Below are 56,579 nucleotides of genomic sequence, written 5' to 3'. Positions count from 1 at the left end.
GCTGGAAGAAGAGCCTGATCACCCCGGCTCAATAGGTAGCCCCTCGGGGGCGGCTCACGCCTGGCAGCACCATCGTCAGGCACGTCAGGGACGGAGTTCGAGGTCAGCGAGAGTACCGCGAAGCGGGCGGTCTGGGGAGCGCGTGAGGCGCGCGCCGCTCTGGGCGACTGACCTCCGGATACGACAGCGGCCCGCCCCACCACGCGGGTTCGTTGTCATATCTGGGACAGCGTCGGTGGACCGCCGCCGCTACGGTGCCCGGATGTCCATGTCCCCCCAGCCGCCGACGGCGCAGCCGAACGTGCGTAAGCGTCAGGCCGTGATCGCTGGCGGAGCCATCGTCGCGGCCCTCGCGATCGCCGTCGGTTCCTACGAGGCCGGTCGCGCCACTTCGGATCCCGAGGCACTTACCGCCACCACCACCCCCAGCCCGAGGTACACCAGGGTGGGAATCGGCTTCCTCTGCGAGAACACGAACGCGTCAGCCGTCGGCGACGACGGCCGCACATACAACTGCGTCTACGCCCAAGGACGGGCTACCTGGCAGCTTCCCACGCCGAGCCCTTCCCCGTCACCATCGTCGGCCCCGGCCAAACCGGCGGCGACGACGAAGCCAGCACCGCCTCCTCCGCCACCCCTGCCGACCATCGATGACGGCACGTGGACCGTGGGCGTCGACTTCCCGCCCGGCACGTACCGGGTGACCGCCCAGGTTTCTTCCGATTGCTACTGGGCGATCACGAAGAGCGGCAGCAACGGGGAGAACATCATCGCCAACGACATCCCGGGAGGGGGCCGCCCGACGGTGGTGCTTCGGAAGGGACAGGAATTCGAGACGAACGACTGTGGCACCTGGGAGAAGCGGAAGTAGCCCAGACAGCACGAAACGCCCCCGCCGGCCGATGGCCAGCGGGGGCGCGAGGTTGGGCGTTAGCCGAACGCTCCGCTGAGGGCCAGATCGGTGACAGTCTGAACAGCGTCGCCAGCGACGGCGGCCAGTGTCGCATCCCCAATCTTGCTCACGACGGCGTGCAGCTTGCCGCTCTTCTTCACCATCTCGACTAGGTCTGGCTCATCGCTGTCGACAGCTGTACGGAGGTCGGCGACGGCCTCAAGAAGCTTCGGCTTGGTGGGCGTCCGCAGTGCGGGCTGCCAACTCCTGCACCTTGTCGAGGAGCGGAAGCACGTCCTCGACGGTCAGGCCCTCTGCCGTGGCCTGCGCCTGAGCGCCGATGGCTACAGGGCCGTTGGCTCCGTGGATCGTCGCGTTGTAAATGTCTCCGAGGTGGGGAATGGGTGGCGTCGGTCCGGTCGAGGGTAAGGCCGAGCGGAATCGGCCAGGAGAAGCGGGTGTCCCCGGTGTCCCGGATGCCGGTGGGCCTTATTCGGCGACGAAGACGCCTACACCCGGCAGGGTCTCGGTCATGCCCTTGATTCGCAGCACCTGCATGGCTCGATCGATCACGGGCTCCGTAACGCCGTAGTGCTCGTTTAACTCTCGGCGGCTGGGCAGCTTGGAGCCAGGCGGAAACTCGCCGGTTGCGATGCGTTTGGCGAGGTCGTCGGCGATCTGCTCGTAGCGGTAACGCGGTGGCACGGTGTTCCCCTGGGTTGCAACACGAGTGGGCCGCCTACGTCAGCCCGTGGGTCAAATGGCACCTATGGGTCATAACCGAGGAGATCGTGGGCCACTTACCTTCCAATGCGGATGCGGTCGGCGGCGTACAGCTCGTGGGAGCCGTCGGCGCGGAAGATCATGATGACCGGGATGCCCTCGCCCATCTCCAGCTCGCGTCGCTCGGCGGGGGTAGGCATCCGGGCGGTGGCCGTGTCGCCCTTGAGGAGCGTCACCGTCTCGGTCGGCTCGGCGGCGCGAACGAAGGTGCCGCGCGGTGGTTGCACGATGACGAGCCCTTCCGACCGCAGTAGCGCTACCGCCTGTCGGACGCTCGTGCGACTCAGCCCGTACTCCTGAGCCATCCGCAGCTCGCTGGGCAGTGGGGCGCCGGGCGCGAGGGCGCCAGACGTGATCCGGTCTCGCAGGAGGTCTGCGAGCTGCCGGAACACGGCGCGATCCGCACTCGGGTCGATCACGAGAGTGACGCTATGTGTCCAACAATTCTACAACCTATTGTATCTACAGTCCTACGTCGTTACGGTGACATGAGCTGCGGCGTTGACCCTGGAAGCCAGGGCAGCGCCCTGCCCCGCCAGAGCAACGAGGGGAGAGCGCGTGTCTCGCGTCTCGTACGAGGAGTACCTGGCAGCCGTCGCGCTCGCCCTGGTGAGACGGCATCGGCCGGTCTGGTCATGGAAGCGCTGGCGGACGGTCTGCCGATGCGGAAGCGAACTGCCCTGCGACGCCGCACACCGGGTTCCGGTCAATCGAGGCCACTGGTCATCGGAGCAGAGCCAAGATGCCCGGCCATCCAGTCAGCCGGGCTCCCGGGAGACGCCGCGATGACTACCCATCTCCCGCTCACACCGGCCTGGACCTGCGGCGGTTGCAGCGCCGACTGGCCGTGTCATGAGCGCCGACAGGAGTTGCGAGCGGAGTTTGACCGCGCCCCGGTGTCGCTGGCCTTCTATCTGGCCGCCCACCTCGTTGACGCCGCCCAAGACCTGACCCACGTCCCCGCCGGCGACCTGTACCAACGATTCCTCGGCTGGACCCGATGAGCATCCCCAAGGAGAAGCAGTTGAGCGGCACACAGCGCGAACCGGCGCAGAGTCGGGGTGAGCAGATCCAGGCGGCCGAGCACGAAGCCGCCAAGCAGCGACTCCTGGCGCAGGCCGAGGCTGAACGGATACCGGCCGAGGAGACCACCCGGGCGGTGCCCGACCGGCGGTGGCGTCGTGGACAGCCTTGAGTCGCTGCCGGTGGGCCGGCGGGTCGCGTACTGGCGGGGTCGGCGGAGGTTGTCGCAGCAGGTGTTCGCCGATCGGCTGGGCAAGTCGAAGAGCTGGGTGGACAAGGTCGAGCGGGGTGTGCGGTCGCTGGACAGGGTGTCGACCCTGCACGACATCGCCGCCGTGCTGCGGATCGAGGCGGCGGTGCTGCTGGGCCGCGACGCCCGGCCCGCCGAGGTGACCGGCCGGATCGAGGGCGTGGAGCGGATCCGGGAGGCGCTGTCGACGTACGACGTCGCGGTGGGACGCCCGGTGGTCGGCTGCCCGGGGGTGCCGGCGGACCGGGTGGCGCGGGATGTCGGGCATGCCTGGATCACCTTTCAGCACGCCCGGTATCCGCGGGTGGCCGAGCTGCTGCCGGAGTTGCTGGCCGGCGCGCAGCGCGCGCATGCCGACGATCCGGGGCGGGGTCGGGCGACGGTGGTGGAGGCGTACCGGCTGACCGCGTCGCTGCTGGTGAAGCTGGGCGAGGCGGATCTTGCCTGGCTGGCCGCCGACCGGGCGATGCTCACCGCGGCCGGCGACCCGGTGCTGGTGGCTGCCGCCACGGTGCAGCTCGGCCAGGTGTTGCGCGCCTCGGGTCGGGTGCGGGCGGCGTTGTCGACGGCGCTGACCGCCGCGTACCGGATCGCCCCGCCGGACCCCGACGACGCCGCACCGGCGGAGCTGTCGCTGTGCGGGACGCTGCTGGTGCAGGGAGCCCTGGCCGCCGCCCGCCACGGCGACGACCGCACGGTCGCCGACCTGCTCGACGAGGCCGCCGCGATGGCCGCCCGGGTCGGCGACGGCCACGACCACCATCGGACCGCGTTCGGGCCGACCGCCGTGGACCTGGCCCGGGTGGCCGCCGCCCTCGACCTCGGCCACGCCCACGACGCCGTCACCTGGCACGAGAAGACGGTCGCGCGCGACGGGTGGCGGTGGCTGCCCGCCGAGCACCGGGCCGCGCACCTGCTGGACGCCGCCCGCGCCTACCTGCACACCGACGACCCGGCCAGCGCCGCCCGCACGCTGGTCGAGGCCGACCGCGTCGCGCCGGCGGAGGTGCGCCACCGCCCCGCCGCCCGCGACATCGTCGCCCAGGTCGCCCGCGACCCGCACGCCCCCGCCACGGTCGTCCAGCTCGCCGCCGCCCTCGGGGTGACCCGAGCATGACCGCGCCGTTCCTGTCCCTGGCGCAGATCCGAAACCGGCTGATCCTCACCGCCCGCTGGGTCCTGCGCGAGCACCGACCCGGGCCCGACGGACGTTGCCCGATCTGCCGCACGGCGGCCTGCCCGCCGGCCACCGCCGCCCGCGACGCCCTCCGCGCCGCCACCCAGGTCTACTTGTGGAGCGCAACGACCCAACCCACGGAACCCGACGGAGACGCCCCGCGCCGGGCCGACGACGCTGGCTGACCGCGATCTTGCACTTTCGGCCCGGGTGAAAGGGGTGAAGCGCCCACCTGAGGGGCCGAAAGTGCAAGATCGGCGCGGCGGGGGGCGAGGGGGAGCGCGGCGGGGGTGCGGCGAGGGGGCAGGGCGGCGGGAGGTGGGGGCGGTCAGAGGTGGTTTGTGGCGCGGCCTAGTTGGGCGAAGGCCAGGTCCGCGTCGGCGACCGCCTCCGGGTGTACGTCGCGTGCGGTGCGCCCGGCGGCGATCTTCTGCCAGTTGGTGCGGGCGAGCACGCGTTGCACCGCGATCACCTGGGCGGCCAGCAGCCGGCCCCGGACGCCGGGGTCGAGGGCGGCGGCCAAGGCGTCCTCGTCGTCGCGCATGTACTGCAGTAGCCGTCCCGCCAGGCTCGGGGTGCCGAACACCAGCCGGTGGAACGCCACCACCTCGGGGTGGTCGTTGAGGCCGGTGACGGGCTCGAAACGGTCGAGGCCGGCGCGGAAGTGCTGGTGCAGGGCCGCGATCGGCGCGGTGCCGGGGCGGCGCTCGCCGACCACGCGCGCGGCCTCGCCGTTGTGGTCCGCGAAGCGGTGCAGGACGAGGTCTTCCTTGGTGGGGAAGTAGCGGAACAGGGTGGGTTTCGACACCTCGGCCGCCGCGGCGATGTCGGACACGGACACCTGGTCGAACCCGCGCGCCAGGAACAGCGAGATCGCCGCGTCGGCGATCGCGTCCCGGGTCCGTGCCTTCTTGCGGGCCCGCAGGCCGACCGGCTCGCTCACCGCGCCAGCGTAACCTTTGTTACCAGGTTGCTTTTGCAACTCGGTAACGTTTGAATGGGCGCATGGGACAGCGTGCTGACGTGAGACCCGCAGGAGGGCCGCCGGTGCTCGTCACCGGGGCGACCGGGCGCATCGGCAGCGCCGTGGTCGATCTGCTGACCGGGGCGGGCGTGCCGGTCCGCGCCCTCGTGCGCCGCGCCGAGTCGGCGGCGACGCTGCCCGCCGACGTCGAGGTCGTCACCGGCGATCTCACCGCGCCCGCGTCGCTCGACGCCGCGCTGCCCGGCGTCGGCGCGGTTTTCCTGGTCTGGACGGCCCCGCCGCAGACCGCGCCGGCCGTCGTCGACCGGCTGGCCGCCCACGCGCGGCGGGTCGTCTACCTGTCCGCGCCGCACCGGACCCCGCACCCGTTCTTTCAGCAGCCGAACCCGATGGCGGCGCTGCACGCCGAAAACGAGCGGCTCATCGCGGCCACCGGGCTCGACGCGACGATCGTCCGGCCGGGCATGTTCGCGTCGAACGCCCTGTCCTGGTGGGCCGCCGCGATCCGGGGCGACGGCGTGGTCCGGTGGCCGTACGGCGCGGCCGAGACCGCCCCCGTCGACGACGGCGACGTGGCCGAGGTCGTCGCGCGGATCCTGCGCGAGGGCGGCCACGTCGGCGGCGACCACGTCCTGACCGGCCCCGAGTCGCTGACCCAGGCCGAGCAGGTGCGCATCGTCGGCGACGCGCTGGGCCGCCGGCTCACGTTCGAGGAGATGACGCCCGACGAGTTCCGGCGCGCCGCCCCGGAGGCCGCGCGCCCGGCCGTGGACATGCTCCTGGCCGCGTGGCGCGCCGCGACGGGACAACCGGCGTGCGTCACCTCCACCGTGGCCGACCTGCTCGGCAGGCCGGCGCGCACCTTCCGCCAGTGGGCCACCGCCCACGCCCCGGAGTTCACCGGTGGCTGACGCCGGTCAGCTCCCGGGCCGCCAGCTCAGTTCTTGAGTGCCTGGGTGAGCACGGCGGTGTCCGCGGTCTGCCACTCCCGGACGAGGCGGCCGTTCTCCACCGTCCAGACGTGGGCGAACCGCGACGCCACCTCGACGCCCTCCTTCGTCACGGCGTGGTAGTGGCCGAGCACGAACACGTGGCCCTGGTCGTCCGCGTAGATCTCGTCGGCCTCGGCGCGCATCGAGCCGAAGAGTTGGAACAGCGGGCCGAAGAAGTCGCCCATCAGGCTCTCGTAGCCGTGGAAGACGCCACCGTACGGGTAGCCCGGGGTGATGTCGACGACGATGTCGGGGTCCATGAGCTTCGCGGCGACGTCCGGGGAGCCGGAGTTCGCGTAGAGCTCGCGGACGAGGTCGATGTTGGCCGAGCTGGTCATGTCGTTCTCCTTAGCGGTCGGTGTCGGCGATCGGTGCGAGGCGGCCCATCTCGCCGGCCCGGTGGCGGGCTGCGGCGGCCTGGATCTGGGCGTGGTCGTTCATGATGAACGGGCCGGCGGTGACCACGGGGTCGCGCACCTCTGCGCCGGCCATGACGAGCAGGTGCGCCGGCTCGGCGGCGGCCAGCGTCACCCGGCCAGCGGCGCCCGTCAGCGCCACGGCGTGCGTACCCCCGACCGGCACGACCCGGTCGGCGGTGCGGGCGGTCACGGTCCCGTCCAGCACGTAGGCGATCGCGTGGTGGGCGGCCGGCAGGTCGAACGGGATCTCGCCGCGCAGGTGGATGTCGAGCAGGGTGAACGGCTCGGTGGGGGACAGCGGCGAGGCGACGCCGGCGTAGGAGCCGACCACGACCCGGACCCGGGTGCCGTCGTCCCCGACCCACTGCGGGACCTCGGCGCCCTGCAGGTGGTGGACCCGGGGCGGGGAGAGCTTGTTGCGGGCGCTCAGGTTGACGAAGATCTGCAGCCCGTGCAGTTCCCGGCCGGGTGTCGCCGGAACCTCCTCGTGGATGACGCCGCTGCCGGCGTCGGTCCAGACGATGCCGCCGGGGCCGACGCGCAGGTCCACGCCGGAGGAGGCGCGGCTGCGCACGTCCCCCGGCGAGTCCTCGAACACGTAGGTCACGGCCGCGAATCCGGCGTGCGGGTGCGGGGAGAACGGAAGGCCGTCGACCCGGAAGTCGTCCAGCACGGCGACCGGCGAAGCGGCGACGCCCAGCTTCTCCAGGTCGACGGAGAGCAGCGAGGTGAAGCCGGGTATGCGCCGCTGCTCGGCCGCCACGACCGGGGAGAGCCCGACCTGAGATGTTGTCATGTCAACAAAGCTAGGGGCCTTACCGTGATACGTCAACAAAACTGGTGTTGGCGAACGACACACCGTGGGTGGCGGCCGGGGCCGCCACCCACGGTGTAAGGGGCAGCTCAGCGGTTGGTCGGGCAGGTGTCGTCGTCGCCCGTCGCCTCGCCGTGCTCGGCGGCCAGGTGCTGCGTGACGACGTCGGCGATGTCGCCGAGGACGTCCAGTTGCTCCGGGGTCAGCAGGTCGACGAAGCAGTGCCGCACCGCGGCCAGGTGGATCGGCGCCGCCGCCGTGATGGCGGCGGCCCCGGCTGCGGTCAGCACCACGTCGAATCCCCGGGCGTCGGCCGGGCACGGGGCCCGCTCGACGGTCCCGCGTGCCTGCATGCGGGCGATCTGGTGGGACAACCGGCTGCGCTCCCAGTCCAGGGCGCGGCACAGGTCCCGGGAGCGGATCCGCTGGCCGGGTGCCTCGGACACGTTCACCAGGACGGCGTAGTCGGCCTCGGTGAGCCCGCACTCCTGGTTGAGCTGCCGGGCCAGCCGAGCGGTCAACGCGGCGCGCAGGTGATGGAAGCCCCGCCACGCGCGGCTCTCGCGCTCGTCCAGCCAGTTGTGCTCCATGCGGCCAGCCTAGCGTTTGTTGACATGTCCCCTGGTCGCCCGCTCAGGCCGAAAGGGCCGGTGCGGGCGCCACGGGCCGTGCGGCGTCGTCCGGGCCGGTCGCGGTGTCCGCGCCCGTCTCGGTGTGGGTGGCGGCGAGCTTCTTCTCCGGCAGCAGCAGCGCCAGCACCAGGCCGGCGGCGAACAGGGGGATCAAATAACCGAACACCGGTGTCAGCGCGTGCTGGTAGGCGGCCACCACGGCCTCCTGCACCGCGGGCGGCAGCGAGTGCACGGCCGCCGGGGTGAGCGAGTCGGTGTTGCCGACCGCGCCGGCCGCGCCGCCGGAGAGCCGGAGGGCGAGCTGGTCGCTGAGCCGGCTGGTGAAGATCGCCCCGACGGCGGCGCTGCCGAGGGTGGCCCCGATCTCCCGGAAGAAGCTGTTCGCCGAGGTGGCGGTGCCGACGGCGGCGGCGGGGAAGTCGTTCTGCACGGCGAGGACGAGATTCTGCATGATCAGGCCGAGCCCGGCGCCGAGCAGGAAGATGTAGGAGCAGACCGCCCAGAGGGAGGTGTGCACGTCGAGGGTGGACAGCAGCAGGGCCGCCACGCCCAGCAGGACGGTGCCGATGATCGGATAGATCTTGTAGCGACCGGTCCGGCTGATGAGCTGCCCGGAGGGCAGGGCGGTGCCCATGATGCCGACGACCATCGGGATGAGCAGCAGGCCGGATTCGGTGGCGCTCACCGCGTAGACCATCTGCAGGTACGTCGGCAGGTAGACGATGACGGCGAACATGCCCACGCCGACCGTGATCAGGCTGAGCAGGGTGGCCAGGTTGAAGATCCGGCTGCGGAACAGCCACAGCGGGATGATCGGCTCGGCGGCCCGGCGCTGCGACAGGAAGAACAGCACCCAGCCGAGCGCGGCGCCGGCGGCCAGGCCCAGGATCAGCGGGTCGGTCCAGGCGTACTGCGTGCCACCCCAGACGGCGACCAGGACGGTGGCGGTGACCGAGGCGGCCATCAGGGTGATGCCGACGTAGTCGATGGAGACCTGGCTGCTTCGGCGCGGCAGGCGCAGGGCGAACGCGGAGATCGCCAGGGCGACGAGACCGACGGGCAGGTTGATCCAGAACGCCCAGCGCCAGTCGGCGTGGTCGGTGAAGTAGCCGCCGAGCAGGGGGCCGACCACGGAGGAGAGTCCGAAGACCGCGCCGATCGGGGCCATGTAGCGGGCGCGCTGCCGGGGCGGGACGAGGTCGGCGATGATCGCCTGGGAGGTGATCATCAGTCCGCCGCCGCCGAGCCCCTGCACCGCCCGGCCGATGATGAGCATGGTCATGCTGGAGGCGGCGCCGGCGATCAGGGAACCGGCGAGGAAGATGCCGATGCCGCTGAGGAACAGGGTCTTGCGGCCGATCAGGTCGCCGAAGCGACCGTACAGCGGCATGGCGATGGTGGCGGCGAGGATGTACGCGGTGGTCACCCACGCCATGTGGCTGACCCCGTTGAGCTCGCCGACGATCGTGGGCAGTGCGGTCGACACGATGGTCTGGTCGAGCGAGGCGAGCAGCATGGTGGCCATGAGGCCGGTGAAGATCAGGGCGAAGTGCGGCGGGAGGGTGAACGATCCACGCTCCCGGGTCGCTGTGGGCGCTTCGGTGTCGGTCATCGGGGTCTCCGGGTCTCCGGGTAGGGGTGAGGTCAGCGGGCGAGCAGGGCGCGCAGCGTGGTCACGGCGCGCTCGACGTACGGGACGGGGTCGTCGTCCTCGCCGGTGGTGAAGTTCTCCATGCCGGTCCTGACGACGGCCATCGCGAGGCCGGCGATCAGGCGGGGCATCTCGTCCTGCGGCTGGTCGCCGGTGCGCGCGGCGACGGTCACGGCCAGCTGCCGTTGGAATCCCTCGAAACCGGCGAGCATGGCGGCGAGGACCCCGGGATGTTCCTTGCCAAGGGCGAACATCGCGTGCAGCCCACCGCGCTCGGGTGGGTGGCGGGCCATGTCGCGCAGGAGCAGGCCGACCAGGTCCAGGAGCACGTCGCCCGGCTCTGCGGGGCCGGCGGCGGTGAACGCGGCGACGTCGTCGTCGGGCGGCATCGGCGGCATCGCGATGACCGCCGCCTCCTTGCTCGGGAAGTAGTTGAAGAAGGTCCGGGTGGAGACGCCCGCCTCGGCGCTGATCATCTCCACGGTCACCTTGGCGAAGCCCCGCTCGCGGGCGAGCCGCAGCGCGGCCTCCTGGATCTCGCGGTGCGTCTGACGGCGGCGTCGCTCTCGTAGTCCTTCGGTCCTGGTCATGCAGCCAATGTTGCACTCAGTGCAAAGACTTCACCAACTGTATGTTGTGCGCGTCACGCATCGGGTTGGTCGGCCTCACGGATGGTCGGGGCAGGTCGACTCCGTGGGCGGGTTGCCGGCCGACATCGCCGTCAGGATCCGCCGCAGGTGGTCGCGGTCCGTGTCGGTCAGGGCCCCGAACAGCGCCTCGCTCATCCGGTCGATCGACGCGTGGACCTCCGCGACCGCCGTCCTGCCGTGCGCGGAGATGGTGACGATGTGCCGGCGGCGGTCGGCGGGGTCGCGGCGGCGCTCGACCATGCCGTCGCCCTCCAGGTCGTTGAGCAGGCCCACCAGCACGCTGGCATCGACGTTGAGCTGCTCCAGCAGCTCCTGCTGCCCGGCGGCGCCCCGGCGCTCCAGGAGCAGCAGGACGTTCGCGTGTCGGGGCCGCAGCCGCGACGACGCGAGCTGGCGTTGCAGGAGCTCCCGGGCCCGTTCGCCGGCCTGCGAGAGCAGCACCGGCAGGGGGACGCCTGGCTCCGGGTTCGAGGCGGAGGTCACGCCACGAAGCTACCATTCCGCTGACCATCGGCGCGGTCAGATAGTTGTGGAACCTCAACGATCTGCTACGTTGAACGAAAGGCGTCCTGCCGCACCCCCAGGAGGAGTCATGGGTCTTCTCTCGTCCACCCCGCTCGAGTTCGCCGACCGCTGGACGGAGGACGACGGCGTGGCGGTCTTCGCGTTCACTCCCACCAGGCCCTTCCGGCACATCGCCGGACAGCACGGCCTCTTCGCCGTCAAGGGCGGGGGAGCCAAGCCGTTCTCCCTGGCCTCGGCGCCCGAGGACGACCAGGTCGTGCTCGCCACCAGGCTCGAATCCGGCAGCCGGTTCAAGAAGGCGCTCGCGGCGCTGCGACCCGGCGACCGGGTCACGATGCGGGGCCCGATCATGAAGTTCACCCTGGACGGGGCCGGCGACGACGTCGTCTTCCTCGCCCAGGGGGTGGGGATCACGCCGTTCCGCTCCCTGCTGCGTCACATCTCCGCCGCCGGGCTCGGCGTCCGCAGCACGCTGCTGCACGTCGGGGACGGGCACGCGTTCAAGACCGAGACGGAGCAACTCGCCAGCGACGCCCGCTACCACCGGGACCGCGAGGGCTTCGCGGTCGACCTCAAGCAGGTCGCCACGAACGCCCCCGCCGCCACCTACTACGTCTCCGGAGTGCCGCAGTTCATCGCCGAGATGAGCGCCGCGCTCAAGGACCTCGGCATCGGGCGCAAGCAGATCCGCAAGGACAACTTCCGCGGCTACTGACGGTCCCGGCCGGCGAGCGGGCCGCCGACGCCGGTCAGCTCCTCGGCCGCCGCCCAGAGCCGCTTCCCGGCCGCCGGGTCGGCGGCCCCGCGACCGAGCCGGGCCTCGGCGACCGGCCCCCACGTCTCCCACAGCCGGGCCGGCCCGAAGAACTGGCCGCCCCGCACGCCCGGCGCCGTCGCCGCGTGCAACTGCGGCAGCGCGCCCTGCTGCGCCGGCTGGGTGGTCAGCAGGCCGAGCCGCGCGACCGCCCGCCCGGCCCGGCCCCGGTGCGCCCAGGCGCGCGGGGTCAGGTTGGTGCGGGTGAGCCCGGGATGGGCCAGCACGCTGACGACCGGCGACCCGGCGGCGCGCAGCCGGCGGTCCAGCTCCACGCCGAAGACCGTGGTGGCGAGCTTGGACCGGCCGTAGGCGGCCGACCCCCGGTAGTTGCGCTCGTACATCAGGTCGGCGAAGTCGAGGCGCGCGGTGCGGTGGGTGAGCGAGCTGAGGCTGATCACCCGGGCCTGCCGCGCCGCCGCCAGGCTCTCCAGCAGCAGGCCGGTCAGCGCGAAGTGCCCCAGCAGGTTGGTGGCGAGGTGCAGCTCGAAGCCGTCGGCGGAGGTGCGGCGGGGGCCGAGCAGCACCGCACCGGCGTTGTTGACCAGCAGGTCGATGCGCGGGTGGTCGGCGACCAGCGTCGCCGCGAAGGCGCGCACGGAGGCGAGGGAGGCCAGGTCCAGCTCGCGTACCTCGGTCTCGCCGCCGATGCGGCGGGCGGCCTCCCGGCCGGCGGCGGTGTCGCGGACGGCGAGCACGACGCGCGCGCCGTGGCGGGCCAGCTCGGTGGCGGTGACCAGGCCGAGGCCCGAGTTCGCGCCGGTCACGACGGCGATCCGGCCGCGCTGGTCGGGGATGTGGTCGGCGGTCCATGCGGTCATCTGCGGCTCCTCGAAGCGTCGGTGCGGCAGACGCTAGGCGGGGCGCGGGCCGGCTCCGGCGTTCCCGGTTGCCTAGGTTCGCCGGACCTACCCTCGGCGGTCCGGGCCGCGCCACACTGGCGGCATGAGCCATCCGTACGCCCGTGAGCTGGGCGACTTCCTGCGCGCCCGGCGGGGCCGGCTGCGCCCGCGCGACGTCGGCCTGGAGCCGGGCGGCCGGCGCAAGGTGACCGGTCTGCGCCGCGAGGAGGTGGCCCTGCTGGCGGGGCTGAGCACCGACTACTACCAGCGGATGGAGCAGGGCCGGGAGGTGCGCCCGTCCGACGACGTGCTGGCCGCGATCGCCGGTGCGCTCGGCCTCGACGAGCGGGAACGCCGGCACCTGTTCACGCTGGCCCGCGCCGCCCGCCGGCCGGTGCCCGCCCGCGCCGACCACGGCCCGGAGCGGGTGCCGGAGGGCACCCGGCGGCTGCTGCGGGTGCTGGACACCCCGGCGGTCGTGCTCGGCCGGCACCTCGACCTGCTCGCCTGGAACCCGCTGGCCCAGGCGCTGCTCGGCGACCCCGGCGGCCACCCGCCCGAGCGGCTCAACATGCTCCTGCTGATGTTCGACGACGCGCTGACCGGGCGACGGAGCTGCCCGGACTGGGAGCGCCAGGCCCTCGACTACATCGGCATGATGCGCGTCGCCGTCGCCGCCGACCCCACCCACCCGCGCGCCACCGCGGTCGTCGGCGAGCTGAGCATCCGCAGCGCCGAGTTCCGTCGGCTGTGGGCCCGGCACGACGTGCGCGAGTCGGTCAGCGGCACCAAGACGTTCCGGGTGCCGGAGGTCGGCGACATCGTCCTGGCCTGGGACACGTACCCGCTGCCTGGCAACCCCGGCCCGGTCCTGCTGGTCTTCACCGCCGAGCCGGGCAGCGCCGACGCGGACCGGCTGCGGCTGCTGGCGTCGCTGCGCGCGACCCACCCGGAGCCGTCGCCGCGCTGACGGCAGGGCCCCGAACGGCCGAAACCGTGCGGATAAATTGACCGACATGAATCACGGACGTAATGTGAGCGATAACATCGCGAGCTCGCGTGCGGGCCTTGCCTGATCGAAGGAGGAGCCGGTGAAGTTGCCGACAGACCCGCCCTCGCCGCAGGGACGCGGGGCCCGTGCGCGCTCCCTGCCCCGGTCGGGCATCGTCACCTGGCTCGCGGTCGGGCTCGCGGCGGTCCTCGGCCTGACGATGGCGATGACCACACCGCCCGCGGCGGCCGCCGACAACCCGTACCAGCGGGGCCCGGACCCGACCCTGGCCAGCGTGGCCGCCAGCCGGGGCCCGTTCGCCACGACGCAGGCGACCGTGCCGCCGGGCAACGGCTTCAACGGCGGGTACGTCTACTACCCGACCGACACCAGCCTGGGCACCTGGGGCGCGGTGGCGATCGTCCCCGGCTATTCCGCGCTGTTCGCCAACGAGGAAGCCTGGATGGGACCCTGGCTGGCGTCCTTCGGGTTCGTGGTGCTCGGGATCGAGACCAACAGCCGCACCGACGGGGCCGACGCCCGCGCCACCCAGCTGCTCGCGGGGCTGGACTATCTCACCCGGTCCAGCCCGGTGCGCGACCGCGTCGACCCCAACCGGCTGAGCGTCATGGGCCACTCCGCGGGCGGGGCCGGCACCCTCCTCGCCGCGCTGCGCCGGCCGTCGCTGAAGACCGCCGTCGGCCTCGCGCCCGGCGCGCCCGGCAACAGCCTGAACATGTCCACCACCCAGGTGCCCACCATGCTCATCTCGGGGCAGAACGACGGCACGGTCACGCCGTCGTACGTGCAGGGCATCTACAACACGCTGCCCGCCTCGGTGGAGCACGCCTGGGCGGAGCTGGCCGGCAACGACCACCTCTCCTTCACCCGGTCGAACCCCACCGAGATGCGGATCCTGATCCCCTGGCTCAAGATCTTCCTGGACAACGACACGCGGTACACCCAGTTCCTCTGCCCGCTGGCGGACAGCACCGGCGTCTCGCGCTACAACTCCACCTGCCCGCTGGTGCCGCCGGGCCTGCCGACGTCGCCGCCCACCACCCCGCCGACGACCACCCCGCCGCCCACGGGCCCGCCGACGAGCCCCCCGCCGCCGACGACCACCCCGCCGCCCTCGGGGGCCGCCTGCACGGCGACCTACCGCACCGTCGGCTCGTGGTCCGGCGGCTTCCAGGGCGAGGTCACCGTGACCGCCGGCAGCGCCGCCATCAGCGGCTGGACCGTCCGCCTGGACCTCGGCGGCGGCCAGAGCATCAGCCAGGTCTGGAACGGCACCCTGAGCACCAGCGGCTCGACCGCGACCGTGCGCAACGTCGCCTACAACGGGTCGCTCGCCGCCGCCGGCTCGACGACCTTCGGCTTCCTCGGCTCCGGCACGCCACCCGCGCCGACGCCGACCTGCACCAGCCCGTGACGCCGACCTGCACCGGTGCGTGACGGCGACGTGCACCAGCCCGTGACCGACGACAGAGATTGATCCAGGGAGAGGAATCCATGCGAACGAGGGCAAGGTGGCTCGCGGCGCTCGCCGCGTTCGGGGTGGCGGTCGCCGGGGTGCTGGCGGCGCCGGCCGGCCCGGCCAGCGCGGAGTCCAACGGCGGGGTGCGCGTGATGCCGCTGGGCGACTCCATCACCGAGGGCACCCAGGTGCCGGGCGGCTACCGCATCGGCCTCTGGCAGCGCCTCGCCGCAGGGCGCTACACGGTCGACTTCGTCGGGTCGCAGTTCAACGGGCCGGCGAGCCTGGGTGACCACGACCACCAGGGGCACCCCGGCTGGCGCATCGACCAGATCGACGCGAACATCGTCGGCTGGCTGAACACCCAGCGGCCGAAGAGCGTCCTGCTGCACATCGGCACCAACGACATCCTGCAGAACTACAACGTGAGCACCGCGCCGAACCGGCTCTCCAGCCTGATCGACAAGATCACCAACACGGTGCCCACGGCCGAGGTGTTCGTCGCGCAGATCATCACGCTGTCCAACAGCAACCAGGCGGCGGCCGCGCGCACCTTCAACGCGGCGATCCCCGGCATCGTGCAGAGCAAGGTGAACGCCGGCAAGCGGGTGCGCCTGGTCGACATGCAGAGCGCCCTCACCACCGCCGACCTGATCGACGGTATCCACCCCACCGCCGGCGGCTACGACAAGATGGCCGCCCGCTGGTATTCCGCGTTGCAGTCGGTGCCGGGCAGCATCGGTGACCCGGGCACCGGCACCGGCCAGGGCACCGCGCTCGTGGGCACCCTGTCCGGGCGGTGCGTCGACGTCCCCGGCTCCACCACCACCAACGGCACCCAGGTGCAGCTGTGGGACTGCCACGGCGGCGCCAACCAGCAGTGGACGTACACCTCCGGCAAGGCGCTGACGGTCTACGGCAACAAGTGCCTCGACGCCGCCGGATACGGCACCTCGCCGGGCACCCTGGTCACGATCTACGACTGCCACGGCGGGGCCAACCAGCAGTGGAACGTCAACTCCAACGGCACCATCACCGGCGTGCAGTCCGGCCTCTGCCTGGACCCGTACAACGTGGGCACGGCCAACGGCACGAAGCTCGTGCTGTGGACCTGCACCGGCCAGACCAACCAGCAGTGGAGCCGCCGATAGCGTGACGGGGCGGGCGGCCTTCGGGGAAGGGCCGCCCGCCCGGCGGGCCGGGCGACGTCGGTCGGCCCTGTGCCCGCGAACCGCTCCCGTGAGTCCGTCGAGCGCCGATCCAACGGCATTTCCTCCGGGCCGATCGATTCGATTTCCCGATCCGGACTCCCCTTCTTGGACTGAGCGGGACGGAACTAGGATCGGGCTGTGATGGATGGCCCAGAGCGGGAGGCGTCCGCCGCGCGCCTCGACCCACGAATGATCAGAGATTTGATCTCGATGCTGCGGGAAGCGCAGGGTTGGCGGCTCACCGACGGGAAATGGCAGGAAGTGGGCCGCCTGGTCGAGGACGTGGAGAAGGCCCTCGCTGGCGGGGACGACGCCGTTCTGCGTCGGGTGATCGACACTCTGGAAGTGGCCGGGGAAGTGCGCATCACGCGGATAGGCGCGTCGACGCCGCAACCCGTCCCGCCGCGGTTACGTGATCGACTCAATCGTCTCGTGCACCAGTTGTCGCCGCCGTCCGGCGGCCGTGCCGGAGGGGCCGCTGGTGACCGACCATCCCGTTGTTGAGCAACACATCGTCGTGCACCGCTTCCTCCCGACCGACGGTCCGCAGGCCGAGGCCGCCGGCGAGGAGTTACGCGAGCTGTGGGCCGCCTGCCGACGCTCCTTCGGGATGACCGGCCCGATCCACGGCACCAACCTGCCGGCCCACCTGCCCGAGGTGCTGGCCGCCGGGCGGGGCGTGCCCGAGGAGGCCGCTCTCGCCGCGCAGGAACGGCCCGACAGCGGATATCAGGCGATCCTGCGGCGTTGCCACGACGTGCTCGACCTGTCGGTGGCGCTGGCGCCGCGGGTGGTCGACGCCGATGGCAGGGTCGTCGTCGATCCGGCGGCGGGTGAGCCGGCGCTCTGGTGGGCCGACCTGGACCGGCGCTGGCAACTGGCAACCGCGGGCCGGTCCGGGGCGGCGCTGGGTGAAGCGGTGCTCTGCGTGGCGGTCGTCGCGGGCTCTGTCCCGGTGGACGGGGCCGGCATCGAGCGGCTCGGCCGCCAGTTGGCGCGGTTCCTACCCCCCGAGCAGGAGGACGACGGATGGCCGTCGAGCGGTGTGCCGGTCGACGACGGGCTGGTGGTCTGGGAGACGACACCGAGGCAGGACGGGCGCGTCCGGCGGCGCTTCCTGATCGTCGGGGAAGAGCGGGCCCAGGGCTCGCTCAGCGCCTGGCTCTGGTCGGACGGCGGGGTGTGGCTCCCGCCGCTGGCCCGCTATCTGTTGCACGCGGCCAAGATCCACTATCAGCTCCGGGTGTGGCGGCGGGACCGTGACCCGCATGGCCAGGCGGACGGGGCGACCGCCGCAGCCGGCGAGCTGCGGCGGGTGCTGGGCGCCCCGGAGACCGCGGGCGGCGCGGCGTCGGTCGGCCCGCTGGCCGGCTCCGAGCTGGCGGCGGTCCGGTCCGAGGAGTTGGCGGCGGTGTTGACCAGCACCGCGCTCCGGCAGATGCGCCGGACGGTGGAGGTGGCGACGGCGAACATGACCAGGGTGCCCGGGCTCGGCGCAGAACGGGCCGACGGGCACGGCCCGTTCGCCGACGATCTCGCGCTGGCGGGGTGGTTCGCGGAGCAGCTCGCCGACGACGACGCCTACCTGACCGTGGACGCCGAGCGGGCGCGCCGGGTCGGCGAGATCGGCCTCGGGCTACAGGCCGGAGCCGGGCCGCCGACGGCACCGGTCGTCGCGGCCTCCGTCTCCCCGGCCGCGGCAACCGGGGCGGCGGGCAGCGGCGCGCTCGGTCGGCACGCCGACGCCGGCCGGGAGGCCGGCCCCGCGACGAGGGGCGGCCCCGCCACCCACCCCGAGGTGGCCCGCCGCGTCTTCGTCGTGCACGGCCGCGACCACCAGGTCCGCGACCGGATGTTCGACTTTCTCCGCGCGCTGGACCTGCGTCCGATGGAGTGGGAGCCGCTGGTCACCGCGACCGGCAGCACCGCACCCTACCTGCGGGACGTGGTGGGCTGGGGGGTCACCCACGCGCAGGCGGCCGTCGTGTTGCTGACCCCCGAGGACCAGGTGAGCCTTCATCCGGATCTGAGACTGCCCGCCGACACCAGCGCCGAGGCCCAGCCCGGCCTGCAGGCCCGCCCCAACGTGCTGCTGGAACTGGGCATGGCGTTGGCGACCTATCCGGATCGGACCCTGGTGATCCAGGTGGGGGAGACCCGGCCGGTGGCCGACCTCGGGGGGCTCAACTTCATTCGGCTCACCGACAGCCCCGACTGCCAGCGCAAGATCGCCTCCAGGCTGCGGCAGGCGGGCTGCGCGGTGGACGACACGGGATCGGACTGGCTGGCCCCCGGGCGCTTCGCCGGGCTGGAGGCGTACAACCGGCACGCCCGGTCGTGACCCGGGCCGCCCGGCACGGTGCGGCCGGCGGGCCCGTGCCGGGCGGCCGCGCGACGACGCCCGGCCGGCGTCCCGGCCCGGCACGGGCTCACAGTTGGCGGAGGAAGGCCGCCACGTCGAGGATGTCGACCTGGCTGACGTCGGCCGGCCGGAGCACGATCCGCAACTCCGGGCAGAACAACCGTTGCCGGGACCGGTCGACGTAGGACCGAAGAATGATCTTGATTAGTTCCTCCCGGCCGACCGGAGGGAGCCGGGCCAGACCCGAGCCGATCAGTGGCATGGCGAGAACGCCGAGCTGCCCGTGCCGCTCGGCGGCGTCCCACACCCGGTCCAGGCTGACCCGCAGCTCCGCGACGCTGGACTCGGCGACGAGGTCGTTGCCCATCCGGCTGTACGCGACGCCGAAGATCCGTCGGCGGGGCTGACGGAGCACGGCCACCGTCCCGACGGGATAGCGGATCAGCTTCCCCCGGCGTTTGGCCGCCCGGGTCTCCGTGGCCACCTTCGGCGCGTCGGCGAGCGCCCGCCGAAGCTCCCGATCCAGCCAGGCGCGGTCGCCACCGTATTCGCGTCGCAGCAACTGCCCCTGCACGCTGTCGCTGTTGATCACGATGTCGCCGGTGGTCGAGGTGTCGAAGGTGTCGCTGAACCCGACCACGAGATGCGCGTCCTCCTGCCCGAACAGGTCGCCGGTCAGGATCCGTACGGTGGTGCGCGGCGAGGTGAAGACCCGTTGGACGACGTTGCGGGGCAGCGCCTGAGCCTCGCGCCGGATGCGGTCCATCAGCGCGGCGAGCGCGGCGTCGTCGGGCCGCTCGGCCAGGAGGCCCTGCCCGAACTCGAACGCCCGGTCCCACATCCCGACGTCGCGGTAGGCGTGCAACAGGGCGCGTTCGGCGGCCTCCCTGGCCTCCCTGAGCTGCTCGATCGTCCGCCGCGCGAAGGGGAAGCTCTCCGCGTCGAAGAGCGGGCGTCCGGACCAGAGCGCGAGCGCGTCGGTGAGGGTGTCGATCGCGGTCGCCGGGTCGGCGTGGTGCGAGCCGTGGACGAGCCGGCGGAACCGGAAGACGTCGACCTGGTCCGGGTCGACGACCAGGCGGTAGGCCGACGTCCGGCCACGCTCCGTGCGCAGGATCTCGGACCGTTCGCCGGGGCGGAGCGGGTCGAGGAGCTTCCGTAGTTCGAGGATCCGTTTCTGGACGAAAATCTTGCCCGGTCTGTCGACCGGCCCGCTCCGGGGCGCCCAGACATCGCGAAACAACTCGTCGACCGTCAACGGCTCGCCGGCCGCCAGCAACAGCCGGATCAATACGGTCGCGGTCGTGGGTGGAAGCGGCGTGGCGACGCCGTCGAGTTCGATGGTCGTGCGCCCGAACAGTCGCACCCGAACTGCCATCCGCGCCCTCCCCGGCCATTTTCGACAGGCCACCACGGTAGAGAACACGTTCACCGGAAGCAAACCGGAAGCGGTCGGTAAGCCGACATTCAGCAGTCCGGGACTTGTTGCGGAAGCGATGCCGCTGATCAGCTGATGTCGCTGATGAAAGGCTGTTTTGGCGGGCCGGAAAGGTGCGTGGTGGTGGCGGGTCGAGAGGTCGACGAGGAGCACATTCTATGCGAACTCCAGGGGGTGCTGACCGATCTGCTGGAGCAATTCCTGCCAATGGCCAGTTGGCAGCGGATCGAGTTGCTGGTAATCGCTGCCGATCGGGCGTTGTCCTGCGGCGATCTGATCGAACTCGCTCGGCAGTCCGCCCTCATCGAAGCGTCGTTTGCCGTGCGGGCCACCCCGTTGGGCACCCAGTCGAGCCAGCCCGCACCGTACCAGCTGCGCGAACGGGTCGCCATCCTCATCCACCGGGCGGACCAGTGGCGCGGCCGGGGGAATGACGACGGGGGGCGGGTGGATGCGCGCCGCACCGCTGACTGATCGCGAACTGGTGGCGCACGTCTTCGTTCCGCTCACCGGGCCGCACCACCCGCACGGTCACGCCCATCTCGCCCAGGTGTGGCGGCGCTGCCGGGAGTTGCTGGCCATCGTGGAGCCCACCCCGCTCGGCCTGCCGACCGACCTGCCGGGCGATGTCGACGGCCTGCCTCCGCGGGACGGCCCGGTCGCGGCGGCCCGGCGCAGCGGCGGGGGAGTCCATGAGATGTTCGCCTACCGCCGGCACGACATGCTCTGCCTGTCGGTCGTGCTGGCCCCCGGGCAGGCGACGAGCTGGCCGGCGCTGGAGGCCGACTGGGCGCGCGCCCGGGGCGGGGAGCACCCGGCGGTGCTGGGCGAGGTGCGGCTCCGCCTGGCCCGACACCGGCGCTCCCGGTGGGGTTCCGCAAGCGCGACCGCCCAGGCGTACGCGTCGCTGCGCGCCGAACTGGACGGACCCGACCGGCCCGGGCCGGCGCAGGGCGCGTCAGGCCGGCGGCTGCCGCCCGGGGCCGACCGGCCGTCGCCGGGGGCGGCCGTGACGTCCGGCGGGTTCGTGGTCTGGGAGGCGTCGGGGCTGCCGGACGACCGCCGGCTGCGTCGGCTCGTGGTCGTCGCGCCGAAAGGCACCGAGGAGCAGCTCAGCGAATGGGTCTGGAGCAGCGGCCGGGCCGAACCGGCGACGCTGACCCGGTATCTGCTGTACGCGGCGATGGCCCGCTACGAGCTGCGGGTCTGGTCCGCCGGGCAGGCCCGGTCGCTGCCCCACCAGGTCGACGCCCGGCTGGCCCGGCTGCTGCCGCTGCTGGACGAGGCCGCCGAGGAGGACCAGCCCGACCCGGCGCAGTGGGACCGGTACGCCCGCCGGCTCGGCCAGCTGGTCGCGGACGAGGCCGGACTGCTGGACGCGGTCGCCGAGCTGAGCGGCCTGCGTCGCACGGTGCAGATCGCCACCACCAACATGGCCACGCTCGTGCCGTCACCGGCCGGCGCACACCGGGACGGCCTGTTCGCCGACGACCACGCGCTGACCACCTGGTTCGACCAGCAGCTCGACGACGACCTCACCTACCTGCGGGCGACGCTGGCGCGCACCACCAGCGTCGGCGTGCTGCTCGACCGCTCCGTGCGGCGTTGGGAGGCCGCCCGCCGGGAGCGCTACACCCTGGCGCAGACCGCACTCGTCGGCGCGGTCCTCATGGTGCTGACCGCGATCCAGGCCCTGCGCTACCAGGTGCCGCTGCCGACCCGGGTCCAACCGGCGGTGGTCATCGGCCTCGGCGCGGTCGCCTTCTATCTGCCTTTGGCCGTCATCCGACTGGCCTCGGCGCGCCGGGGCGGCACCACGCTCGTCGAGCACCTGGCCCTGGCCGCGCTGGTCGCCACCGGCCTGTGGGCCGGGCTGGCCTGGCTCGCCAACGTTGTCCCGACGGGCTGGGCATGGGCCGCCGTGCTGGTGCCCGGCGCATTCCTGACGACCTGGCTCGCCCTGGCGACCCGCCGGGCCTACCGACGCCGACGGGCCGAACCCGGCCCCGCGGGACCCGCCGGCGGGGATCGGCGTCGCGCGTCGGTCCACGACGGTGTGATCGACGACCCGCCGCCCGCCCCGCCCGGCCACCCGAGACCTCCGAGACGGATGTGGAGACCATGACGCAAGCCCCGTACGACAGCAGCGACCCGGCGGACGGTGGGCCGGACGCCCGGCCGACCGCCGACGGCGACGAGGAGACCCGGTCGGTGCAGGAGGAACTGCCCGGCGGGGAGCCGGCCGAGGCCACCGCCGACCGGTTGTGGGAGATCAGCGCGGCGCTCGCCGCGATCCAGCACGAGCTCGCCAGACAGAACGAACGGGCGGCGGCCCGGGAGCGGGTCATCGACCGGCTGCACGAGGAGAACCTGCGGCTACGGTCCGGCGAGTACCGGTCGGTGACCCGGCCGCTCGTCACCGACCTGCAGAGCCTCCGCAACGACCTGCTGCGGCAGGCGGCCACCCTGAGTGACCCCGTGACGGTGCCGACCGTGGCAGAGCTGCTCGGCAGCTTCGCCTACAGCATCGAGCTGACCCTGGAACGCGCCGGCGTCCAGGTGCTGCGCGCGGCGGCCGGGACCCCCTTCGAACCGGGATCCCACCGGGTGGCCCGGGTGGTCTGCACGGACGACCCGGCACAGGACGGCACGGTGGCCGAGCCGCTCGCCGACGGCTACCGGGACGTCGTCTCCGACCGGGTGCTGCTGCCCGCCTCGGTCGTCGTGTGCCGCCGGTCCGCCACCCCGACGCCGGTGCGCACCCCGACGCCGCCGGCCCCGGGCGGCCCGGCGCACTGACGTCGACCAGCGAACCACCCGCACGACGGCTTCGAGGACAAGGGGACAGAGATGACTGAGCAGCTCACCTACTTCGGCATTGACCTGGGCACCACCTACTCGGCGATCTCCTACATCGACGAGACGGGCCGCCCGACCGTGATCCGGGACCTCATCGCCGAGAGCGACACCATGCCCTCGGTGGTCTACTTCGAGAGCGCCGACAACGTGGTCGTCGGGGCGAACGCGCGCAACATGGCCCGGGTCGACCCCGAGCACGTCGTCGAACGGGTCAAGCGTCAGATGGGCCGGGAACGGCAGTGGGAGTTCTTCGGCGAGACGCACACCCCAGAGTCGATCTCCGCGTTGATCCTGCGCCGGCTCACCGAGTACGCCCAGGAGTACACCCAGCGCGAGGTGCGGCAGGTGGTGATCACCGTGCCGGCGTACTTCGGGATGCTGGAACGCGACGCCACCCGCAACGCCGGGGTCCTGGCCGGGCTGGACGTCCTCGGCATCGTGCCGGAACCGGTGGCCGCCGCGTTGCAGTACGACCTGATGGACGGGGCCGCCGAGCGGACCGTGCTCGTCTACGACCTGGGCGGCGGCACCTTCGACACCACGGTGATCCGGGTCGGCGCGGACGCCGTGGAAGTGATCTGCACCGACGGCGACCAGGAGCTCGGCGGCGCAGACTGGGACGACCGCCTGGCCCAGCACCTGCTCCAGGAGTTCGTCGCCGCGGCCGCGCCGGCCGAGGAACCGGCCGAGGACGCCCAGTTCATGCAGGACCTCTACCTCACCGCCGAGCAGGTCAAGCGGCAGCTCTCCCAGGCCACCTCGCGCACCGTCCCGCTGCGCTTCGCCGGCGCCTCCGCGATGATCACCATCACCCGGCAGACCTTCGAGGAGATCACCCGGGACCTGCTGGACAACACCATCGCCATCACCGACCGCACGCTGGACAAGCTCCGCGACAAGCTCGGCGGCGACCCGCGACAGCTCGTCGACGAGGTGCTGCTGGTCGGCGGCTCGACCAAGATGCCCGCCGTGACGGCCCGGCTCGCCGAGGCGTACGGCTGGCGCCCGCAACTGCACGACCCGGACCTGGCGGTGGCCAAGGGCGCGGCCCGCTACGCGCTCAGCCGCGCGGTCTGGCAGGCGGCCGACCCGGCGGCCGAGTCCGCCCCGACCGCCGAGGAGCGGGCCGAGCGGGTCAACGAACTGGCCAACCTGACCGGGCTCAGCGCCGAGTCCATCGCGGCGGTCTCCCACAAGCGGATCACCACCGTGCTGCCCAAGGCGTTCGGGGTGAAGCTGGTCGACACCAACAAGCCTGGCTGGGAGGAGGACACCGAGGCCGCCTCCTACGTCGAGCACCTGGTGCACGCAGACGACCCGCTGCCCTCCGGGCCGCACCCCCTGGTGGCCGGCACCGTGGTGGACAACCAGCAGGAACTGAGGATCGAGGTCTACGAACAGGCCGGCACCGTGGAGAGCGCCGAGTTGTTCGCCAACAAGGCGGTCGACCGTGGCGCGGGCACCATCACCGGGCTGCCGCCGCTGCCGCAGGGCTCCCCGATCGACATCAGCATGACCGTGGACGACAACGGCCTGCTCACCGTGCACGCCGTCGAGCCCACCTCCGGCAAGGACCTGACCATCGCCGTCCGGGTCAGCGTCCTGCCCGAGGAGGAGATCCCCCAGTTGCGGGCGAAGGTGTCGGCGATCTCGGTGAGGTCCTGAGCCGATGGAATTCGACCCGGCCCGGTACGACCGGGAGGTGATCGGCCCGTTGCGCGGGCGTCGGGGCCGGCTGCCCGACGGTGACCTGCGGGTGCGCTACGCCGTCGCGCCCGGCATGGACCGGGCGGCCCTCGAACAGCGGCTGCGGAAGGTGCGCACCTACTGGAACCAGAAGGCCAGCGGGCCGGCCGCGCAGGCGGCGACCGGGGTGTGCAAGCGGCTGCTCGCCGCCGACGAGGAGCTCAAGCGCACCGCCGGCGGCGCCATGCTCGACCCGGCCTGGTGGGAACAGCAGGCGACGGCGTACCGCCAGCGCGCCCAGGGTGCCCTCGACGGGCTGGTCCGTGACCTGCGTGATTCCTACGGCGGCTCGGGCCGGGTCACCCCGGGGCAGCTCGCCGCCATCGTCGCCCACCATCAGGCCACCTTCGACCACGCCCAGCTCGACCAGGCGGTCCGCCAGGCCAAGCTGGTCGTGGTCGAGCCGGTGGAGCTGCCCGCCGACAGCGGGATGGAGCGGACCGCCTACCGCACCCTCACCGAGAACCTGGGCATCGCCGGGGCGTCGACCATCGTGCACCTGCTCCACCCCGACCTGCGGGAACCGTTCCGGCTCTGCGCCGGCTTCGCCGTGCCCGGCCGACCCGAACTGACCCTGACCGCCGAGGTGGTGCGGGCGCGCAGCGCCGCCGAGAACGCCGCCGCCGACTCGCCTGTGGTGCGGGCCCGCAAGGCGGCGCTGGTCGCGCTGCGTACCGCCGCCGACCGTGGCGTCGCGTTGGCCGGCATCGCGCTGTTCCAGGTGGCCGAGCAGGTGCGGCAGGGCCGGGCCGCCGGGCTGGCGGACCGGCTGCTGGTCCGCACCGCCGTCGATCTCGGTCTGACCCCGGGCGACGCCGAGCTGCTGGTGCTCAGCATGCCGGCCACCGTCTCCGCCACGGTCGGCCCGGCCGACCAGGTACGGGAGCTGCTCGGCCAGGGTGAGCTGCGCACCGCCGCGCAGCGGCTGGCCGCCGTACCAGCCGAGCACGCCGACCGGGAGACGCTGCGGCGGGAGATCGCCGCCGCCGAGCAGCGGGTCGTCGAACTGCTGGAACAGGTCGACCAGGCGCTGGCCGCCGACCGGGAGGAGGCGGCGGAGCAGCTCCTGCGGCAGGCGCTGGCCGTCGCCACCGACGACGACGCCCTCGCCGCCCGGCTGCGCCGGCTGCGCCCCCCGCCACCGCAGGACCTGCGGGTGCATCCTGGCGCGCCGACGGTGCTGAGCTGGGCGCGGCCGGCCACCGAACGCACCGACCTGCGTTACCGGGTGGTCCGCGGCGACGGGGACCCGCCCGCCACCCCGCAGGCGGGAACGCTGGTCGCCGAGACCACCGAGCCGACGGCGGCGGACCCGGAGCCGCCGGTCGGTGCCCGCTGCGGCTACGCGGTCTTCGCCGCAGGCGAGTCGGGCGCCTGGTCCCGGGCGGTGACCGCGACCGCCCTGCTCACCCCGCCGGTGGGGGAGGTGACGGTGCTGGCGACCCCGCACGAGGTCACCCTCGCCTGGCGTCCGCACCCGGCGACGGTCGCGGTGCGGGTGCGCCGGACCGAGTCCCGACGCCCCGACTCCGCCGACGACGGCGTGCCGCTGCGCGCCGAGCCGACCGGGCTGACCGACACCACGGTCCAGCAGGGACGCGACTACCACTACAGCCTGGTCGCGGTCTACCGGGACCCGGCCGGCCGGCAGGTCGCCTCGGCGATGGTGGTGGTCACCGCCGCGCCGCGGCCCCGGGCCCACCCGGTCGAGTCGCTCACCGTCGAACCGGTCCGGGCGGTGGGGAACCGGGTCCGGGTCCGGCTCTCCTGGCTGCCCCAGCCCGGCGTCCGGGTCCGCATCCGCCGGGCCGACACCCCGCCGCTGTGGCCGGTCGGGGCCACGGTGCACGAGCCGGCGCTCGACGGATACGGCGTCGAGGTCACCGGGGCACCCGCCGACGCCGACGGACAGTGCGTGCTGGAGGCCGACGTGCCCCAGGGCTTCCACGTCTACCTGCCGCTTGCGGTCGGTGGCGAGGGCACGATCGTCGGGCGGCCGGTCACCCAGGGCACGGCCGCGCCGGTGGAGCGGCTGCGTGCGCAGCGCGCCGGCGACCAGGTGAGCATCTCCTGGGTGTGGCCGGACACGGTGAGCCTGGCCGAGGTGACCCACGCCCGCGACGGCCGCCCGGACGAGGTGTTCCAGGTCAGCAGGAGCCGCTACCTGCACGAGAAGGGCTGCCGGCTGACCGCCGACGACCGACCCGCCAGGGTCAGCGTGGTCGGCATCGCGGTCGGACCGGCCGGCCGGTCCCGGTCCCCGGCGGTCTGCTGCGACGTGCCGGGCCGCCCCGGCCGCCTCGCGTACACCGTCGAGCGGCTCGCGGGGCTGCGCAACCGGTTCTCCCCGCGACGGGCGCTCGCGGTCACCGCCGAGCGGGACTGCGCCGTCGCGCACCTGGTGGTGGTGGCGCAGGCCGGACCGGTGCTGCCGGTGCGGCCCGACCAGGGCCGCGAGCTGCTGCGCGTCTCCGACGTGGAGTTCGGGGCCGGGCAGACCCGGCGGTTCGAGTTCGACCTGCCCAGGGAGCTGTCCCGCCCGTACTGGATCAGGTGTTTCGTCGATCCCCCCTCCGGCGCGGTCCTGCGGGACCCGCCGGTCGACCAGTTGAAGGTGTGACGTGATGCGCCGGAAGACCTCCTGCCCCTACTGCTACCACCGGATCCCCGCCAAACGGCTCTGGTACCAGTGCAACGGCCGTGGCTCGGTCAACCGCCCCGGCTGCCCGGCCGCCCGGGACGAGGCGCGGGAGACCGGGACCGGGTTCAAGGGAATCGTCCGCCCCTCCTTCCGCCCCGGCTGGCACCGGTTGCGGCCGGTCTTCCCCCGCCAGGCCAGCTGCCCGGGGTGCGGGTCGCTGACCGGCATCCGGGTCTGCCCCCGCTGCCACACCCCGCTCCCGGTCGGCTTCGACCGGTCCCACAGCCCGCTGATCGCCATGATCGGCGCGAAGAACACCGGCAAGACGGTGTATCTGACCGTGCTCGCCAACGAGCTACGCACCACGCTGCGCCGTCGTTTCCACGCCGACGTGCGGTTCACCGGTGACGCCCAGGGCGGCGCCGAGTCCCCGCTGCGCTGGCTGGAGAGGAACGTCAACCGGGTCTACCAGCGGGGGCAGTTGTTCGCGCAGACCGCCTCGGCGGGCAGCGCCGGCCGGCAGGAGGCGTTGGTCTTCGAGTGGCGGCAGGCCGGCCGGCGGACCCTGACCGGGCTGCGCTTCCGCACCACCTACCTTTCCTTCTACGACACCGCCGGTGAGGACCTCAGCAGCCAGGGCCGGTCCCGGGACCTGAGGTACCTCGACGCCGCCGACGCGCTGATCGTGCTCCTGGACCCGTTCACCCTGCCGCAGGCGGCAGACCGGATCGTCGCGCCCGACGACGACAAGGAAGGGACGCGGGAATCGGCCAAGACCGTGCTCGGCAACGTGACCGACACGCTGCGGGAGAGCCGGAGCATCCCCGGCGACAAGCCGATCCGACTGCCGGTGGCGGTGGCGTTCGCCAAGATCGACGCGTTCTTCGACGCGCTCGGCAGCGACAACCCGCTCTTCGAGGTGCCCGACGAGTCCACCGCCCACTATGACGAGACCGCCGGCCGGGACACCCACGAACAGGTCCGGGCGCTGCTGCACGAGTTCGGCGGGGACGAGATCGACAGCCACCTGAGCACCAACTACACCAACTTCCGCTACTTCGTGGTCTCGGCGCTGGGCGCACCACCGGACTACGCCAACCAGAAGGTGGACCCGGGCGGGGTGCGCCCCTTCCGGGTGGCCGAGCCGCTGCTGTGGCTGCTGAGCCGCTTCGGCGTGGTCCGTGGTGAAACGAGGCGTCGATGACCCCCGACCGTCCGCCGCCGGAGAGCGGCTTCGAGGCCCTCGTCTACACCGACTGCCGTCCCGGCCAGGGGTTGCAGGGCACCGCCGGACTCCAGTTCCAGGCCCGCTCCGCCGGGGCCGACCAGCAGGACATGGCCCTGGTCGAGGGGAACCTGCTCTACGAGGCCCCGACGAACTGGATGGGGGAACGCCGCCCCGCCGACCGGTACCCGTCGTCCCTGTCCCACGTGCACGACGGCCACCGCTACGCCACGGCGGCCGGGTGCTATCTCGGCCGGGAGGCCAACGGAAACCGGGAGGGCAACCAGCTCACCCACGCCCTGCTCACCACCGACCCGGACGCCTACGGGCCGGTGCGTCCCGCCCAACTGTTCGGCGCCTCCTGCTGGACCCGGCAGCCGGCCCCCACCACGAGCTGCCCGCCGCCCGGCGAGGAATGGGAGCCGGGGCCGCTGGACGTCGCCCGGGTCCGGGACCTGGTCCGCGCCACCCCCGGCGGGCGCGACCTGCTCGCCGACCTGGTCACCGTGCTGAGCCGGCTCGACCGACCCGACGCCGTCCGGGTGCTCTTCGTCTGCCCCGACCCGGCGCTGGTGCTGGGCTGGATCACGGCCGCCACCCTGCTGCTGCCACAGCGGGTGGCGCTGACGATCGGCTTCAAGGTCTTCACCACCAGGCCGATGCACGCCAACCAGCCGGTGCTCGCCGTGCATCCGGAGTGGGAGACCCCCCACCCCGCCGTCGACAACGACCAGGGCTTCGTGGTGGTGGACCTGACCCGCGACATGCGTACCCCGGTCGAGGCGACTCCGACGGCCCGCCGCTGGGCCGAGCTCTTCCTCACCGCGGACCCGTACGACGTGGTCGACGCCGTCGAGGTCGCCGCCGACTCCGGGCTGCCGCCGGAGCAGGCCGCCGCGGTGGCCGTCGTGGCGGTGCTGGGACAACCCCCGACCCCGCAGGAGGCCGAACCGCTGGTCCGCTGGCTGCGCGGCGGCCCGACCCGGCAGGTACGCGACCACGGCGGCCCGGTGCTGGACACCCTGGTCGCCGAGGTGACCCGCTGGCCGGCGGAGACGCTGGCCCTGCTCGACGAGATCGCCCACACCGGCAACCGGGCCGACCCGGGCAGCCCGTTGTGGACCGCCGACCGGGTCGCCGCCGTCCGGCAGGCCCTGATCGCCGCCGAGCTGCGCCGGGCCGTCGACACCGGGCAGGTGCCCAAGGGGCAGCTCGATCCGCTGCCGCCGCGGATCTGGACCGGCGCGCACCAGCACACGGGGCAGCGACGGCTGACCGAGGAGCTGGGCCGGGCCGAACCGGCGGCCTTCGAGGCGCTGTTGCGCGCCGCCCGCCGCTGCGGCCTCGCGGTGCCGCTGCCGGCCGTACGCCCGGCGGCCCACGCCTTCGCCGTCGACTGGGCCGAGCACCCCGAGCACGGGTACGACCCGGGCGACTGGCCGGACGGGGAGGCCCTGGTCGACCTCCGCAACGACGTGTTGCGCGAGCGGGTGCGGCGCGACCCGGACCAGGCCGACGCGATCGCCGACGCCTGGTGGCGGGTGCTGGAGCCCGGCCTGACGGCGATCGACAGCCGGCTGGACGAGGCGGTGGTGGCCGCCGCCGTCCGGCACCTGCCGGTGGCGCAGCGGCACGAGCTGGTCGACCACTTCCTCCTCGGCGCGGCGCAGCGGGGGCGGCCGGACACCGTCGAACGGCTGGCCCGGATCCTGTTCCGGCGGGCGACAGCGGACCCGCACGAGCTGGGGCTGCTGGCCCGGAAGGCGCCGCCGGGCACCGTGCTGCCGGCCGAGGCGGTCGCCGGGCTGCGCGAGACCCTGCTGACCGCCCAACGACTGCCGACCGAGGACCTGGCGCTGGGGCAGCGGCTGCTGCGCCAGGGGCTGTTGCCGCCGGATCCGGAGCTGGTCGAGCTGCTGACGGCCGACCAGGCCGTCGAGGAACTGGCAACCGCCCTGACCCGGGCGCGGAGAGCCGACGGGCGGTTGCGGTCCCGACTGACCGCGTTGCCCCGCGCCGTGGTCCGTGCCCACGACACCGAGCTGCTCTCCGCGTTGCTGGTGAACCGCCACCCGGCCGGGGTGCTGGAGCACCTGACGGCGCTGCCGGAGCTGACCGCGGCCTACGCGCAGCGCCTGCCCGCCCTGGTCCGCCGGCCCGGGGAGCCGTGGCACGTGGCGGTCGCCTTCGCCCTGGCCGTCGACCCCGGCGCGCCGCCCGAGCTGGAGCCGGACCTCCGTAGCGAGCTGGCCCGGGGCGTCCGGCGCTGGCTGGGCAGGGCCGAGGAGCGGCCGCTGGCCGCCGCCGAAGAACTCGTGACGGGGCTGCGCCGCCCCCGGCTGACCAGCCGGTGGCAGCAAGTGGTCACCGACGCCCGCAAACCGGGCCTGCTGTCCCGACTCTGGCAACGGAAAGGGTGACCGATGGGCTACTACTACGACCCCTACGACCCCTTCTACCGCCGTCCGCTCCTCGACGGGGAGACCGTGAAGTGGTTGCTCGTCCTCGCGGCGGTCGGCGTCTATCTCTTCTTCTGCCTCCCCTTGCTCTTCCTCGCGCTGTTCCAGTTCACCGCCGTGGCCGTGCCCGTGCTGATGGCCGGCGGGGCCGGCTGGGCGATCATCCGCACGATCATGTTGCTCGCGGGACGACGCCCGGTACCGCTCTTCACCCCGGACCGGGAGGCGGCCCGCTCCGCCCGGCGTCGGCAGCGCAGGCCGTACCTCACCGTCGACCCGGCCTGGCCCAGCTACTGGGTCGGCCAGGTGTTCATCGACCAGTGGGAGGCGATCCGCTGGGTCGTGCGGGACCTGCTGCCGCTGATGCGCTTCACCGGGCGACGCCTCGACGTCAGCAACCGCAAGAAGCTGCTGCTGCTCTGGCCCCTCTTCGCGATCTTCGGCGCGATCGGGATCGGGGTCGGCATGGCGCTCGGGGTGGTGCTGGCGGTGGCGGCCAACCTGCTCGCCACCGTGGTGATGCTGCTGCTCGGCGTGGTGACCACCGGGCTGCTGCGGCTCTACGAGCGGCTTCGGCAGCTTCGGCTGCGCGCCGCCGCGAGTTGCCCGGCCTGCTACCACGTCTCCCGGCTGCCGGCCTACCGCTGCCCCGGCGCGCACCCGCAGGGCGGCGACCTGCACCGGGCGCTGCGCCCCGGCCGGCTCGGCCTGCTCCGGCGCACCTGCGCCTGTGGCGCCGCGCTGCCGGTCACCCGGGGGCGGGCCAGCCAGCAACTGACGGCCCTGTGCCAGCTCTGCGGCCATCCGCTGCACCGGGGGGCGGCGGCGGTCACCGACGTCCGGATCCCGGTCTTCGGCGCCACCTCCTCGGGCAAGACCCAACTGTTGACGAGCACCCTGGTCGGGCTCACCGCGCTCTCCGGCACCCGGGACACCGTGGTCGAACTGGCCGACCGCGACAGCGAGCGGACCTACCGGCAGAGCGTCCAGATCGTCGAGGGGACCGCCGCGATGCGCAAGACCCCCGCCGACTGGGCGCCCTTCGCCACCACCCTGCTCCTGCGGCACCGGGGACGGGACGCGCTGCTGCATCTCTTCGACGCGGCGGGCGAGAACCTGACCGACCCGAACCGCAACGCCGGGTACGGATACCTGGACTTCGCCCGCACGCTGGTCTTCGTCCTCGACCCGTTCGCCATCCCGGAGGTCGGCGAGCAACTGTCCTCCTTCCCGGAGATCGAGCGGCAGGCCAACGCGTCGCGGCACGATGCCGAGGACTCCTACAACGGCACGGTCAACCGGCTGCGCCGCTACGGGGTGGCCACCGAGCAGCAGCGGATCGCGTTCGTGCTCACCAAGGGCGACCTGTTGGCCAAGCTGCCGGTCGGCGCCAGCATCGAACCGGGCTACGACGACCCGGCCGCGGTGCGCCGCTGGCTGGTCGACCGGCAGATGGAGAACCTGCTGCTCACCGCCGAACGCGACTTCGCCGAGGTCCGCTACTTCTGCGTGAATGCGAAGGACACCGGCCGGCAGGGAGCACTGGCCCCGATCGGCTGGCTGCTGCGCCGGGAACGGATCGCGCTGACCTGACGGTAACCATCGCGGGCCCGGCCCCTGTCGACCAAGGGCCGGTCCGCATCGACCACAGGAGCTGACATGTCCACCGAACCGATCCCACCCGGCTACCGCAGCGGCCGGGCAGTGCTCATCGTCGTCCAGGTCCTCACCCTGCTCGCCCTGGTGGCGCTCACCGTCTGGCTCGCCGTCGAGGTGGTGCAGTCCGCCGACGGCTCGACGGGCACGCCGTGACCGGCCCGGCTCGGGCCGGGCCCACCCTCCTGGCCGACGTGGTCGAGCTGTTCCACCGCTACGTCGACCTGGCCGACGGCGACGCCACCGAGGCCGCAGCGCTCCGCGCGGAGCTGCTCGGACACCGCAGCGCCTGCGCCGCGCTCCCTGCTGGACCCGAGCGGGACATGGTCGCCCTCCACCTCGGGCTCGCCCTGGTCGAGGGCGAACCCGAGGCGGCGGACCTGCGCTCGGCGGTGGAGCTGCTGGCCGGCCCGGTCTGGTCCCTGCCACCGGAGCCGGTGGTCGCCCTCGGCGCCGCGCGGCTGGCCTGGGCGCTGGTGCTGATCGGCGCTCGGCCGCAGGGCCCCACGCTGCTGGCTGCGGTCGACCGGGCCGTGACGCTGATCGAGCCGGCCGAACGGTTGTGGTTCGCCGGGGCGCTGGCCCAGCTCTGCGGCGAACGGCACAGCCAGACGGGCCGGCCGGAGCTGCGGGAGGCGGGCATCCGGCTGGCCGAGGCCGGGCTGGCCGAGGCCGCCGAGGCCGAGCCGCAGGCCGTGTTGGACATGCACGCCCGGCGGCTGAGCCTCATGCTGGCGGGCCCGGACGGGCAGACGGTGGTGGGGTCCCGGCCGGCCGCGGTCACCGAGGCGTACCAGGCGTGGCGGGCGGCCGAGCCGTCCGATCCGCGCGACTGGCTGGCCGCCGTGCTGGCGCTGGCGGCCTTCCCGTTCTGGGTGCAGCGGCGTCCACTGTTCGCGCCGTCGGTCTGGCGGCAGCTCCACGAGCAGGGCCGGCGGGCGAAGGACCTGCCGGCGAACGTCCGGCTCGGCCTGGCGGTGGGGCAGCGGTTGCTCGACGCGCTGGGCGTCGTCCCGGGCGAGGCTGATCCGTACGCCGGCGCGGACGATCTGGACCGGCTGCTGCGGGCCGGCGTCACCGACGAAGCCGGCGAACTCGGGCGGGAGGTCTCCCGCCTGGCCGGGAAACTGCTGCCGGTTCTGGTCCTTCTGGACGCCCACCGCTCCGGTGACCTGGCGGCCCTGCACAGGGCCGAGGCGGCGCTGGCCGACAGCGCCGACCCGTTCGTCGGTCGACTGGGCGCCATGATGACGGACCTGCGCCGAGCCGGCCAGAGCCCCGAACTGGAACGCCGGCTTCTGGACGACGCCCGGCGGATGGCCGAGCAGAATCCCGCCGACGAGCAGAGCCGGCTGCTGGTCGACATGATCGAGTCGTTTCTCGGGGGCCGGGGCGCGCCGGCCCGCCCCGCTCCGGGACCGGGCGGGCCGGCGGCCCACCGCGGCGCGACCCGGCCGGCCGGACCCGCGGCGGCCACCGGCCCGGACCCGGTGCTCGACGTGCCGGCTCTCGGCCAGGCGATGGTCCTGTCATCGGTGGCCGGCCGCTGGAGGGCCAACCGGGGCGATCCCGCCGTGTTGCGGCAGTCGGCTGTCGAGGTGGAGCGGCTGCTCGGCGATCCCTCCGCCGGCACCATGGTGATCGAACCGGCCGTGGAGCTTCTCGCCGAGATACGGCTGGACCTCGCCCGGCTCACCCGACGTCGCGCCGACGCCGCCGAAGCGGTGCGCCAGGGCGAGCGGGCGCTCGGCGTCATCGGCGGCCCCTACGCCGCCCGCTGGCCCGGTGCCGTCCGGCGGCTGGCCGAGGCGCTCCGCCTGCGTTCCGGGGGTTTCGGCGCGGACCAACGTCGGGCCCGGGAACTGGGACTGGCCGTGCTGCGCGGGTACGCCTGGCAGACCCTGTTGCAGTCGCGTACCGAGCACGCCGTCACCGCCGCGGCGCGAGCCGCCGCGGAGGCGGTGTACACGGCGGCGCAGTGCGTCCACGACGGCGCCCTCGACGACGCGGTCCGGGCCCTGGACGCCGGGCGGGGTCTGGTGCTCTACGCCAGTACCGCCGCGCGGTCGGTGCCGGCGATGCTGCGGGCGGCCGGCCGGAGCGACCTGGCCCGGCGATGGGGCGAGGCGGACCCGACAGCCGCTGTCGTGGGGGCGGGCGCGCTTAACGCGGGGATCGTTCCGGACGACCTGCGGCACCAGGTGCTACGGGTGTTGACCGGCATCGAGCCGGGCCAGCAGCCGGGAGGGAGCGAGGCTGTGGCCAGGTCCCGCCCGCCGGGCGTCCCGACCGGGGCCGCCGTGGCCCTGCTCGATCCGCCGTCCCTGGCGGAGATCCGCGCCGCGCTGCGTGCGCAGCGGCTCGACCTGCTGGCCTACCTCGTCCCCGGACCGGGCCGGCAGGGCGGGCTGCTGGTGCTGGTGCCGGCGGAAGGCGCGGTCACGGTGCTGCGCAGCGCTGAGCTGGGCAGCGGGGCCGGGGAACTGCGGGACTATCTGCGGGCACTGCGCGAACGCCAGAACGCGCCGGAGGAGCGAAGCGCCGAGGCGGCCGTCCGCTGGCGGGACCACCTGGAGTCGCTCTGCGACTGGGCGTGGCGGGCCGCCATGGACCCGCTGATGGGACACCTGCGCCGGCAGCGGGGCGGACCGGTGCCCCGGATCGGTCTGGTGCCGATGGGCCCGCTCGGGGTGGTGCCCTGGCACGCCGCCCGCCGCTTCGACCGGGGCGTGCCGCACTACGTGGTGCAGGATCTGGAGATCTCCTACGTCCCCTCTGCCCGCCTGCTGTGCCAGGGCGCGGAGCCGGTCGCCGGTGGTCACCACCGTCGGCTCCCCGATGCCCTGATGATCGGCGAACCGGGTGGAGACCAGGGCGTCGGCCGGGAGGCGAGGGCGGTCCGGGACGCCTTCTACCCGGGCCTGCCGCTGCACGTGGGGCCGAACGCTTCCGTCGCCCGCCTGCGGGACTGGCTGGTCCGACCGGCGGGCGGGCGGCGGCTGCTGCACCTGGGCTGTCACGGCACGGTCGAGGTGGAACGGCCGTGGGAGTCGCGGCTCCAGTTGGCCGACGGCGAGCACCTCACCGCGGGACAACTGCTCGATCTGGGCCGGGACCGGGCGGCCCTGGTCGACCTGGTGCTGCTCGCCGCCTGCGAGACCGGCCTCACCGGCGCCGACTACGACGAGGCGTTCAGCCTGGCCACCGCCTTCCTGGTGGCCGGCGCACGGTCGGTGGTCGGCAGCCTCTGGGCCGTCTACGACGACGCCACATCGCTCGCCATGTTCATGGTCCATCACTTCCTCCGCGACCGGGGACTACCCCCGGCCGCCGCGCTGCGGGCCACTCAGCTGTGGATGCTGGACCCTGACCGTCTCGCCCCCAGCACCATGCCCCCGAAGCTGCGCGAGCTGAGCATGCGACCGCGCTGGGCCAAGCCGTTCGCCTGGTCGGGGTTCATCCACCTGGGCGCGACGTCGGGCTGAGCCGGCACACCGGACCCGGCCGGCGCGGGACAGCTCCGCGACCGGGGCGGTCGGCGCGGTCTGCGGGCGGAGGCCCCGGGGTGCCCGGCGCGCCGGCCACCGGGAGCGGCCCGGAAGCGGAACCGCAGCATGGCGTGCCTTTCGCGGGAGGCCGGGCGTCGGATCGGTGCTGCCGGATCCGATCTACCTGGACGACATCGGGCTCCTGGTCGGGGTGCTCGTCTACGTCCGGCACCTGGCCAACCAACACGGCATCGGCGGTGGGTGAGCTGGGGCCCCGACAGCCACGACGGTGTCCCCGCAGCGGCGACGCCGCCGGGGGCGTCGAGGCGGAGCGGGTGGCCGGCGGATGGATCTGCGGCGAAATATGCGGGTTGAGTCGACGGAAAACTTGATTGATTCCAGAAGAGTGGGCTAGGTTCGGGGGGTGACGCCCGACTTCGAGACCCAGCTTCGGGCGGTCTCGTTGCGCGTGACCCGGCCCCGGTTGGCGGTGCTCGCCGCGCTGCGCGACCACCCGCACGTCGACACCGACACGGTGATCGCCCTGGTCCGGGCCGACCAGCCCACGGTCTCCCACCAGGCGGTCTACGACGTGCTCCGGGCGCTCACCGACGCCGGCCTGGTGCGGCGCATCCAGCCCGCCGGCGCGACCGCCCGGTACGAGTGCCGGGTGGGGGACAACCACCACCATGTCGTGTGCCGCTCCTGCGGCGCGATCGCCGACGTCGACTGCGCCGTCGGCCATGCACCCTGCCTCACCGCCTCCGACGATCACGGTTTCGACGTCGACGAGGCAGAGGTCGTCTACTGGGGCACCTGCCCCGGCTGCGCGACCGCACGCACCGCCCAGCCAACCCAACGCACCGCCCAGTGACCAGCCAGTCCGGAAGGAAACCGATGAGCGACACCCAGGACAACGCGCCCGTCAGCGCCCAGGGCGTGGACAAGAAGGAGGCGGCCGGCTGCCCGGTCGCGCACGACTCCGTCACCGCGCAGGGCAGCGAGAGCGAGAACCCGGCGATCGACTCGCCGACGCCGAAGACGGGCGGTCGTCCCCGCACCAACCGCGACTGGTGGCCCAACCAGCTCGACCTGTCGGTCCTGCACGCCCAGTCGCCCAAGGGCAACCCGCTGGGGGCCGACTTCAGCTACGCCCAGGAGTTCGCCAAGCTCGACGTCGAGGCCCTCAAGCGGGACATCGTCGAGACCCTCACCACCTCGCAGGACTGGTGGCCGGCCGACTTCGGCCACTACGGCGGCCTGATGATCCGGATGAGCTGGCACGCGGCGGGCACCTACCGCATCGAGGACGGCCGTGGCGGCGCCGGCGACGGCGGCCAGCGGTTCGCCCCGCTCAACAGCTGGCCGGACAACGCCAACCTCGACAAGGCCCGCCGGCTGCTCTGGCCGGTCAAGCAGAAGTACGGCCAGAAGATCTCGTGGGCCGACCTGCTCGTGCTCGCCGGCAACGTGGCCCTGGAGTCGATGGGCTTCAAGACCTTCGGCTTCGGCTTCGGCCGCGAGGACGTGTGGGAGCCCGAGGAGATCTTCTGGGGCCCGGAGGACACCTGGCTCGGTGACGCGCGCTACGCCTCCGAGAAGGAGATGACGCCCGGCGTCGGCGCGACCGAGATGGGCCTCATCTACGTCAACCCGGAGGGCCCCCGCGGCAACGCGGACCCGGCCGCGGCGGCGCACTTCATCCGCGAGACCTTCCGCCGGATGGCGATGGACGACGAGGAGACCGTCGCCCTCATCGCCGGCGGCCACACCTTCGGCAAGACGCACGGCGCGGGCGTCGCCGACGACCACGTGGGCCCCGAGCCGGAGGGCGCCCCGCTGGAGGCGCAGGGCCTGGGCTGGCTGAGCACCCACGGCAGCGGCAAGGGCGGCGACACGATCACCAGCGGCCTCGAGGTGACGTGGACCGACAAGCCGACGCAGTGGAGCAACCGGTTCTTCGAGATCCTCTTCGGCTACGAGTGGGAGCTGACCACCAGCCCCGGCGGGGCGAAGCAGTGGGTCGCGAAGGATGCCGAGGCGATCATCCCGGACGCCCACGACCCGGCGAAGAAGCACAAGCCGACGATGCTGACGACCGACCTGTCGCTGCGCGTCGACCCGGCGTACGAGAAGATCTCGCGCCGCTTCCTGGAGCACCCCGACGAGTTCGCGCTGGCCTTCGCCAAGGCGTGGTACAAGCTGCTCCACCGCGACATGGGCCCGGTCAGCCGCTTCCTCGGCCCGTGGGTGCCGGAGGCCCAGCTCTGGCAGGACCCGGTTCCGGCCGTCGACTACGACGTCGTGAGCGACGCCGACGTGGCCGCCCTGAAGGCGAAGGTCCTGGCCTCCGGCCTCACCACCGCCCAGCTCGTCTCCACCGCCTGGGCGTCGGCCGCGAGCTTCCGCTCCACCGACAAGCGCGGCGGCGCCAACGGCGCGCGGATCCGCCTCGAACCGCAGCGCAGCTGGGAGGTCAACCAGCCCGAGCAGCTCGCGACGGTCCTGGCGACCCTGGAGGGCATCCAGCAGGAGTTCAACGCCGCCGGTGGCGCGAAGATCTCGCTGGCCGACCTGATCGTGCTGGCCGGCTCGGCCGCCGTCGAGAAGGCGGCGCGCGACGCCGGCGTCGAGGTGACCGTGCCGTTCCGGCCGGGCCGCACCGACGCCTCGCAGGAGCAGACCGACGTCGAGTCGTTCCGGGTCATGGAGCCGCGCGCCGACGGGTTCCGCAACTACCTGCGCCCCGGCGAGAAGACCCAGCCGGAGGTGCTGCTCGTCGACCGCGCCTACATGCTCGACCTGACCGCGCCGGAGATGACCGTCCTCGTCGGCGGCCTGCGCGCCCTCGGCAACAACGTCGGCGGCACCGCGCACGGCGTGCTCACCGACCGGCCGGGCGTGCTCACCAACGACTTCTTCACCAACCTGCTCTCCCCGGGCACCCGGTGGAAGGCGTCGGAGTCCGAGGAGCACGTCTACGAGATCCGGGACCTGGCCACCGACCAGGTGAAGTGGACCGCCACGGCGGTCGACCTCATCTTCGGCTCCAACTCCCAGCTGCGGGCCCTCGCGGAGGTCTACGCCAGCGAGGACGCGCGCGAGAAGTTCGTCGCCGACTTCGTCGCGGCCTGGACCAAGGTCATGGAGCTCGACCGGTTCGACCTGGCCTGATCCGCCGCTCCAACCGACGGGCCCCGGTCGATCGCTGACGATCGACCGGGGCCCGCCCTCGTTTCGCGCCGCTCAGAACGGCCACCGGTCGCGGGACCCGGCCTCGACGAGGGGGATCATCGCGAACGCGGCGTCGGACAGGCCGCCGAACGTGTGCCGGTTGCCGACCGTCGGCGCGTGCCCGACCCGGTAGCCGACCAGGTTCCAGGTGTACGTCGGCACGTGGGCCGGCACCGCGGCCGCGACATCGGGGGCGTCGTGCCAGTGCGCCTGCTCGTCGGTGAGGACGACCACCCGGTCGTGCCCGGCGTAGTGCCGCCGGATGGCCTGCTCGGTCTGGGTGCCGCCGCCGTAGAAGTAGCCGCCCTCGCGGAACCGGCGCACCGCCGCCAGCACCGACTCGCCCGCCACGGCCGGGAACACCCGGCTGGCGTGGGAGAACGACACCACCGTCGCGTCCCGGGCGCGGGCGGCCAGCGCGAGACCGAACACGGTGGCCGCGTCCCAGCAGCGCAGCGTGCCGTCCCGGCTGAACGTGCTGTTCATCGACCCCGACGTGTCGATCAGGATCAGGGTGCGGCCGTCCAGGGCGGGCACGTTCGCCAGCGCCTGCTGCAACGCCCGCTCCAGCGGGTACGCCCACCGCAGGCTCGGCGCGGCGTTGTGGGCCGACAGGAAGCGCATCGGCAGCACGCGCGAGCGCGCGATCTCGCCCGGGTCGGTCAGCTTCGCCGCCACCGCCTCGGCGACGGCGTCGCCGACGCCGGCCCGGTCGAAGTTGCGCAGGTTGCGCAGCAGTGCCAGGTAGCCCATGGTCGGGATGATCGCCTCCCAGGCGGCGGCGTCCATGGGGGCCTGCCGCCAGCCGGCGAGCGCCTCCCAGCTCATGCCGGCCGCGCCGAGCACCGCCGGGTCGGTGACCTCCCGCCGCCGCTGCACGGGCAGGGCCATCAGCTCGGCCCGGGCCGCCAGCACGGTCAGCGACTCCGGCAGTGGGTTGTCGCGCTTGTGTCGCCGGTCGAGGGCGTGCCGGAACAGGTCGCCCTGCCGCGCGTCCCGCGCTACCGGGTGGGTCAGCTCGATGACGTCGCCGAACCGCACGGCGTCGCCGTCGGAGTCGTACCTGAGCAGGCTGCGCTCGTGGTAGAGCCGCACGACGGCGTCGGCGACGCCCCGCTTGACCGGCTTCGGCAGGGCCCGGCCGTGGCGGCCCAGCCAGTACGCCAGCGCCTCGCCCGGCTCGTCGGCGCGCTGCAACGCCGCCCCCACGACCGCCCGGGAGCCGGGCACCCCGGCCGCGACCTGCGCCCGGGAGCCCTCCAGCGCGGCCACCACGGACGCCGACCGCAGCAGCGCCCCGGTGCGCAGCCACGGCACGAATCGCGCGAACCAGTCGGGGTCGGCGACCGCGGCGGCGGCCACCAGCTCACGGAACCGGGCGTCCCGGTCGGCGGCGGCCTCGTAGAAGGTGTCGGTGCCGACCATGTTGGACACCGCGAGCAGGAACAGCTCGGCCCGCTGCCCGCGCAGGAACCCCGGTGCGCCCTCGGCGGTCATGGCCTCGGCGGCCGGGCGGTCGGCCCCGGGCCGGTGCCGGGGCAGCTTGAGGTTGAACCTGGCCATCGCGTCCCCCGTGTCGGTCGAAGGCGGGGAGACACCGGCACACCGCACACCCGAGATCGTCAGTCGGCGACGGACTTGTGTCCGCTGCTCTGTCCGGTTGAGCTAGCACGCCGGGGCGTGCGGGGGACTCGAACCCCCAACCCGCGGATCCGAGAAGTAACCGTTGCCTGCGCACCGGGTGTGCGGCGTGACGACGCCTCCCGAGATCAGAGCGGCGACGGCGACCGGCCCTCGCGGGCCAAGGTGACCTGGGCCGCTGGTCGACACCGCCGAGAGGCGGTGGCGGGATTCGAACCCGCGTCTCCCCGTTGGAAGCGGAAGTAGCCGTTGCCTGCGCACCGGGAGGTGCCGAGGGAAAGAGTAGGGGAGCCCGGTGGGGCCGGCAAACGGGTTCAGGCGTCGCCGTGGCCGGCCGCCGACAGGCGGATCGCCTCGACCGCGCCGTCGAGGCGCAGCGGGCCGGCGGCGTACGGGACCAGCAGCGTGTCCCCCCGGCGTACCGGCACGTGGTCGCGTTCGCCGGTGAGCCGCCCCGCGCCCGCCACCACGACCAGGACGGCGAAGCCCTGCGCCAGGCGGTCGCCGCCGCGCACCCGGTGGGCGGCGAAGAACTCGTCGGCGGCCTGGGGCAGCAGCCGCGCCCCGTCGCCCCGCAGCCCGGCGAGGCGCGCAGGCGTCCACGCGCCCCGGTCGACGCAGCTCAGGGCCAGGTCGTAGCCGAGGCCGAGGTGCCCCTCGGTCAGGCCGAAGCCCGCGTATTCCAGCAGCACCGAGTAGTCGGTCGGCTCCTGGACCTCGACCAGCAGGATGCCGTCGCCGATCGCGTGCGGCAGCCCGGCCGGGCAGAGGATCGCGTCGCCGGCCGCAACCGGGATCCGGTTGGTGGCGGCGAGCATCCGGTCGACCTGCTGGCCGGCGACCCAGCCGGCCAGCTCGTCGGCGGCGACGTCGCGGGCGAAACCCAGATGGACGTACGCGTCGGGGCGCGCGGAGACGATCACCCAGGCCTCGGTCTTCCCGTACGGGGAGGCGAGGTGCGCGGTGGCGAAGCGGCGGTCGGGGTGCACGTGCAGCGGCAGCCGCTGGCCGGCGTCGAGCAGCTTCACCAGCACGCCGGTGTCGGCGCGGCGTGGGCCGAGCCACCAGTGCGGGTCGGCGGCGACGGCCTCGGCGAGCACCCGCCCGTCGGGCAGGGTGGACAGCCCGGCCGGGGCGAGCCCGAACCGGCTGGTCACCGAGCCCACCCAGTCCTCGGGGCGGTCGGGCAGCGCCGGCGCGTCGCGGAACCGCGCGATCCGGCCGTCCCCCCGGTAGAACGTCTCGGGCTGGTTGGCGGGCAGCGCCTCGATGGTCATCGTTCCTCCTGGCGGACGAGCGCGGCGAGGAAGCCGCCGACGAAGGTGTCGCCCAGGCCGATGGTGGTGGGGCTGGCGACGTCGAGGGCGAACCCGGGGACGCAGTGGACCCGGTCGCCGAGCCGCTCGTGCAGCGCGGCGGCGAAGGCGACGGACTCGGGCCGGCGGGGCTGCCGGCGCAGCCGGTCGACGTCGGCGTCGGTGAAGTCGTCGCCGTGGGCGTAGCGGGTCGCGGCCAGCAGGGTGCCGGTGTCGAGGGCGTCGGCGTAGCGCCGGGCGTTCGCGCCGAGGGCCGCCGCCCAGTACTTCGTGTGCAGCACCAGCGTCGGGGCGGGGACGAGGGCGTGCACGGCGGTGAGCGCGTCGGCGACCTCGTCGGCAGAGAGCAGGTCCACCGGGCGTCCGAGGTAGGACTGCAGCTCGTCCTCGTTGAGCCCGTACACGTCGATCGCGTCGAGCAGCGCGTCGCGGACCCGGCGGCTGAAGCCGGGCTCGTGGTAGGCGGCGTCCTCGAAGTAGGTCACCGCCGCAGGCGGCAGCCGCCGCATGTGGGCGCGCAGCTCGGCGAGCCGCCGGTCGAGTTCGGTCGCGTCGCGCATGGCGTTGAAGCCGGAGATCAGGAAGACGTCGGCGTGGCCGAGCCGGTCGCCGAGGTCGCCGGTGAGCAGCAGCGCGCTGTTGGCCGGGTCGTTGACGTAGATCAGCCGGTTGGGGAACGGCGCGGTGACGTCGATGTCGCCGGCCCGGATCCGCAGGCCCTGGTGATATTGGACGATCAGGTGGGGATGGTAGGTGTCCGCGACGCCGCTGGAGACGTACGCGGTGCCGGCCGGCAGCAGCCGACGGACGGTGTCGTTGACGCTGACCAGGTGCAGCGTCGACGGCACGTCCAGCCGGCTGAGCAGGATCCCGGCCCGCACGGAGGTGCCGCCCAGGGTCGTGCGGTGCGGGAACCGGCCGGCGAAGGTCTCCAGGGCCGGGGCGGCGGCGACGAAGTGCTCGCCGCCCCGGCCCCGGGCCACGTAGCCGAGGATGGACACCACGAGGTCCCGCTCGCCGTGCACCGCGCTGGGCGGTGCCGCCAGTTCGGCGGCGGCGATGCCGTAGTCGGTGACCAGCCGTTCCAGGACGTCGGCGGTGAGCGTCAGCTCCTGGTCGACGCAGCCGCCGAGGCCGAGGACCACCCGGGAGGCGTCGGCCATGTCAGTAGAGCGAGCCCTTGCCGGTGGCGCCGAACAGGTCGATCTTGTGCGCGGCGACCTCCTTCATGACGTCGAGGCAGGCGGGCTGGATGGCGTTGGGCTCGCGCACCTTCGAGTCGCTGCCCAGCACCTCGCGCATCTTGTCGTGGTAGGCGACCTTGATGTCCGTCGAGATGTTGATCTTGTTGATGCCGATCCGGGCGGCCTCGCGGATCTCGTCGTCCGGGTTGCCGGAGCCGCCGTGCAGCACCAGCGGGATCCCCACCCGGCTCTTGATCTCCTTGAGCAGGTCGAGCTTCAGCTCCGGCTTGAGGTGCGCCGGGTAGAAGCCGTGGAAGGTGCCGATCGCGATGGCGAGGCTGTCGACGCCCGTGGTCTTCACGAAGGTGACCGCGTCGTCCGGGTCGGTGTAGATGATCTCGGCCGCGCCGGCCTCGGCGTAGCTGTCGTTGCCGCCGATCGTGCCCAGCTCGCCCTCCACCGACACGCCCAGGACGTGCGCGGAGTCGGTGACCTTCTTGGTGATGGCGAGGTTCTCGTCGAACGGCTTCAGCGAGCCGTCGATCATCACGGACGTGAAGCCGTACTGGAACGCCTGGAGCATCTGCTCGTAGGTCGCGCCGTGGTCCCAGTGGATCGCGATCGGGACGGTCGAGCTGTGCGCGCGCTCGATGATGCCGGTGATCATCTCGCGGCCGATGTGCCGCACCTCGTCCGGGTGGATCCCGACGATCAGGGGAGCGTTCTTCTCCTCGCTGATCTCCACGATGCCCCGGAACATGGCCCAGTCGCTGATGTTGAACGCGGGCACGGCGAAGCTGTGCTCGTTGGCGACGTCCAGGATCGCCTTGCCGGTCGTCAGCATGTCGGTGTTACTCCTTAGTGCAGAGGGTGTGGTCAGGCCTTCACGGCGCCGGCGGTGAGCCCGCCGATGAAGCGCCGTTGGAAGAGGAGGAAGAGCACGAGGACCGGGATGGAGCCGAGGATGCTCATCGCCATCATCTGGTTCCACTCGTACGAGTGCTGGCCCATGAGCATCTGGATGCCGATCGGCACCGTGCGCATGTCGTTGGTGCGGGTCAGCGTCAGCGCGAACAGGTACTCGTTCCACGAGATCATGAACGTGTAGACCCCGACCGCGATGAGGCCGGGCACCGAGATCGGCACGAGGATGCGCCACAGCGCCGTCCAGCCGGTGCCGCCGTCGACCTTGACCGACTCGTCCAGCTCCTTGGGCAGGGTGTTCAGGTACGCGGTGGTCATGATGATCGCGTACGGCAGGGTGAACACCATGTGGGTGAGGATCAGCCCGGCGTAGGTGTTGTAGAGGCCGAGCGCGACGACGAGCCCGAAGTAGGGGATGACCAGCGTGATCGGCGGCACCGCCTGGACGCTGACGATCACGGCGTTGATGGTCCGCTGGAACGGGAACGTGAAGCGGCTGAACGCGAACCCCGCCAGGACGGCCACCAGCAGCGTCAGGACGGTCACCGCACCGGCGACGATGTAGCTGTTGAGGAAGAACCGCAGCTGCTCGCCGTTGCCCAGGATCTCCCGGTACGCGTCGAACGAGAAGCCCTCGGTGATCAACTGCGGCGGGTTCTGGAAGACCTCCCCGTTGCTCTTGAAGGAGGTGGAGAGCATCCACAGCACCGGCAGGGCGGCGAACAGCCCGCCGAGGACGAGCCCCGTGACGACGCCGGCCTTCGCGAGGGTGTGCCGCCGCTTGACGCCTGCCATCTCACCGCTCCCTTTGCTGCTGGCGTACGTAGAAGAAGGCCAGGACCATCGTCAGCAGCAGCACGATCACGGCGGCGGCCGAGGCGCTCGCGAACTCGTACTCGCTGAAGGCCTGCTTGTAGGTGTAGGTGCTGAGCATCTCGGTGGTGTTCAGCGGACCGCCGCCGGTCATCATCCAGATCAGCGCGAACTGCTGGGACGTCCAGATCAGGTCGAGCACCGCCATGCTGACGATCACCGGCCGCAGCTGCGGCAGCGTCACGTTGAGGAACCGCCGCAGCGGGCCGGCCCCGTCCACGGCGGCGGCCTCGTAGAGGTCGGCGGAGATGCCCTGCAACGCGGCGAGCAGGCTGATCATGAAGAACGGGTAGCCGGACCAGATGTTGGCGAACGTGACCGCCCAGAGCGCGGTGCCCGGGTCGCCGAGCCAATTCACGCCCTCCTGCACGAGGCCGAGCGTCTGCAGCACGTAGTTGACCACGCCGGCCGGGTCGAGCAGCAGCCGCCAGATGACGGCGATCACCGCGATCGTGAACAGCCAGGGCAGGATGTAGACGATCCGGAAGATCGCCTTGGTGACCCCGCTCAGCAACTGCGTGTTGAGCATCATCGCGAAGGCGAGGCCGAGGACCAGGTGGGCGACGGTGCTGACCGAGATGAAGACGGCGGTGTTCTTCAGCGCGGCCAGGAAGTCCAGGTCGGTGAGGACCTTGGCGTAGTTGGCGAACCCGACGAACACCGGGTTCTCCTGGACGATCACGTTGTCCCGGAACGAGTAGCCGACCACCATGACGATGGGGACGATCATCAGGACCACGACCAGCACGATCGTGGGGGACAGGTAGGCGTACGGGATCAGGCGCCGGGCCGGGTTGGCGCGGGCCCGGCCGGGGGTGGCCCGCTCGGCCGGCGGCGCGCCCTGCGGCGCGGTCACGGGCTCGACGTGCGCGGATGTCATCGCTGTCTCCTTGGTCGGGCGCCGCGCCGGTGGACCGGCGCGGCGCCCGGGTGGACTAACCGATCACCGAGGTCCAGGACTCCTGCGACTTGCTCAGGGCGTCGTCGACGCTCTGCTTGCCGGTCAGCACGAGCTGGAGCTGCTCGTCGAAGCTGCGCATGAGGTCCTCGGCCTTGGGCAGGCCGACGAACTCGTTGGCCGGGTAGCCCTGCTTGTAGATGTCGAAGGCCGACTTGAACAGCGGGTCGCTGTTGCTGAAGTCGGGCTCGGCGTTCTTGTTGCCGGGGAAGCCGTTGGCGATGGTGCTCAGCTTCGCGTTGGTCTCCTGGCTCATCAGGTAGGAGACGAACTTGAACGCCTCGGCCTTGTGCTTGGTGGAGTTGGAGATGCCGATGCCCCACGACGCGTACGGGATGCCGCGTTTGCCGGTGTAGCCGTCCTCGGCCGGCAGGGCCGCCACCTCGAAGTTCAGGTCCGGCTTGTTCTTCTTGATCAGGTTGATGTGCGCGAGCGAGTCGATCATCATGCCGACCTGGCCGTTGGTGAACTTCTCGACCTTGTCCTGCTCCTTCATGGTGAGGGAGCCGGGGGCGATGACGCCGGCGTCGTTGAGGCTCTTGACGAACTCGACGGTGCTCTTGACCTGGGGGCTGGTCAGGTTCGGCTTGCCGTCGGTCAGCATGCTGCCGCCCGAGGCCCACAGCCAGGACATGACGTCGTTCTGGATGCCGTTGGGCACGGCGGTGTCGAGCGGGAGCGCCCAGCCCTTGGCGTTGTCGCCGGTGGCGCTGATCTTCTTCGCCGCGTCGAGGAACTCGCTGCGCGTGGCGGGCACGTCCGCGACGCCGGCCTTGGTCAACAGGTCCTTGTTGACGAAGAGCGGGTAGACGAAGTTGACGACCGGGATCATGTAGGTCTTGCCGTCGAGCTGGATCTGGCTGGCGAGCTGGCTGGAGTCGTAGTTCGCGTCCGTCATCAGCTTGGACATGTCGGCGATCGCGCCCTGCTTGGCGAAGTCGTTGACCCAGGCTCCATCGAGGCCGACCACGTCGGGCAGCGTCTTGGACGCCGCGGCGGTGACGAGCTGCTGCTTGGTGGAGGCGTACGGCGCGCTGAGCAGCTTGATCTTGATGTTCGGGTTCTGCGCCGTGAAGTCGTTGATGATCTTGTCAAAGTCCCCGGCCGGGAGTTCGGCACCCCACCACTGGGCGAACTCCAGCGTGACGGTGCCGTCCGCGGCGGCGTCCCCCGAGTCGCCCGAGCCGCACGCCGCGACGGTGGCGACCGTTGCAGCCACCGTCACCGCCCCTATCAGTCGCTTCAGCCGGGTAGCGCGAGTCGTCATGGCGGGCTCCTTCTATATCTAGATCTTTCTGTTCTGTGCTGTGTTGGCGGCCACGTTAGCAGCGTGTTACGGATGGAGACAAGAGAAGAACGGCAGAAAACTGCGGAGTCCAGCATATTGCGGCGCTGCGAGGTCGACTGGCTGGCCCGAGGGCCTGCTGATGCCCTGCTTGTACGCAGGTGGGGACCGCTTCGACTGCCCTGCGGGGGCGAGCTGGTCCCTGCTGTTCTGTGCGGCGATGCGCGTGAGTGGGCCGCATTTGTGGCATACTGCCGCACTGATGGAGGGAGATCAGTGACCGAGGACAGGGACGAACGGCAGCGCCACCTGCCCGCCGGACGCAAGGCCCAGCTTGCCGCGTACGTCGCCGACGCCGGCCAGGTCACGGTGGGCGAGCTGGCGGAGCGCTTCGGCGTCTCCATTGACACCGTGCGGCGCGACCTGGACCAGCTCAGCGCCGAGGGCATCCTCGTGCGCACGTACGGCGGCGCCGTCAGTCTCGCCACGGTCTCCCGCACCGACCGGGCCGTCGACCAGCGGCTCACCTTCCAGGAACGCGAGAAGGAGAAGATCGCGACGCTGGCCGCGGGGCTGGTCCAGGACGGCTCGACCATCATGATCAACGGCGGGACGACCACGCTCGCGCTCGCCCGCAACCTGCGCCAGCACCGCGACCTCACGGTGGCGACGAACAACCTGCTGGTGCCCGGCGCGCTGCCGGCCACGGCCGTCCGCGACATCTACATCTTCGGCGGCGCGGTGCGCTCGCTCACCCTGGCCACGGTCGGCCCGGTCAGCTTCCGCGCCAACACCGGCGCCGAGTTGGACGTCAGCTGCGACCTGGCGCTGATCGGCGTCGGCGCGGTCGACGCCGACGCCGGCTACACGACGAGCAACCTCGCCGAGGCCGCGATGATGCAGGAGATGCTCTCCCGCGCGACCCGGGTGGCGATCCTCGCCGACTCGTCCAAGTTCGGCCGCCGGCTGTTCGCCCAGGTCTCGGAGCTGGGCGTCGCCGACTACCTGGTCACCGACCGGATGCCGGCACCCGAGCTGAGGGACGCCCTGGAGGCGAACGAGGTGGAACTGGTCGTCCCGGCGAACCCGCCGCGACCGCGCGAGGCGAAGGGCTAGGCCCGGGGCCGCGACCGCGACCGGGCGAGACCGGCGGCTGGGCCCGGGGCGGCCCGACCCGCGCGAGACCGGTGACTAGGCCCAGGGCAGCCGCGACCGGTCGGCCCAGTAGCGGTCGGCGGGCACGGCCAGGCCCGCCCATCGGTGGGGGTCGCCGGTGCACTCCTGCGCCCGCAGGTTCGAGGCCAACTGGTCGCCGGTCGCGGCTCCGGAGAGCACGACGGTCGCCCACGGCTGGCGCAGCGCCGCCGCGAGCGCGGCGGCGTCGCCGGGCGCGTGCTCGCCCACGGCGAGCCGGCCGTTGGCCAGCGCCTCCTTCACGATGACCAGGCAGCCGGCCGCGTGCGCCTGCGCGAGCGCCGGGCCGGCGCTGGGCTCCAGGAGATTCCAGGTCGCCTGCACGCTGCGGAACAGTGGCCGACCATCGATCCGGACGCCGAGCGCCGCCCGGATCGTCTCGGCCTGCGCCGGGCCGCTGGTCGACAACCCGACCACCGTGCCCTGCGCGGCGAGGTCGGCGAGCCGCCGGTGCAGGTCCGCGTCGTGCAGGGCGGGGCTGTCCGGGGTGACCGAGTGGATCTGGTAGAGGTCGAGGCGGTCGCCGAGCAGCGCCCGCGTCTCGCCGAGCTGCCGGGTGAACGTGGCGACGCCGTGGTCCTTGGTCTCGTGCACCTCGGCGTCGACCCGCCACCCGGCCGTGTAGGTGTAGCCCCACTTGCTGCCGACGACGACGTCGTCCGCCTCCGGCCGGGCGTGCAGCCACTGGGCCAGGAACTCCTCGGCCCGGCCGTAGGAGCGGGCGACGTCGACGTAGCGGACGCCGGCCGCGTACGCCCGGTCGAGCAGCTCGTGGGCGCGGGCCCGCATCGCCTCGACGGAGCGTTCGGCCGGCAGGTCGGCGGCCCGGCCGAGGTTGACGTAGCCCGGCCGGCCGACGGCCGCCAGCCCCAGCCCGATGCGCGAGGCCCCGGCCAGCCGCTCGACGATGTCCATGGCCCCCATCTAACACTCCGGCGGGACGTCCACTCCGGTGAGCTGCGCGGAGCGGGCCCACAGCCGCGCCGCGAGGTCGGGGTCGGTGGCCGCCCCGGCGAGCGTCTCGAACGTCGGCCGGGCCGGGCGGGGCGGCCGACCCGGTCCGATGTTGCGGCCGGTGGGCGCCGCAGGCTCGGTGGCGGCGTAGAGGATCGCCGTCACGGCGTCGTCGACCGGCCGGCTCAGGAACAGCCTCAGCACCGCTCCGACGGCGCGGATCAGGGGCGGCGAGTCGCGGTCCAGGTCGGTCCTCGCCGCGCCGGGATGGGCGAGCAGGCTGCGCACCGGGGAACCGGCGGCGCGCAGGCGGCGGTCGAGTTCCAGGGCGAAGAGCACGTTGGCGAGCTTGGAGGTGGCGTACGCGCCGCCCCGGGAGTAGCGGCGTTCGGCGGCGAGGTCGTCGAGGTCTAGGCGGCCCAGCCGGTAGAGGCCGGAGGCGACGGTGACCACGACCGGGTCGCGCCCCTCGGCCAGCCGGTCGAGGAGCAGGCCGGTGAGCGCGAAGTGGCCAAGGTGGTTGGTCGCGAGCTGGCTCTCCACCCCCTGCGGGCTCAGCCGCCGGGGCACGTTGCCGATGCCGCCGTTGTTGACGAGCGCGTCGACGGTGACCCGCTCGGCGCGCAGGCCGGCGGCGAAGCGGCGCGCGGTGTCGAGGTCGAGCAGGTCCAGGTGGCGGACGTCGAGGTCCGCCTTCGGGTGCTCGGCGCGCAGTCGGTCGCGTACGCGATCGCCCTTGCCGGTGTCGCGGACCGCCATGATCACGCGGGCCCCGCGTGCCGCGAGGTGGCGGGTGATCGCGACCCCGAGGCCGCTGCTGGCGCCGGTGACGACGATCGTGCGGCCGGTCTGGTCGCGCAGGTCGGCGATGTTCCAGGTGGCGGCGTGAGCCATGGACCCCTCCCGGGAGTTAAGTGGATTACCTATCCGATTTAAGGCCGCCCGAAGCGGATTGTCAATCCGGTTCGGTAGGCTGGCGGGGTGACCACACCACGTCGTGCCGACGCCGCCCGCAACCGCGACCGGGTGCTGGCGACCGCCCGACTCGCGGTGGCCTCGGGCGACCTGTCCCTGCAGCACAACGACATCGCCCGCCGCGCCGGCACCGGCGTCGGCACCGTCTACCGGCACTTCCCGACCCGCCGCGCGCTGCTGGAGGCCCTCGCCGAGGACACCTTCACCGCGCTGCTCGACGACGCCCGGTCCGCGAGGCGCCACGACGACCCGGGGACCGGCGTCGAGATCCTCCTGCGGGCGCTCCTGACGCGGCAGCTGGCCGACCCGGCGTTCGCCGAGGTGATCGCCGGGGAACCGGAGCAGGACGCCGACCCCGGCACCACCGCCCGCCGCGCCGAACTCGGTGAGCTGGCGCGGGCCGTGCTCGACGACGCCCGACGGGCCGGCACGCTGCGCCCCGACCTCACCGAGGACGACCTGCGTCATCTCCTCTGTGGCGTGGCCTTCGCCGTGCGTATCGGCGACGGGCCCGACGAGCGGGCCGACCGCTACCTGCGGGTCCTCCTCGACGGCCTCCGGCCGACGCCGGGCAACCCGGTTGACCGGCGGCGATAGCGTCACCTGCGCTGATCCCGCAGCGCGGTACGGGTCACCACGGCGGCGGAATCCGTGAGAGCCTGACCGCACCCCCGTCCGCCCTCCCGACCGGAGGCACCGCCATGCACCCGCACCCCGCCCGCCGCTGGCTCGCCGGGTTGGCCGTGGCCGGCGCGCTCGTCGCGACCCCCACCGGCGCCGCCGTCGCCGCCGCACCGGCCGACGAGGTGACGCTCTACGCCAACGACGTGACCGTCGCCCCCGGCGGCCCGCAGAAGTGGGTCTCGCTGCGCGCGCTGCCGGACCGGGCCTTCGGCACGTACACGGTGCGGGTGGACCGCAGCGCGGTCGCCGCGTTCGCCGAGGTCGCCGAGGACGACCGGGGCTCCTGCACGACGGCGGGCGACGTCATCACCTGCGCGATCACCGACGACGGCGAGGATTCGAGCCTGGTCAGCCTGCCGGTGACGGCGCGGGCGGGCGCGGAGCCGGGCCGGCAGGGCACCCTGGCGTTCACGGTGACCGCGCCCGGCGTGGGCACGGCGACCTACGAGTCGACCGTCAGCACGGGCGAGGGGGTCGACCTCGTCGCCGACCGGCAGCTCCCGCTCGACGGCCGGCCCGGCGCCCGGGTCGACGTGCCGCTGGCGGTGACGAACCGGGGCACGACGACCGCCCGCGGCGCGGTGCTGTACCTGTCCGGCTCCTACGGGTTCACCCCGGGGAAGCGCTACAGCAACTGCGAGTACGTCGACCCGACCCTCGACGACAGCAGCTTCGCCTGCACCTTCGACGACGAGCTGGCTCCCGGCGAGACGGTCCGGGTGGACCCGACGTTCGGCGGGACGATCCCCGCCGACGCCTGGGCCCCGAACCTGCACTACAGCTTCGCCGTGTGGTTCACCCCGGCCGACTGGGCGGAGTTCCGGGCCCAGCACGGGCCGGCCGAGCCGTTCGGCCGCAAGGGCGCCGACGCGGCCCTGAAGCTGGTGCCGGCGGGCGGCGCGCAGGCGCGCGCGGCCGGTCAGACCGACACCAGCCCCGTCGACAACGAGACCCGGGTCACGCTGACCGTCGCCGGTGACCAGCGCGGCGACGCCGCCGCGCAGGGCGCCACGGTCACCGGCGCGGTCGGTGCCACCGTGCCGATGACCGTCGGCTACCGCAACAACGGCCCGGCGCGCGTCGGGCCCAACGGCCAGCGGGGGCTCAACATCGCCACCATCGTGACGCTGCCGGAGGGCGTCACGGCGGTGACGGTGTCGAAGTCCTGCGTGGATCCGGACGAGGACGAGTGGCAGCCCGGCAAGCCCGGCGCCCGGGTCTACGAGTGCTCCGCCCGGGGCACGATCGGCGAGGGCGAGCGGGTGACGTTCGAGTTCGCGCTGCGCATCGACCGGGCCGGCAGCCGGACCGGCACGGTGAAGCTGCACACCTTCGACGGCGACGGCCCGGTCATGGACCTCGACCCGACCAACGACACCGCGCAGATCACGGTGAAGCAGGCCGGCGGCACCGGGGGCGGCGACGACGGGTCGCTGCCGATCACCGGTGTGCCCACCGGGCTGATCGCCGGCCTCGGCGGGCTGCTGGTCGCCGCCGGCGCGGGCGGCTACCTGCTGGCCCGCCGTCGCCGCACCCGCTTCGTCGCCTGATCCGGCACGCACCGCGGCGTCGCCGTCGATGCCCGCCGGTTGTCGCCACGCCCAGGGCAACGATCCGTGCGAATATGGACGACGTGAAGCAGTTCCAGGACCGCTGCCCGGAGGAGGTCGAAGCGGACGCGTTCATCCAGCTCAGGATCGCCGAGCCGCTCATCGCGGCCGGCACCCGGAAGCTGGCGAGGGACCACCTTCTTCGGCGAGCTGCGCCGCAACGGCCTGTTGAAGTTGCTGACCCGGATCCCCGTCGTGGTGCCGATCGCGATGCGCCGGATGTCGCGACGCCCGACGGCGGAGGGTGAACCCGCCGTCCGGTGCGGCTGTCCCCTCCACGACCGCGGCTCCACCGGCGCGGCCTCCGGTCGACCCACGTGACCGGGTGACCGCCGGATGCCCTTCACCGGTTCTCACCCGGCAGCTGTCCTGCCGTTCGCCCGGTCGGCGATGCCCCTGTCCGCGCTCGCCGTCGGCAGCATGGCACCCGATCTTCCCCTGTACGCGCCGATGCCGTACACCACGCGGCTGAGTCACCACCTCGTCGGCGTCGTCACCGTCGACGTGCTGGCCGGTCTCGTGGGGTACGTCGTCTGGATCGCGCTGTTGCGACCGCTCGTCGTGGCGTACGCGCCGTCGGCCGTCGGCCGCCGGGTCCGCCCGGCCCCGGCGGCGGGACCCGGCTGGGTGGTCGCCGCGCTGGGAGTCGGCGCGCTCACGCACGTTCTGTGGGACGGCTTCACGCACGGCGGCGGGTGGGGCACCCGGCTGGTCCCCGCGTTGGACGAGCGGATCGGCGCACTTCCCGCACACGAGTGGGCCCAGTACGCCAGCAGCCTCATCGGGGCGGCGGCGATCTGCTGGTGGGCGGCGCGTCGGTGGCGGACGGCCACCGAGGTCGGCGATCCGCAGCGGCCGGCGGCCGAACGGCTCGTGCCGAGCCGCCCGCTCGCCGCCGCCCTGGTCTCGGTCGGCGTCCTCGCGGGTGCCGCCCTCGGATTCCGGTACGGCGTCGCCCAGCCGGACCCGGTCCGCAGCGCGATCTTCCACGTGGCGGTTCGCGGCACCGACGTCGGCCTCGTGATCACGCTGTGCATCGCCCTGATCCACCGCCGCGCCGCTCGGCGTCACCAGGCCGGGAGCGACCGGCGATCCGGTCGCCGAGGCGGCCTGGGACCACGCCGAGCGGATTAGCCCGCTGCTGCCGGGCGAGCACGTGCGGCTGCCTCCATCCGCCGGAGCACTACCAGGTCTCGGCGGGGCGTGCCCTTCGCCCACATCGAAACATATGGTGTTAGCGTTCACACAGCAAGAGTCGGTTCTTGCAGATCGCTCACCCGCCCCGTGGCCCGCCGCGCCGTCCGCCCCTGATGGGCGGCCGACCGCGGATTGACCGTGGGTGGCTCGGCGCGGGCGGCGTCGGCCGACGAGACCATTGACATCATCCGATGTGAACGTTAACTTTCTCCTCGGTGCAGCGGCGCGGGTCACGTCCGCTGCCGCCGATCCGGCTGGTCAGCGGCCCCCGGCGTCCGGGCCGCCGGCCACGCCGGCGCCGGGCGGCGAGTCCCCCTCCGGGCCGCGCTGCGCCGGTCACCTACCGCCCCTCGGAGTCCGGGTCCCGACAGGCGGCGCACGGGCCCACCCCGTCCGGGCCCGATCCCTGCATCTCTGTTTGCATCTGGAGGGCTCCATGAAACGTGGCAATGCATGGCGTCGCCTGCCGGGGCTGGTCGCGGCCCTCGCGACGCTGGTCCTGGTCGGCGGCGGCCTGGTCGGCACGCGGTTGGCGACCGCCGCCGCAGCCGGCTGCCAGGTCAGCTACGCGGTCAGCTCGGAGTGGCCGGGCGGCTTCGGCGCGAACGTGACCATCACAGACCTGGGCGACCCGGTCAGCAGCTGGCGGCTGACGTGGAGCTTCGGGGCCGGGCAGACCATCACCCAGCTCTGGAACGGCTCCTACACCCAGTCCGGTGCGCAGGTGACCGTCACCAACGTGTCCTACAACGGCAGCATCCCGACCGGGGGCAGCACCTCGTTCGGCTTCAACGGCGCGTCCAACGGCAGCAACCCCGTGCCCACCTCGTTCGCGCTCAACGGCACGACCTGCACCGGGGGCGTGACGCCGACCACCCCGCCGACGTCGACCCCGCCGCCGACCACTCCACCGCCGACCACCCCGCCGCCGTCGACGCAGCAGCCCTGTGACATCTACGCGGCGGGCGGCACGCCGTGCGTGGCCGCGCACAGCACCACCCGGGCGCTGTACGGCGCGTACAACGGGCCGCTCTACCAGGTGCGGCGCGGGTCGGACAACACCACCCGCGACATCGGCCCGCTCGCGCCCGGCGGGGTCGCCAACGCCGCCGCGCAGGACTCCTTCTGCGCCGGCACCACCTGCCTGATCACCATCATCTACGACCAGTCCGGTCGCGGTAACAAGCTCACCCAGGCCCCGCCCGGTGGGTTCTCCGGCCCCGCCCCGGGCGGCTACGACAACCTCGCCGACGCCACCCTCGCGCCGACCACGGTCGGCGGGCACAAGGCGTACGGCGTCTACGTCGCCCCCGGCACCGGATACCGCAACAACAGCACCAACGGCATCGCCAAGGGTGACCAGCCCGAGGGCATGTACGCCATCCTCGACGGCACGCACTACAACGGCGGCTGCTGCTTCGACTACGGCAACGCCGAGACCAACAGCCGCGACAACGGCAACGGCACCATGGAGGCCATCTACTTCGGCAACAACAAGGTCTGGGGCTACGGCGCCGGCAACGGCCCGTGGATCATGGCCGACCTGGAGAACGGCCTCTTCTCCGGGGTGAACCAGAAGTACAACGCCAACGACCCCAGCATCAGCCACCGCTACCTGACCGCCATCGTCAAGGGTGAGCCGAACCACTGGGCCATCCGGGGCGGCAACGCCCAGTCCGGTGGCCTGTCGACCTTCTACAACGGCGTGCGGCCCAACGTCCCGGGCTACAACCCGATGAAGAAGGAGGGCGCGATCATCCTCGGCATCGGCGGCGACAACAGCCACGGGGCGCGCGGCACCTTCTACGAGGGCGTGATGACCTCCGGCTACCCGTCCGACGCCACCGAGAACGCCGTCCAGGCCAACATCACCGCCGCTGGCTACCGGTGACCCGGTTTCCCCCCATGCCACCCCACCCCCGTCCCTCCAGGAGATCCCTCATGTCCTCGTCATCCCATCGACTGACCCGCCGCGGCCTGCTCATCGCGAGCGGCGCCACCGGCGTCGCCGCCGCCACCGGCCTGCTCGGCGTCCGCAATGCCCTGGCCACCGCCGGGCCGCAGAGCTACACGCCGACCTGGGCGTCGGTCGACCAGCACCCGCCGGCCGCCGAGTGGTTCCAGGACGGCAAGTTCGGCATCTACTACCACTGGGGCGCGTTCGCCGTCCCCGCGTTCGGCAACGAGTGGTACCCGCGCAACATGTACAACAACGGTTCGTACGAGAACAACCACCACAAGAGCGTGTTCGGCGACCCGTCCGCGTGGCCGTACCACAACTTCATCAACGGGGCCCGCGACAAGGCGGGCAACTGGGTGCAGTTCGCGCCGAAGCTCAAGTCCGCCGGCGGCAACTGGGACCCCAACGAGTGGGCGCAGCTGTTCGTCGACGCCGGGGCGAAGTTCGCCGGCCCGGTCGCCGAGCACCACGACGGCTACTCGATGTGGAACAGCAGGGTCAACGAGTGGAACTCCGTGGCGACCGGCCCGAAGCTGGACCTGCTGCGGCTGCACGCCGACGCCATCCGTGCCAAGGGCCTCAAGC

General features: G+C 72.9%; 52 protein-coding genes (2 of these 52 cut by a window edge). 32 read left to right on the top strand and 20 right to left on the bottom strand.

Annotated elements, in window-relative coordinates:
- Window positions 1–35, top strand: the 3' portion of a protein-coding gene (locus GA0070558_RS25940) for a hypothetical protein (RefSeq protein ID WP_141722328.1). The gene continues 232 nt to the left of window position 1, outside the view; only the last 35 of its 267 coding nucleotides appear in the window; the start codon falls outside the window, past its left edge; its stop codon occupies window positions 33–35.
- 227 nt (window positions 36–262) lie between these two features.
- A complete protein-coding gene (locus GA0070558_RS33015; protein WP_141722327.1) occupies window positions 263–871 on the top strand; it encodes an Rv1352/Rv1906c domain-containing protein in 609 nt (202 codons plus the stop codon).
- Between the two features lie 510 nt (window positions 872–1,381).
- On the opposite strand, the gene GA0070558_RS25930 is transcribed toward GA0070558_RS33015, so the two are convergent.
- Window positions 1,382–1,597, bottom strand: coding sequence for a winged helix-turn-helix domain-containing protein (locus GA0070558_RS25930; protein WP_091284421.1), 216 nt, complete (start codon window positions 1,595–1,597; stop codon window positions 1,382–1,384).
- A 95-nt stretch (window positions 1,598–1,692) separates the two neighbouring features.
- Window positions 1,693–2,094: a GntR family transcriptional regulator gene (locus tag GA0070558_RS25925; protein WP_091284420.1), complete on the bottom strand. Its 402-nt coding sequence runs from the start codon at window positions 2,092–2,094 to the stop codon at window positions 1,693–1,695.
- A 450-nt stretch (window positions 2,095–2,544) separates the two neighbouring features.
- Here GA0070558_RS25925 and GA0070558_RS34600 point away from each other — a divergent pair, with 450 nt between their 5' ends.
- From GA0070558_RS34600 to GA0070558_RS25905, 4 genes are read left to right on the top strand one after another with little or no spacing between them, the layout of a single operon-like run.
- Window positions 2,545–2,679 (top strand): hypothetical protein, encoded by a 135-nt coding sequence (locus tag GA0070558_RS34600; RefSeq protein ID WP_256092125.1) that lies wholly within the window; start codon window positions 2,545–2,547, stop codon window positions 2,677–2,679.
- Window positions 2,676–2,870 (top strand): hypothetical protein, encoded by a 195-nt coding sequence (locus tag GA0070558_RS34595; protein WP_256092124.1) that lies wholly within the window; start codon window positions 2,676–2,678, stop codon window positions 2,868–2,870. Before GA0070558_RS34600 ends, GA0070558_RS34595 begins: the two co-directional genes overlap by 4 nt.
- The gene (locus GA0070558_RS25910; protein WP_256092123.1) at window positions 2,857–4,065 is read left to right on the top strand and encodes a helix-turn-helix domain-containing protein; all 1,209 of its coding nucleotides are present in this window, start codon (window positions 2,857–2,859) and stop codon (window positions 4,063–4,065) included. Before GA0070558_RS34595 ends, GA0070558_RS25910 begins: the two co-directional genes overlap by 14 nt.
- Window positions 4,062–4,310, top strand: coding sequence for a hypothetical protein (locus tag GA0070558_RS25905; RefSeq protein ID WP_091284414.1), 249 nt, complete (start codon window positions 4,062–4,064; stop codon window positions 4,308–4,310). The genes GA0070558_RS25910 and GA0070558_RS25905 overlap by 4 nt, the downstream gene beginning before the upstream one ends.
- A gap of 143 nt (window positions 4,311–4,453) precedes the next feature.
- Here GA0070558_RS25905 and GA0070558_RS25900 read toward each other — a convergent pair whose 3' ends face one another.
- Window positions 4,454–5,068 carry a TetR/AcrR family transcriptional regulator gene (locus GA0070558_RS25900; protein WP_091284412.1) on the bottom strand — a complete coding sequence of 205 codons (615 nt, stop codon included), beginning with the start codon at window positions 5,066–5,068 and terminating at the stop codon, window positions 4,454–4,456.
- Between the two features lie 80 nt (window positions 5,069–5,148).
- On the opposite strand from GA0070558_RS25900, the gene GA0070558_RS25895 reads away from it, so the two are divergent.
- A complete protein-coding gene (locus GA0070558_RS25895; protein ID WP_256092122.1) occupies window positions 5,149–6,021 on the top strand; it encodes an NAD(P)H-binding protein in 873 nt (290 codons plus the stop codon).
- A 26-nt stretch (window positions 6,022–6,047) separates the two neighbouring features.
- On the opposite strand, the gene GA0070558_RS25890 is transcribed toward GA0070558_RS25895, so the two are convergent.
- The 6 genes from GA0070558_RS25890 to GA0070558_RS25865 form a co-directional block, all read right to left on the bottom strand.
- Complete coding sequence (locus GA0070558_RS25890) at window positions 6,048–6,440, bottom strand: nuclear transport factor 2 family protein (protein ID WP_077936936.1); 393 nt, start codon at window positions 6,438–6,440, stop codon at window positions 6,048–6,050.
- Window positions 6,441–6,450: 10 nt separating this feature from the next.
- Window positions 6,451–7,317: a pirin family protein gene (locus GA0070558_RS25885; RefSeq protein WP_091284408.1), complete on the bottom strand. Its 867-nt coding sequence runs from the start codon at window positions 7,315–7,317 to the stop codon at window positions 6,451–6,453.
- 107 nt (window positions 7,318–7,424) lie between these two features.
- On the bottom strand, window positions 7,425–7,925 hold the full coding sequence (locus GA0070558_RS25880) for a MarR family winged helix-turn-helix transcriptional regulator (protein WP_091284406.1): 501 nt from the start codon (window positions 7,923–7,925) through the stop codon (window positions 7,425–7,427).
- A gap of 43 nt (window positions 7,926–7,968) precedes the next feature.
- Window positions 7,969–9,579, bottom strand: a complete 1,611-nt coding sequence (locus GA0070558_RS25875) for an MDR family MFS transporter (protein WP_091284404.1) — start codon at window positions 9,577–9,579, stop codon at window positions 7,969–7,971.
- A gap of 32 nt (window positions 9,580–9,611) precedes the next feature.
- Entirely contained in the window at window positions 9,612–10,208 is a 597-nt protein-coding gene (locus GA0070558_RS25870; protein ID WP_091284402.1) for a TetR/AcrR family transcriptional regulator, read from the bottom strand.
- A 75-nt stretch (window positions 10,209–10,283) separates the two neighbouring features.
- A complete protein-coding gene (locus tag GA0070558_RS25865) occupies window positions 10,284–10,751 on the bottom strand; it encodes a MarR family winged helix-turn-helix transcriptional regulator (protein WP_077936941.1) in 468 nt (155 codons plus the stop codon).
- A gap of 109 nt (window positions 10,752–10,860) precedes the next feature.
- Between GA0070558_RS25865 and GA0070558_RS25860 the strand changes: the two genes are divergently transcribed.
- Window positions 10,861–11,508, top strand: coding sequence for a ferredoxin--NADP reductase (locus tag GA0070558_RS25860; protein ID WP_091284400.1), 648 nt, complete (start codon window positions 10,861–10,863; stop codon window positions 11,506–11,508).
- On the opposite strand, the gene GA0070558_RS25855 is transcribed toward GA0070558_RS25860, so the two are convergent.
- Window positions 11,502–12,428 carry an oxidoreductase gene (locus GA0070558_RS25855; protein WP_091284397.1) on the bottom strand — a complete coding sequence of 309 codons (927 nt, stop codon included), beginning with the start codon at window positions 12,426–12,428 and terminating at the stop codon, window positions 11,502–11,504. The genes GA0070558_RS25860 and GA0070558_RS25855 overlap by 7 nt on opposite strands.
- Window positions 12,429–12,552: 124 nt before the next feature.
- Here GA0070558_RS25855 and GA0070558_RS25850 point away from each other — a divergent pair, with 124 nt between their 5' ends.
- The 5 genes from GA0070558_RS25850 to GA0070558_RS25835 all read left to right on the top strand — a co-directional run bounded on the left by GA0070558_RS25850 (window position 12,553) and on the right by GA0070558_RS25835 (window position 18,472).
- The gene (locus GA0070558_RS25850; RefSeq protein ID WP_091284395.1) at window positions 12,553–13,419 is read left to right on the top strand and encodes a helix-turn-helix domain-containing protein; all 867 of its coding nucleotides are present in this window, start codon (window positions 12,553–12,555) and stop codon (window positions 13,417–13,419) included.
- Between the two features lie 178 nt (window positions 13,420–13,597).
- Window positions 13,598–14,875: a poly(ethylene terephthalate) hydrolase family protein gene (locus tag GA0070558_RS25845; protein ID WP_091284439.1), complete on the top strand. Its 1,278-nt coding sequence runs from the start codon at window positions 13,598–13,600 to the stop codon at window positions 14,873–14,875.
- A gap of 80 nt (window positions 14,876–14,955) precedes the next feature.
- A complete protein-coding gene (locus GA0070558_RS25840; RefSeq protein WP_077936947.1) occupies window positions 14,956–16,071 on the top strand; it encodes a ricin-type beta-trefoil lectin domain protein in 1,116 nt (371 codons plus the stop codon).
- A 201-nt stretch (window positions 16,072–16,272) separates the two neighbouring features.
- Entirely contained in the window at window positions 16,273–16,635 is a 363-nt protein-coding gene (locus GA0070558_RS33010; RefSeq protein WP_141722326.1) for a CATRA system-associated protein, read from the top strand.
- The gene (locus GA0070558_RS25835; protein ID WP_141722325.1) at window positions 16,613–18,472 is read left to right on the top strand and encodes a CATRA conflict system CASPASE/TPR repeat-associated protein; all 1,860 of its coding nucleotides are present in this window, start codon (window positions 16,613–16,615) and stop codon (window positions 18,470–18,472) included. The genes GA0070558_RS33010 and GA0070558_RS25835 overlap by 23 nt, the downstream gene beginning before the upstream one ends.
- Window positions 18,473–18,560: 88 nt before the next feature.
- Here GA0070558_RS25835 and GA0070558_RS25830 read toward each other — a convergent pair whose 3' ends face one another.
- Window positions 18,561–19,871 (bottom strand): AfsR/SARP family transcriptional regulator, encoded by a 1,311-nt coding sequence (locus GA0070558_RS25830; RefSeq protein WP_091284391.1) that lies wholly within the window; start codon window positions 19,869–19,871, stop codon window positions 18,561–18,563.
- Window positions 19,872–20,006: 135 nt separating this feature from the next.
- Between GA0070558_RS25830 and GA0070558_RS25825 the strand changes: the two genes are divergently transcribed.
- The 12 genes from GA0070558_RS25825 (at window position 20,007) to katG (ending at window position 39,179) form a co-directional block, all read left to right on the top strand.
- A complete protein-coding gene (locus GA0070558_RS25825; RefSeq protein ID WP_141722324.1) occupies window positions 20,007–20,405 on the top strand; it encodes a CATRA system-associated protein in 399 nt (132 codons plus the stop codon).
- Window positions 20,383–22,056, top strand: coding sequence for a CATRA conflict system CASPASE/TPR repeat-associated protein (locus tag GA0070558_RS33575; protein ID WP_176734377.1), 1,674 nt, complete (start codon window positions 20,383–20,385; stop codon window positions 22,054–22,056). The genes GA0070558_RS25825 and GA0070558_RS33575 overlap by 23 nt, the downstream gene beginning before the upstream one ends.
- Window positions 22,053–22,730 (top strand): nucleotide exchange factor GrpE, encoded by a 678-nt coding sequence (grpE, locus tag GA0070558_RS33005; protein ID WP_176734376.1) that lies wholly within the window; start codon window positions 22,053–22,055, stop codon window positions 22,728–22,730. The genes GA0070558_RS33575 and grpE overlap by 4 nt, the downstream gene beginning before the upstream one ends.
- Window positions 22,731–22,781: 51 nt before the next feature.
- Window positions 22,782–24,455 (top strand): Hsp70 family protein, encoded by a 1,674-nt coding sequence (locus GA0070558_RS25815; RefSeq protein ID WP_091284387.1) that lies wholly within the window; start codon window positions 22,782–22,784, stop codon window positions 24,453–24,455.
- Window positions 24,456–24,459: 4 nt separating this feature from the next.
- Window positions 24,460–27,156, top strand: coding sequence for a SaeA-related protein (locus GA0070558_RS25810; protein WP_091284386.1), 2,697 nt, complete (start codon window positions 24,460–24,462; stop codon window positions 27,154–27,156).
- A gap of 4 nt (window positions 27,157–27,160) precedes the next feature.
- Window positions 27,161–28,381 (top strand): hypothetical protein, encoded by a 1,221-nt coding sequence (locus GA0070558_RS25805; RefSeq protein WP_091284436.1) that lies wholly within the window; start codon window positions 27,161–27,163, stop codon window positions 28,379–28,381.
- Window positions 28,378–30,822: a GTPase-associated protein 1-related protein gene (locus tag GA0070558_RS25800; protein WP_091284384.1), complete on the top strand. Its 2,445-nt coding sequence runs from the start codon at window positions 28,378–28,380 to the stop codon at window positions 30,820–30,822. Before GA0070558_RS25805 ends, GA0070558_RS25800 begins: the two co-directional genes overlap by 4 nt.
- A gap of 3 nt (window positions 30,823–30,825) precedes the next feature.
- On the top strand, window positions 30,826–32,454 hold the full coding sequence (locus GA0070558_RS25795) for a TRAFAC clade GTPase domain-containing protein (RefSeq protein ID WP_091284382.1): 1,629 nt from the start codon (window positions 30,826–30,828) through the stop codon (window positions 32,452–32,454).
- Between the two features lie 66 nt (window positions 32,455–32,520).
- Window positions 32,521–32,673, top strand: a complete 153-nt coding sequence (locus GA0070558_RS33570) for a hypothetical protein (RefSeq protein WP_176734375.1) — start codon at window positions 32,521–32,523, stop codon at window positions 32,671–32,673.
- Window positions 32,670–36,002, top strand: coding sequence for a CHAT domain-containing protein (locus GA0070558_RS34890; RefSeq protein WP_091284380.1), 3,333 nt, complete (start codon window positions 32,670–32,672; stop codon window positions 36,000–36,002). The genes GA0070558_RS33570 and GA0070558_RS34890 overlap by 4 nt, the downstream gene beginning before the upstream one ends.
- Before the next feature lie 427 nt (window positions 36,003–36,429).
- A complete protein-coding gene (locus GA0070558_RS25785; protein ID WP_043962656.1) occupies window positions 36,430–36,879 on the top strand; it encodes a Fur family transcriptional regulator in 450 nt (149 codons plus the stop codon).
- Window positions 36,880–36,902: 23 nt separating this feature from the next.
- Entirely contained in the window at window positions 36,903–39,179 is a 2,277-nt protein-coding gene (katG, locus tag GA0070558_RS25780) for a catalase/peroxidase HPI (protein WP_091284377.1), read from the top strand.
- A gap of 72 nt (window positions 39,180–39,251) precedes the next feature.
- Here the strand turns inward: katG and GA0070558_RS25775 are convergent, their stop codons facing one another.
- The 7 genes from GA0070558_RS25775 to GA0070558_RS25745 all read right to left on the bottom strand — a co-directional run bounded on the left by GA0070558_RS25775 (window position 39,252) and on the right by GA0070558_RS25745 (window position 47,402).
- Window positions 39,252–40,802, bottom strand: coding sequence for a TROVE domain-containing protein (locus GA0070558_RS25775; RefSeq protein ID WP_091284375.1), 1,551 nt, complete (start codon window positions 40,800–40,802; stop codon window positions 39,252–39,254).
- 392 nt (window positions 40,803–41,194) lie between these two features.
- A complete protein-coding gene (locus GA0070558_RS25770; RefSeq protein WP_091284372.1) occupies window positions 41,195–42,157 on the bottom strand; it encodes a class I mannose-6-phosphate isomerase in 963 nt (320 codons plus the stop codon).
- A complete protein-coding gene (locus tag GA0070558_RS25765; RefSeq protein WP_091284370.1) occupies window positions 42,154–43,359 on the bottom strand; it encodes an ADP-dependent glucokinase/phosphofructokinase in 1,206 nt (401 codons plus the stop codon). Before GA0070558_RS25765 ends, GA0070558_RS25770 begins: the two co-directional genes overlap by 4 nt.
- A 1-nt stretch (window position 43,360) precedes the next feature.
- Entirely contained in the window at window positions 43,361–44,224 is an 864-nt protein-coding gene (locus GA0070558_RS25760) for a ketose-bisphosphate aldolase (RefSeq protein ID WP_091284368.1), read from the bottom strand.
- A 32-nt stretch (window positions 44,225–44,256) separates the two neighbouring features.
- Window positions 44,257–45,099 (bottom strand): carbohydrate ABC transporter permease, encoded by an 843-nt coding sequence (locus tag GA0070558_RS25755; RefSeq protein WP_077936964.1) that lies wholly within the window; start codon window positions 45,097–45,099, stop codon window positions 44,257–44,259.
- A 1-nt stretch (window position 45,100) separates the two neighbouring features.
- Window positions 45,101–46,057, bottom strand: coding sequence for a carbohydrate ABC transporter permease (locus tag GA0070558_RS25750; RefSeq protein ID WP_077936965.1), 957 nt, complete (start codon window positions 46,055–46,057; stop codon window positions 45,101–45,103).
- A gap of 55 nt (window positions 46,058–46,112) precedes the next feature.
- Complete coding sequence (locus GA0070558_RS25745; RefSeq protein WP_091284366.1) at window positions 46,113–47,402, bottom strand: ABC transporter substrate-binding protein; 1,290 nt, start codon at window positions 47,400–47,402, stop codon at window positions 46,113–46,115.
- A gap of 294 nt (window positions 47,403–47,696) precedes the next feature.
- Between GA0070558_RS25745 and GA0070558_RS25740 the strand changes: the two genes are divergently transcribed.
- On the top strand, window positions 47,697–48,536 hold the full coding sequence (locus tag GA0070558_RS25740; RefSeq protein ID WP_091284363.1) for a DeoR/GlpR family DNA-binding transcription regulator: 840 nt from the start codon (window positions 47,697–47,699) through the stop codon (window positions 48,534–48,536).
- 75 nt (window positions 48,537–48,611) lie between these two features.
- Here GA0070558_RS25740 and GA0070558_RS25735 read toward each other — a convergent pair whose 3' ends face one another.
- Together GA0070558_RS25735 and GA0070558_RS25730 are read right to left on the bottom strand one after the other, a co-directional pair.
- Window positions 48,612–49,529 carry an aldo/keto reductase gene (locus GA0070558_RS25735; RefSeq protein WP_091284434.1) on the bottom strand — a complete coding sequence of 306 codons (918 nt, stop codon included), beginning with the start codon at window positions 49,527–49,529 and terminating at the stop codon, window positions 48,612–48,614.
- Between the two features lie 9 nt (window positions 49,530–49,538).
- Window positions 49,539–50,462, bottom strand: a complete 924-nt coding sequence (locus GA0070558_RS25730) for an oxidoreductase (RefSeq protein WP_091284362.1) — start codon at window positions 50,460–50,462, stop codon at window positions 49,539–49,541.
- A gap of 87 nt (window positions 50,463–50,549) precedes the next feature.
- Here GA0070558_RS25730 and GA0070558_RS25725 point away from each other — a divergent pair, with 87 nt between their 5' ends.
- The 6 genes from GA0070558_RS25725 to GA0070558_RS25700 all read left to right on the top strand — a co-directional run.
- Window positions 50,550–51,140, top strand: coding sequence for a TetR/AcrR family transcriptional regulator (locus GA0070558_RS25725; protein WP_218107098.1), 591 nt, complete (start codon window positions 50,550–50,552; stop codon window positions 51,138–51,140).
- Window positions 51,141–51,244: 104 nt separating this feature from the next.
- Window positions 51,245–52,777: a COG1361 family protein gene (locus GA0070558_RS25720; RefSeq protein ID WP_091284359.1), complete on the top strand. Its 1,533-nt coding sequence runs from the start codon at window positions 51,245–51,247 to the stop codon at window positions 52,775–52,777.
- 74 nt (window positions 52,778–52,851) lie between these two features.
- The gene (locus GA0070558_RS25715; RefSeq protein ID WP_091284357.1) at window positions 52,852–53,085 is read left to right on the top strand and encodes a hypothetical protein; all 234 of its coding nucleotides are present in this window, start codon (window positions 52,852–52,854) and stop codon (window positions 53,083–53,085) included.
- Window positions 53,086–53,173: 88 nt separating this feature from the next.
- Window positions 53,174–53,971: a DUF4184 family protein gene (locus GA0070558_RS25710; RefSeq protein ID WP_091284354.1), complete on the top strand. Its 798-nt coding sequence runs from the start codon at window positions 53,174–53,176 to the stop codon at window positions 53,969–53,971.
- A 499-nt stretch (window positions 53,972–54,470) separates the two neighbouring features.
- Window positions 54,471–55,925: an arabinofuranosidase catalytic domain-containing protein gene (locus GA0070558_RS25705; RefSeq protein ID WP_091284352.1), complete on the top strand. Its 1,455-nt coding sequence runs from the start codon at window positions 54,471–54,473 to the stop codon at window positions 55,923–55,925.
- A 50-nt stretch (window positions 55,926–55,975) separates the two neighbouring features.
- On the top strand, window positions 55,976–56,579 hold the 5' portion of the coding sequence (locus GA0070558_RS25700; protein ID WP_077936976.1) for an alpha-L-fucosidase. 1,319 nt of this gene lie beyond the right edge of the window; 604 of the gene's 1,923 nt are visible here — the first part of the coding sequence; it begins with the start codon at window positions 55,976–55,978; its stop codon lies beyond the right edge, outside the window.

The sequence above is a fragment of the Micromonospora haikouensis genome (genome assembly GCF_900091595.1).
Taxonomy (GTDB): domain Bacteria; phylum Actinomycetota; class Actinomycetes; order Mycobacteriales; family Micromonosporaceae; genus Micromonospora; species Micromonospora haikouensis.
This window is presented reverse-complemented; position numbering and strand designations above follow the sequence as displayed.

Coding starts and splice junctions, on each gene's coding strand:
- GA0070558_RS25860 (WP_091284400.1), top strand. CDS start 10,861: ATGGGTCTTCTCTCGTCCACCCCGCTCGAGTTCGCCGACCGCTGGACG.
- GA0070558_RS25800 (WP_091284384.1), top strand. CDS start 28,378: ATGACCCCCGACCGTCCGCCGCCGGAGAGCGGCTTCGAGGCCCTCGTC.
- GA0070558_RS25755 (WP_077936964.1), bottom strand. CDS start 45,099: ATGGCAGGCGTCAAGCGGCGGCACACCCTCGCGAAGGCCGGCGTCGTC.
- GA0070558_RS25770 (WP_091284372.1), bottom strand. CDS start 42,157: ATGACCATCGAGGCGCTGCCCGCCAACCAGCCCGAGACGTTCTACCGG.
- GA0070558_RS25840 (WP_077936947.1), top strand. CDS start 14,956: ATGCGAACGAGGGCAAGGTGGCTCGCGGCGCTCGCCGCGTTCGGGGTG.
- GA0070558_RS25855 (WP_091284397.1), bottom strand. CDS start 12,428: ATGACCGCATGGACCGCCGACCACATCCCCGACCAGCGCGGCCGGATC.
- GA0070558_RS25735 (WP_091284434.1), bottom strand. CDS start 49,529: ATGGACATCGTCGAGCGGCTGGCCGGGGCCTCGCGCATCGGGCTGGGG.
- GA0070558_RS25745 (WP_091284366.1), bottom strand. CDS start 47,402: ATGACGACTCGCGCTACCCGGCTGAAGCGACTGATAGGGGCGGTGACG.
- GA0070558_RS25710 (WP_091284354.1), top strand. CDS start 53,174: ATGCCCTTCACCGGTTCTCACCCGGCAGCTGTCCTGCCGTTCGCCCGG.
- GA0070558_RS25875 (WP_091284404.1), bottom strand. CDS start 9,579: ATGACCGACACCGAAGCGCCCACAGCGACCCGGGAGCGTGGATCGTTC.
- GA0070558_RS25885 (WP_091284408.1), bottom strand. CDS start 7,317: ATGACAACATCTCAGGTCGGGCTCTCCCCGGTCGTGGCGGCCGAGCAG.
- GA0070558_RS25890 (WP_077936936.1), bottom strand. CDS start 6,440: ATGACCAGCTCGGCCAACATCGACCTCGTCCGCGAGCTCTACGCGAAC.
- GA0070558_RS33010 (WP_141722326.1), top strand. CDS start 16,273: ATGGATGGCCCAGAGCGGGAGGCGTCCGCCGCGCGCCTCGACCCACGA.
- GA0070558_RS25805 (WP_091284436.1), top strand. CDS start 27,161: ATGCGCCGGAAGACCTCCTGCCCCTACTGCTACCACCGGATCCCCGCC.
- GA0070558_RS25815 (WP_091284387.1), top strand. CDS start 22,782: ATGACTGAGCAGCTCACCTACTTCGGCATTGACCTGGGCACCACCTAC.
- GA0070558_RS25905 (WP_091284414.1), top strand. CDS start 4,062: ATGACCGCGCCGTTCCTGTCCCTGGCGCAGATCCGAAACCGGCTGATC.
- GA0070558_RS25760 (WP_091284368.1), bottom strand. CDS start 44,224: ATGCTGACGACCGGCAAGGCGATCCTGGACGTCGCCAACGAGCACAGC.
- GA0070558_RS25775 (WP_091284375.1), bottom strand. CDS start 40,802: ATGGCCAGGTTCAACCTCAAGCTGCCCCGGCACCGGCCCGGGGCCGAC.
- GA0070558_RS25705 (WP_091284352.1), top strand. CDS start 54,471: ATGAAACGTGGCAATGCATGGCGTCGCCTGCCGGGGCTGGTCGCGGCC.
- katG (WP_091284377.1), top strand. CDS start 36,903: ATGAGCGACACCCAGGACAACGCGCCCGTCAGCGCCCAGGGCGTGGAC.
- GA0070558_RS33015 (WP_141722327.1), top strand. CDS start 263: ATGTCCATGTCCCCCCAGCCGCCGACGGCGCAGCCGAACGTGCGTAAG.
- GA0070558_RS25810 (WP_091284386.1), top strand. CDS start 24,460: ATGGAATTCGACCCGGCCCGGTACGACCGGGAGGTGATCGGCCCGTTG.
- GA0070558_RS25880 (WP_091284406.1), bottom strand. CDS start 7,925: ATGGAGCACAACTGGCTGGACGAGCGCGAGAGCCGCGCGTGGCGGGGC.
- GA0070558_RS33570 (WP_176734375.1), top strand. CDS start 32,521: ATGTCCACCGAACCGATCCCACCCGGCTACCGCAGCGGCCGGGCAGTG.
- GA0070558_RS25795 (WP_091284382.1), top strand. CDS start 30,826: ATGGGCTACTACTACGACCCCTACGACCCCTTCTACCGCCGTCCGCTC.
- GA0070558_RS25850 (WP_091284395.1), top strand. CDS start 12,553: ATGAGCCATCCGTACGCCCGTGAGCTGGGCGACTTCCTGCGCGCCCGG.
- GA0070558_RS25715 (WP_091284357.1), top strand. CDS start 52,852: ATGGACGACGTGAAGCAGTTCCAGGACCGCTGCCCGGAGGAGGTCGAA.
- grpE (WP_176734376.1), top strand. CDS start 22,053: ATGACGCAAGCCCCGTACGACAGCAGCGACCCGGCGGACGGTGGGCCG.
- GA0070558_RS25830 (WP_091284391.1), bottom strand. CDS start 19,871: ATGGCAGTTCGGGTGCGACTGTTCGGGCGCACGACCATCGAACTCGAC.
- GA0070558_RS34595 (WP_256092124.1), top strand. CDS start 2,676: ATGAGCATCCCCAAGGAGAAGCAGTTGAGCGGCACACAGCGCGAACCG.
- GA0070558_RS25825 (WP_141722324.1), top strand. CDS start 20,007: ATGTCGCTGATGAAAGGCTGTTTTGGCGGGCCGGAAAGGTGCGTGGTG.
- GA0070558_RS25750 (WP_077936965.1), bottom strand. CDS start 46,057: ATGACATCCGCGCACGTCGAGCCCGTGACCGCGCCGCAGGGCGCGCCG.
- GA0070558_RS25765 (WP_091284370.1), bottom strand. CDS start 43,359: ATGGCCGACGCCTCCCGGGTGGTCCTCGGCCTCGGCGGCTGCGTCGAC.
- GA0070558_RS25870 (WP_091284402.1), bottom strand. CDS start 10,208: ATGACCAGGACCGAAGGACTACGAGAGCGACGCCGCCGTCAGACGCAC.
- GA0070558_RS25730 (WP_091284362.1), bottom strand. CDS start 50,462: ATGGCTCACGCCGCCACCTGGAACATCGCCGACCTGCGCGACCAGACC.
- GA0070558_RS25720 (WP_091284359.1), top strand. CDS start 51,245: ATGCACCCGCACCCCGCCCGCCGCTGGCTCGCCGGGTTGGCCGTGGCC.
- GA0070558_RS33575 (WP_176734377.1), top strand. CDS start 20,383: ATGCGCGCCGCACCGCTGACTGATCGCGAACTGGTGGCGCACGTCTTC.